Here is a 57671-nt window from a genome sequence, read left to right on the forward strand (position 1 = left end):
AGTTCCTCCGCGTACTGCTCCAGCAGCTGCGAGACGCGCCACAGCACCACACCGCGCTGCGCACCGGACAGCCGCGTCCAACGGCCGTCCTCGAAGGCGCGCCGGGCGGCCAGCACCGCGGCGTCGACGTCGGCGGCCTCGCTGGTGGGAACGTGCGCGACGATCTCACCGGTACCGGGGTCCTCCACGGGAAAGACCGCACCGGACAGCGACGGTACCCAGCGTCCGTCGATCAGCATGCGCTCCGGCTCGGTGAGCGGGCCGGTCCTCGGCGCCACATCGTCCTGTGCCATGGCCATCTCCTTCTGGGGGAGAGCAGGTGTCAGAATCCCGACCGTCTATATCATATATAGCTGCGAATGACCGGACTGGTGCGACCTGAGCCGACCGCCGGTGTTGAGGCCGATGGCGGCTTGGCCGTGCGGGTGGAACGAACACGCACATCACGAGTCCCAATCGCTCACGTCCATGAACCACATATTTCATAAGAAGTATTCGAGGGGGTTCTCGTTCCTGAGCTGAGCGCGTAGGGTCAGCCGGGGCAGGGCGGCACCAGGCCGCGTACGGGGCCCGCGCCTCGTACCGCGTGGAGCGGACCTCTCGGATCCACACCGTCACCGAGGGGATCTGCGGGACACCGCCCGTCGGCCGGCACACATCAGACGTCGCCCCCTCACCGCCACGACCCCCGTCACGCTGACACCTGGGGGGCGCCGGACAAGGAGTTCAGGTGCTCAACGAACACGACGCGCACTTCATCGGCGGTCGCTGGCAGAAGGCCCGGTCCGCCCATCGGCTGCCGGTCGTCGACCCGGCCACCGAGGAGACCTTCGCCTCGATCGCCGACGGAGACGCGGCGGACGTGCACGCCGCGGTGTCCGCCGCGACGGACGCCGCGGGCGAGTGGGCGAACACCGCACCGTCGGTGCGGGCGGAGAGCCTGCGCCGTCTCGCCGACGCCTTCGAGGCGCGGATCGACGAGATCTCCGCGACGGTCACGCGGCAGAACGGCACCCCGATCAGCATCGCCAAGGCGATGCAGAGCCAAGTGCCCAAGAACTACCGCTACTTCGCCTCGCTCGCCGATTCGCTCGTGACCGAGCGGCAGATGCGGACGGCGTCCGGCGACGCGCTGGTCCGTCATGAGCCGGTCGGCGTCGTCGGCGCCATCATCCCGTGGAACGGCCCGCAGCCGCTCCTGGCCTGGAAACTCGGTCCCGCGCTGGCGGCCGGTTGCACGGCCGTCGTCAAGCCCGCCCAGGAGACTTCCCTGGACGCGTATCTGTTCGCCGAGCTCCTGGCGGACGCCGGCATCCCGGACGGTGTCGTCAACATCGTCACCGGCGGCCGGGAGACGGGCGCCGCCCTGGTCGACCACCCGCTGGTCCGCAAGATCGCGTTCACCGGTTCCACGGCCGCCGGGCAGGCGATCGCCGCGGCCTGCGCGCGCGACTTCAAGAGGGTGACCCTCGAACTCGGCGGCAAGTCGGCGGGAATCCTGCTCGACGACGTCGATCTCGACGCTTTCAGGCCGTTCGTGTACTCCGCGTGCGCGCCGAACACCGGGCAGACCTGCCGTGCGCTCACCCGCGTCCTCGCACCGCGGTCCCGCTACGGCGAGGTCGTGGACATGCTGGGGGAGACCCTCGCCGCGATCCCGCTGGGGGACCCGACCGACCCGGCCACTCTGTTCGGGCCGCTGGTCTCGCAGCGGCAGCGGGAGCGGGTGGAGTCGTACATCGAGCTGGGGCGGAAGGAAGGCGCGGGGCTCGTCCTCGGCGGCGGCCGGCCCGCCGGCCTCGACCGGGGCTACTACGTCGAGCCGACTCTCTTCCGGGACGTCGACAACAGCATGCGGATCGCCCGTGAGGAGATCTTCGGCCCGGTCGTCGTCGTCATCCCGTACGCCACCGAGGACGAGGCGATCGCCATCGCCAACGACTCGGAGTTCGGCCTCGGTGGCGGGGTGTTCTCACCCGACCGCGAACGCGCCACGGCCGTGGCCCGGCGTATCGTCACCGGCACGGTCGGCGTCAACACCGCCTCGTTCCCGATGGAGGCCCCGTTCGGCGGAGTCAAGAAGAGCGGCATCGGCCGGGAACTCGGACCGACGGCCCTGGACGCCTACCTCGAAACCAAGACGATCTTCAGGGGTGTCTGACCGCGTGGGCGCCCCGAGGGTGGGTGCGACGGGCCCGGTATGACGGCGGGCGGGGCAACCCGCCCGCCGTCATACCGGGCCGACCGGCGCCGGACCCCTCCACGGACGGGGCCGTTCGGCACCGGAAGCAGCCCGTCGCGCGCCGCGCACCGTGCGTCGTCATCGGTGACGTGAGCGCTGGGTCCTTCGTCAGCCGCTTGCAGGGCGCTGATCTCTTCTCCGCCGCCGTCGCGCGGGTCAGGGGGGCCGGTGCTGTCCCAGGACAGGTCCGACGGGGGCTGGGAATGGCCCATTGTGGGTGTCGGTCACACGTGTGAGTCTCGATGTCGTGGCCGACGGACGTGCCGGACGTCCGGGTAGGCGGACAACCGATTCGTGCAACACACCCCTCCCGCCTCCGGCGCGCCCTCCTGAGGCTCGGCGGCGAGGGGAACCGGGAGCGTGTCGCTCCCAGAGGAGATGACGGCAAATGGCCACTGAACATGTCAAGTCCGTGCGCATCAAGGCGTGGGCCTGGGACATCGCGGCAGACATCTACTTCCCGCAGGACTTCGACGAGAAGCAGAAGTACGCGACGGTGATCAGCGCACACCCGACCGGCAGCTGCAAGGAGCAGACGTCGGGCAACGTGTACGCGACGGCGCTGGCCGCGGAAGGATTCGTGGCGGTGGCGTTCGACGCCAGCTTCCAGGGGGACAGCGGCGGCGAACCGCGGCTCGTGGAGGACCCGGCGTTCCGCGTGGGCGACTTCAGCTTCGTGATCGACTACCTGGTCACGCAGCCGTGGGTGGACGAGAACCGTATCGGTGTGCTCGGTATCTGCGGTGGCGGCGGCTACGCGGTCAGCGCCACGATGGCGGACCGGCGGATCAAGGCACTCGGCACGGTCGTGGCGGCCAACGTCGGCCGGATGATGCGCGAGGGCTTCGTCGGCTACGACCCGCTGGCCGCCCTGGAGGCGATCGCGGCCCAGCGCACGGCCGAGGCCCGAGGGGAGGACGGTGTGATCAACGATCTGCTGCCGTCGTCGCCGGAGGCCGCCGAGCAGGCCGGTGTGAAGGAGATCGACGTGTGCGAGGCGGTGGAGTACTACAAGACCGACCGCGGCAGCGCGCCGCACGGTGCCACCAGCTTCCTGTTCTCGCGGCAGGCCGCACTGGTGAACTGGGACGCCTTCGACCGGGCCGAGGTGCTGCTGACCCAGCCGATGTGTGTCGTCGTGGGTGACCGTCCGGGCGCCTTCGGCTCCTACCGGGCCGGCTTCGAGATCTACGGCCGCGCGGCCTCGAAGGACAAGGAACTGGTCGTCGTCGAAGGTGCGTCGCACTACGACCTCTACGACCGGGAGAAGCCGGTGGGCGAGGCGTTGGAGCACCTGATCCCCTTCTACAGGAAGCACCTCTGAACACACGGGCCCGTGGTGGGCGTCATGCCGCGGCGGAACCTGCCCACCACGTCGTGCCCGGTGCCGCCGCAGCACACTGAAGATGCCCCGTCCCGGCCAGGGGCGGGGCATCTTCGGCAGATGATGCCCACGACCGGGATGCTGGAGACCGCGGGGCGTGCCCGGCCGGTTCCGCACGGGGCGTCCACGCCCGAGGCCGCGCGCACGAAGTTCACGATCGACGCCGTGGACGATGATGCCGGAACCGCCCGGCCTGGAGCCGGCGTTCCCGATCGTCCTGCCCGTGAGGATCGGCCTGCGCGGCGAGGGGAGCCGGTTCGACGGGCCGGGCGATGCCGACAGAGGCGGGGGCCTGCGGGCAGGTACCGGGTGCCCGCCGGGCCGTCCGGGCACGGCAGCAGACCGTCCGTGGTGGGTGTGACACGTTCGGGTCGCCCGCCGGGCCGGCCCGGGCACCGCCGGGCCGGTTTGTGCGTCCGCTGCCGCGCCGCCCCGCGCACTGTCGCCAGGCGAATCAACCACCGCCGTCCGGCAGCTCACCGCCGTCCGGCAGCTCCCCGCCGACTCCTTCGCGGCCGGGCCGGTCGCGCACCCGGGCCGATGGTCCTTCAGCGCGCCGCCCCGCCGGGGTCCCCGTCCGGCTCCTCCTGGAGGTCCCGCCACAGCCCCCGCCCCTCGAGCACCTCGATGAGCCGGTCGGCGCCCGCCAGGATGTGCTCGCGCATCAGCTCACCCGCGCGGTGTGCCTCGTGCCGGCGCAGGGCCTCGACCAGCTCGGGGTGTTCCGTGCGGGTGGCGGCGACCTGCCCCTCGATCGCCGCGTAGAAGCGGTCGGGCAGATGCCGGACGACCGAACGGAGCAGCAGCGAGAGACGGCGTGCGTCCGCCGCGAGGTTGATCTCGCGGTGGAAGCGGTGACCGAGAGCGGTGATGTGCTGGGGTTCGCCGGTGGTGACGGCTGTCTGGAACTCCTCCAGCATGGCCTCCAGCCGGCCGATCCGCTCGGGCGTGATCCGCTGCGCCGCGCGGGCGGCGAGCTGCCCCGACAACTGGGCCTGCGCCCAGAACAGGTCGCGCACGTCCTGCCGGGTGAACGGCGCGACCATGAAGCCCCGGCGCGGGACGAGCCGGACCAGGCCCTCGGACCGCAGGACGAACAGCCCTTCGCGGGCGGGTGTGCTGCTGACGCCGGTGGCCTCGGCGACGCGTTCGACGCGCAGGAACGCGCCCGGGCGGACCTCGCCCGAGAGGATCAGCTCGCGCACATGACTGGCCACTTCCATGGGCAGCGGCTGCCGGCCACCGGCCCGTTCCCGCCTGCCCCAGGCGTCGTAGGTCGCCATGAATCCGTCCGCCCTTCCGGGGCGACCGCCGAGCGCCCCCTGCGAGCTGCACCGATCACCCTTGCTTGAGCATAATATATTTTGTATGTTCCCCTGGCTTGGTACCTACAACGAGAGGACCTCCCATGGCCGGCCTTTACTTCGAGGAGTTCGAACCGGGTGCCGTCATCGAGCACGCCACGCGGCGCACGGTGACCGAGACCGACAACGTCCTCTTCAGCACGCTCACCCTGAACCTGGCGCCGCTGCACCTGGACGCCGAGTACAGCAAGAACAGCATCCACGGCCAGCGCCTGGTGAACAGCCTGTTCATCCTGGGCCTGGTCTCCGGAATCACCGTGCCGGAGACGACCCAGGGCACGACGCTGGGCAACCTCGGCTTCCAGGAGATCAAGTTTCCCAAGCCGGTCTTCCACGGGGACACCATCCGCGTGCGCACCGAGATCGTCGACAAGCGCGAGTCAAAGAGCCGCAACGACTCGGGGATCGTCACCTTCCGGCACCTCGGCATCAACCAGCGTGACGAGATCGTCTGCGACGCGACCCGGGTGGGCCTGATGCTCAAGCGTTCCGCCGCCGAGCAGGCGGGCGCGGCGTCCTCCTGAGGGCGCGGGCCGGAAAAGAGGAACGTTCATGCGAGACACCAGTCCGTTCGCCGCGCCGCGCGATCCCGCGTGGGTGCCCGGCGAGGCCGAGCGCGAGCGCAGCCGACTGCTCACGGCGATGCGCCGGTGGGGATACGGCACGCTGGAGGAACTGCACCGGGCGTCCGTCGAGGACCCCGAGTGGTTCTGGCGTGCCGCGGTGGAGGACCTGGGCATCGACTTCACGCGGCCGTTCGAGAAGGTCCTCGACGACTCCGGTGGCAAGCCGTTCCCGCGGTGGTTCACCGGCGGGGTCTTCAACGCGGCCGAGGTGTGCTCTCACCGCCACGCCACGGGGCCCCTCGCCGACAGGACCGCCGTGGTCTACGAGGGTGACGGAGGGCAGCGCCGTACGCTGACCTTCGCCCAGCTCGACTCGGCGGTACGGCGCTTCGCCGCCCACCTCACGGGTCTCGGGGTCCGCCGCGGGGACCGGGTCGTGCTGTTCCTGCCCGTCGTCCCGGAGGCCACCGTCGCCTTCCTGGCCTGCGCCATGATCGGCGCCGTCTCGGTCCCGGCGTTCACCGGGTACGGGGCCGAGGCGCTGGCCACGCGGCTGCGGGACTCCGAGGCGGTGCTCCTGGTCACCGCCGACGGGACCACCCGCCGTGGCAAACGCGTGCCGCTGAAGCAGACCGCCGACGAGGCGCTCTCCACCGCGCCCACGGTCCGGCACGTCGTGGTCGTCCGCCATCTCGCCGATGGCGTCGGCATGCGTGCGGGCCGGGACGTCTACTGGGACGAACTGGAGCCGAACCCGGCGCCGGTCGAGACGGTCGCCACCGGTCCCGACGACCCGCTGACCATCGTCTACACCTCCGGCACCACGGGCGCCCCCAAGGGCATCGTGCACTCCCACGCGGGACTGGCGGTGAAGGCGGCCTCGGACTTCGGCTACGGGTTCGACGTGCGCGACGACGACGTCATCGCCTGGATCAGCGACATGGGCTGGCTGGTGGGCCCCTTGCTCATCATGGGCGGTCTCCAGCTGGGTGCCACCGTCGTGTTCACCGAGGGCGTGCCCAACCATCCCACCCCGCGGCGGCTGTGGGAGATCGTGGAGCGCAACGGGGTCACCGTGCAGGGGGTGGCGCCCACCGCGATCCGCGCCGTGATGGCGGCCGGCGGCACGCCGTGCGGCGACCTCGGCGCCCTGCGCGCGTTCGTCTCCACCGGCGAGGCCTGGGACGAGCCCACCTGGCACTGGCTGTTCGAAACGGTGGGCGAGCGGCGGCGGCCGATCATCAACTACAGCGGCGGCACTGAGGTGGGCGGCGGTCTGCTCAACAGTTACCCGTTCCTGCCCATGGCACCGGCCTCGTTCAACGGGCCGCTGCCCGGCATCGACCTCGCCGTCCTGGACGAGCACGGAAAGCCCGCCGTCGGTGAGATCGGCGAGCTGGCCGTGCTCAACACCTTCCCCGGCATGACACACGCCTTTTGGCAGGACCGCGAGCGCTACCTGGAGACCTACTGGGACCGCTGGGACGGCGTCTGGGTGCACGGCGACCTCGCGGGCCGGGACGCGGACGGCACCTGGCGCATCCACGGCCGGTCCGACGACACCATCAAGGTCTCCGGCCGCCGGGTCGGCCCCGCCGAGATCGAGGCGTCCCTGCTGAAGGACACCAGGATCGTCGAGGCCGCCGTCATCGGAGTCCCCGACCCCCGGCGCGGACAGCGCGTCGTGGCCTTCGCCGTGACCGGCGGCTCCGGCACCGACGAGGACGACCTCACGGCGACCGCGGTGCGCAACGTCGGCCGTTCCTTCGCCCCGACGCTGCACGTGGTGGCGACGCTGCCGAAGACCAAGAACGGCAAGATCATGCGCCGCGCCATACGTGCCCGCTATCTCGGCGCCCCGACGGGCGACCTCTCGTCGCTCGACCCCCAGACCCCCCTGGACGACATCCCCGTCCTCGAAGGAGAGAACTGATGGCCACGACCGAACTCAGCGACCTCGAACTCATCCGGAAGTCGGTGCGTGAACTGGCCCGCCGCTTCGGCCTGGAGTACTGGCGCGAGAAGGACAAGAAGCACGAGTACCCCTGGGAATTCGTCAAGGCCTTCGCCGACGGCGGGTGGCTCGGCGCGATGATCCCCGAGGAGTACGGCGGCCTCGGTCTCGGCCTGGCCGAGTCGGCCATCATGATGACGGAGATCGCGCAGTCCGGCGCCGGTATGAGCGGCGGCTCGGCCATCCACTTCTACGTCTTCCCGCCGGCCCCCATCCTGCGCTACGGCTCCGAGGAGATGAAGCGCGAGTACCTGCCCAAGCTCGCCCGGGGCGAGATCCTCATGGCGTTCGGCGTCACCGAGCCGACGGCGGGTGTGGACACCTCCCGCATCCGCACCCGGGCCGAGAAGGTCGACGGCGGCTGGGTGGTCAACGGCCAGAAGGTGTGGATCACCAACGCGCAGAACGCGCACAAGATCCTCCTCCTGGCGCGCACCTCGCCGCGTGACGAGAGCAAGCCGCTGGACGGCATGACGCTCTTCTTCACCGACCTGAACCGCGAACGGATCACCGTGCGCGAGATCGACAAGCTCGGCCGCGCCGCGATCGACTCGAACGAACTGTTCATCGACAACCTCGAGGTCCGTGACGACGAGGTGGTCGGCGAGGTCGGCCAGGGCTTCCGCTACCTGATCGACGGCCTCAACCCCGAGCGCATCGTGGTGGGCATGGAGGGCATCGGCCTGGGCCGGGCCGCGCTGGAGCTGGCGAGCAAGTACGCCAACGAGCGGGTCGTCTTCAACCGTCCCATCGGCAAGAACCAGGCCGTCGCCCACCCGCTGGCCGACTCCTGGATCCGGCTGGAGGCGGCCGAGCTGGTCTGCATGAACGCGGCCCGCCTCTTCGACGCCGAGCAGAACTGCGGCAAGGAGGCGGCGGCCGCGAAGTTCCTGGGCGCCGAGGCCGGCTTCCAGGCCTGCGACCGCGCGATGCAGACCCACGGCGGCTTCGCGTACGCCAAGGAGTACCACGTCGAGCGGCTGTGGCGGGAGGCGCGGCTGCTGCCCAACGCGCCGTTCTCGCAGGAGATGGTGCTCAACTACATCTCCACCAAGGCCCTCGGCCTCCCCAGGGCCTACTGACCGGGCGGCACCGCACGGTGCCTCCGGTGGCCTTCCCAGGAGGACGACACTCCGGCGCGGACGGGGGAGCACCCCCGTCCGCGTCCGCTCGAGAACACGAGGACGACATGCGTGAGACGATGATCCGCCCACCGGGCGACGGCCCTGCCGGGGCCGCAGGACAGAGCGGCGTGCCCGCGGGCGGCCCGGTATGAACGGCCCGCTGAACGGCGTGCGCGTGGTGACGCTCGCCGGCATGGGGCCGGTCCCCTTCACGGGGATGCTTCTGGCCGACATGGGCGCTCATGTGGTGCGGGTGACCCGCCCGGTCCACCGGCCGGGCCGGCAGCTGAGCCAGACCGACGGTATGCGGCCCGAGCACGACCTGGCCAACCGGGGCGTGGACACCGTCGTGGTCGACCTCAAGGACCCGGACGGGGTGGAGTCGGTGCTCCGGCTCGCCGAGGCCGCGGACGTCTTCGTCGAGGGCTACCGTCCGGGCGTGGCCGAACGCCTCGGGCTCGGGCCCGAGACGGTCCTCGAACGCAACCCCGCCGTCGTCTACGCCCGGCTGACCGGCTACGGCCAGACCGGACCGCTGGCCCGGACGGCCGGCCACGACATCAACTACGTGGCGCAGTCGGGCGCGCTGCACGCCATGGCCCGCCGCGGCGAGGCGCCCAGGCCGCCCGTCAACCTGCTCGGCGACTACGCCGGCGGCGGCACGATGGCCGCCTACGGCATCGTGTGCGCCGTGCTGGAGGCCCGTACCTCGGGGCGCGGCCAGATCGTGGACGCGGCGATGATCGACGGCGTGGCCCTGCTGACGGCGAAGCTGCAAGGGCTGCGGGCCGCCGGCCTGTACGACGACGAGCCCGGCACCAACTACCTCGATTCCGGCGCCCCCTTCTACGACACCTACCGGTGCGCGGACGGCCGCTACCTCGCGGTGGGCGCGCTGGAGCCGGACTTCTACCGTGAGTTCGTCTCGCGCCTCGGCGTGGACGTCACGGGCTGGCCGGGCCAGGACGACCGCGGTGCCTGGCCGGAGCTGCGGGAACTCATCGCCTCGGCGATCGCGACGAGGACACGGGCGGAGTGGGAGGAGATCTACGCCGGCACCGACGCGTGTGTGACGCCGGTGCTCTCCTTCGACGAGGCGGCCGACGATCCGCACAACCGCGGGCGCCGGATGTTCCAGCGGGTCGGCGACGTCCTGCACCCGTCGCCGGCGCCGCGCCTCAGCCGCACACCCGCACGGCTGCCCGCCGCCCCGAGCCCCGAGCCCGTGGAACTGCGGCAGCTGATCCGATACTGGAAACCGGGCCGCGACTGACGCCTGATGAGGGGAGGGGGTACGGACGGTGTCCGTACCCCCTCCCCTCATCAGGCGTCAGTGTCAGTCGCCCGCGAACAGGACCCCGGCGGCGAGCAGCTCCTCGACACGGGTGCCGTCGTACACCTCGCCGGCGATCTCGCGGGTGTGCTGGCCGATGCGCGGGGCGACGCCCTCGCGGCCGGGGCGGATCCCGGCGAACCGCCAGGGCGGGCGCAGCAGCGAGACACCGTTGTTCTCCGGCTCGAACAGCTCCAGCCACTGTGTCTGCGGATGGCCCATCACCCCCGACATCGTCAGGACGGGGGCGAAGGGGACGTCGGCGTCGGTGAGCCGCTTCTCCCACTCGGCCGCGGGCCGGGTGAGGAACTCGGCCTCGACGACCTCCACGAGAGCGAAGTAGTTGCGCTCACGCTCCGGGTAGGTGGCGAAGCGCGGGTCTTCGCCGAGGTCGTGGCGGCCCATCGCCTCCAGCAGGCAGTGCCAGAACTTCTCGGAGGACGACAGGTGGATGGCGATGTCCTCACCCGAGGCGGTCTTCAGGCAGAAGTTCTGTGCCTGCGGGTGCCGGCTCTCCCGGCTGGGGTCCTGGCCGCCGTCCTCGAAGTACTGGCTGACGGCGTCCGCGGTCAGGGTGCTGACGGCCTCCATGACGGAGGTCTCCACGTGCTGGCCGGCACCGGTGGCGTTGCGGCCGACGAGGGCGGCGAGGATGCCGGTGGCGGTGGAGACGCCGGTGATCAGGTCGGCGAGGATGGTCCCGGACAGCTGAGGAGCGCCGGCGTCGCCCAGCAGGGAGTACAGGCCCCCGAAGGACTGGCCGATGGTGTCGTAGGCGGGGCGCCGGGCGAGCGGGCCGCCGTTGCCGAAGCCGGTGACCGAGGCGTACACCAGGTCGGGCCGTTGCGCGCGGCATTCCTCGGGCCCCAGCCCCATGGCGGCGAGCTTGCCGGCCCGCAGATTCTCCAGGACCACGTCGAAGCGCGGCACGAGCGCCTTGACCAGCGCCACACCCTCGGGGTTCTTGAGGTCCACCGCGAGGCTGCGCTTGCCCGCGTTGTACTGGATGAAGTAGGGGCTGCGGTCGTTCTTGTGGCGCCGGAAGTCCTCGCCGGTGCCGGGCTTCTCGACCTTCACCACCTCCGCGCCCAGGGCGCACAGGAGCGAACTGGCGTAGGGCGCTGAGATGTAGCCCCCGAGTTCCAGAATACGGATGCCGTCGAGCGGCTTGTGCTGCATCGGTGACCTCGTTCCGTCGGCGGCTTAGCCAACTAGGAGCATGGAAAATATACGATCGGGGAAAAGTCAAGGGTTGCGTGGACGCGCCGGGCCCTGTCTCACCTCGTGAGCTGCGTCTCGTTGATCGCGACCTTGTGAGAATATATTTTATGTGAAACGTAGGCCGCTGGTAAGTAGGGAGCGCTGGATGACCGAACCCGTCGACTTCTGCCGACTGGACGAGGCGATCGCCCGGTACGTCCGCTCGGGGGACGCCGTCCACGTGATGATGGGCCACAGCCGATGGAGCGCCCTGGTACGCGAACTCGCCCGCCAGCACTGGGGGAAGCCCTCTCGTCTCACCCTGATCATGGCCAGTCTGTCCTCGCTCGGGGCGGTACTCTTCCGCGCGGGCTGCCTGGAGAAGGTCGTCACCGTCTACTCGGGTGACTCCTTCCCCGTCTTCACGCCCAACCCCGTCTTCCAGGAGGCGTACGGCTCGGGTGCGGTGGAGGTCGAGAACTGGTCCTTCCTCACCTACATCCAGCGGCTGCGGGCCGCCGCCACCGGTGTGCCCGCCGTCGTGACCGGCTCGGTGCGCGACTCCTCGATGGCCGGTAACGACGCCTACCAGGAGGTCGACACCGCCTTCGGCCGGGTCGGGCTCGTCGCGCCGCTGGTGCCGGACGTCACCCTGGTGCACGCCGCCGTCGCCGACCGGCAGGGCAACCTGGCGATCGCGCCGCCCATGTTCGAGGGAGTGGTCGGCGCGCTCGCCTCGCGGCGCGGCGTCATCGCCACGGTGGAGAAGGTCGTCGACGACCTGCGGCCCTGGTCGACCCTGGTGCGCATCCCCGCCCACCGGGTGCGGGCCGTCGTCGAGGCCCCCTTCGGCGCCCACCCCGGAGGCGTCTACGCCGGACCGGAAGGCACCCGGCTGCCCGTGCGGGGCTATCTGGAAGACATCCCCTTCTGGATCTCCGTCCGGGAGGCGACCAGGGGAGCGGACTTCGACGCGTGGGTGCGCGAATGGGTCCTGGAGCCCGCCGACCACGAGACCTACCTGGCCAAACTCGGCCCCGAACGGCTAGCGGACCTGGTCCGCGGGGCCGAGCACCCCCCGGCGGCGCCCCCCGCCGTGCGGCGCGACGACGCGCCGACCGGCGCCGAGAAGGCCGCCGTATGGCTGGCCGATCTCCTCGCCCGCCGAGTGGCCGAGATGCCCGCCGACACCGTGCTCGCGGGAGCGGGGCTGGCCAATCTCGCCGCCTGGGTCGGCGTCGGCCGCGCCAGGGAGGCCGGCCACGAGGTGGCCCTCGCCGCCGAGCTGGGCCTGTGGGACTACACCCCCACCCCCGGTGACCCGTTCATCTTCAGCTTCCACAACTTCCCGTCCTCGTCCATGCTGCTCGACACCGAGCAGGTGCTGGGCAATCTCGTCAACGGCGCGCGGTTCCGGTCGATCGCCTGCGTGGGCGCGGCCCAGATCGACCGCCGGGGCGACATCAACACCACCCGGATCGAGGGCGGCCCCTACCTGGTCGGCTCCGGTGGCGGCAACGACGTCATCACCGGCGCCGACGAGGTCCTGGTCGTCGGCGCGATGGGCCGGCGGCGCTTCGTCGAGAAATGCGGCTACGTCACCAGCCCCGGCCGGCGCGTACGCGCGGTCGTCACCGATCTCGGCGTGCTGACCATGCGGGACGGGGAGCTCGTCCTCACCCATGTCGCACCCGGGCCGGAGCCGCTGGCCGACCGGGTGGCGCGGGTGCGGGAGCGGTGCGGATGGGACCTGGCCGTGAGCCCGCACCTGAGGGAGCTGCGCGAGGTCTCCACGGCCGACGTCGAGGAACTGCGCTCCTACGACCCGGAGGGCCACTTCCTCGGCCGCGGCCGCACCCCTGTCCCGACCCCAGGCTCCATCACAGAGAGGAAGGCCGATGTCCACACCCGTTGAAGAGACGGTCAGTGCCGAGGACTTCGCACAGATCCACGCCCAGGTACGCCGGTTCATCCGTGAAGAGGTCGTACCCCGGGAGCGGGAGATCGCCGACGCCGACGCCATCCCCGACGACCTGCGGCAGAAGGCGGCGGCCATGGGCCTGTTCGGCTACGCGCTGCCCCAGGAGTACGGCGGCCTCGGCCTCGTCATCACCCAGGACGTCGAGCTGGCCTTCGAGTTCGGCTACACCGCACTGGCGTTCCGTTCCCTGTTCGGCACCAACAACGGCATCGCCGGTCAGGTCATCGCCGGTTTCGGCACCGATGCCCAGAAGAAGCGGTGGCTGGAGCCGATGGCGGAGGGCGCGTGCCTGGCGTCCTTCGCCCTCACCGAGCCCGAGGCGGGCTCCGACCCCTCCGGGATGCGCACCACCGCCACCTGGTCGGAGCGCGGCTGGAGCCTCAGCGGTCAGAAGCGGTTCATCACCAACGCCCCCCTCGCGGACCTCTTCGTCACCTTCGCGCGCGTACGCGACCACGAGGCCGAAGGCAAGATCGCGGTGTTCCTGGTGCCCGCCGGCACCCAGGGCCTGACCGTCGGTCCCAAGGACCGCAAGATGGGCCAGGAGGGCGCCACCACCGCCGACGTCTACTTCGACGACGTACGCGTCGGGCACGATGCGCTGATCAGCGGCGAGGTGGAGACGGGCTTCCGGGCCGCCATGACCGTGCTGGCCCGCGGCCGGGTGCACATCTCCGCCCTGGCGACGGGCCTGGCCGAGCGCGCGCTGGACGAGTCGGTGCGCTACTCCGCGCAGAACCGGCAGGGCGGCGTGCCCACCGGCGACCGCCAGCTCGTGCAGGCCATGCTCGCCGAGCAGCAGTCGCTGGTGATGGCCGGCAAGGCGCTCGCCCGTGACGCCGCCCGGCACTACCTCGACGGCTCCGACCGCCGTATCGCGCCCTCCGCGGCGAAGCTGTTCTGCACCGAGGCGGCCGGCCGCGCCGCCGACCTCGCCGTCCAGGTGCACGGCGGCAGCGGCTATATGCGCGAGGTCGCGGTGGAACGCGTCTACCGGGACGCGCGCCTGCTGCGCCTGTACGAAGGCACCAGCGAGATCCAGAAGCTGATCATCGGGCGCGAACTCATGCGCCGCGAGCGGGCCCGTGGCGCATGACGGGCCGTGAGACGAACGAAGGGACGACATGAGCCGCTATGAGCGCTTCGCCCATCTGCGGGTGGACGGACCGGACGAGGGCGGAGTGATCGAACTCGTCCTCGACGCACCCAAGCTGAACGCGGTGAGCGAGGAAGCCCACGCCGACCTGGCCGAGATCTGGCGCGAGTTCGACGCCGATCCCGCGGTCAAGGCCGTACTGCTGCGCGGGGAGGGCAAGGGCTTCTCCGCGGGCGGGTCCTTCGACCTGGTGGAGAAGCTCACCAACGACTACGACACCCGTACCCGCACCATGCGCGAGGCGCGGGACCTGGTCTACAACGTCATCGACTGCACCAAGCCCATCGTCTCGGCGATGCACGGGCCCGCGGTCGGTGCCGGACTGGTGGCCGGTGTGCTCGCGGACGTGTCCGTGGTGAGCCGGACCGCGAAGATCATCGACGGTCACACCCGTCTCGGTGTCGCCGCCGGTGACCACGCGGCGGTGTGCTGGCCGCTGCTGTGCGGCATGGCGAAGGCCAAGTACTACCTGATGACCTGCCGCCCGCTGACCGGCGAGGAGGCGGAGCGGATCGGCCTCGTGTCGCTGTGCGTGGAGGAGGACGACCTGCTCAGCACCGCGCGTGAGATCGCGCGGGAGCTGGCGTCGGGCGCCCCGAACGCGATCCGCTGGACCAAGCAGTCGCTGAACAACTGGTACCGGCAGGTCGCCGGCGCCATCTTCGACGCCTCGCTCGCCCTGGAGTTCTACGGCTTCGGCGGGCCGGAGGTGCGCGAGGGGCTCGCCTCGCACCGCGAGCGCCGCAAGCCGAACTTCTGAGGGCGCCGCCCTTCCCTTCCCGCCCGACCTTTCCCCCATCCACAAGGAGACCTGTCCATGAAGCCGTACCGCTCCATGTTGTTCGTGCCGGGCCACAAGCCCACCTGGGCCGCGAAGGCGATCGCGGCGGGCGCCGACGCCGTCATCCTCGACCTGGAGGACTCCGTACCGGCGGCCGACAAGGCCGACGCCAGGAAGACGGTCCGCGAGACCATCGGGCGGCTGCGGGCCGAGAACGTCCGCGCCGACATCTGGGTGCGCCCGAACAGCGTCGACAGCGGTCTGTTCGGCGCCGATGTGGAGGAGGTCCTCACGGAGGGCCTGAGCGGCCTGTTCCTGCCCAAGGTGTTCAACGCCCAGGAGATCGTCCGCATCGACGCGATCGTGTCGCACATCGAGGAGCGCGACGGTCTGGAGACGGGGTCGACAGGCCTCATCGTCAGCTTCGAGACCGCGACGTCGATGGCGCACTGCGAGGAGATCGCCGCGGCGAGCCCCAGGGTCTCCAGCCTGCTCGGCGCGACCGGCCCCAACGCCGACGTCGGGCGCGAGCTCGGCTTCGAGTTCACGCCTGAGGGCCTGGAGACCCTGTACCTGCGCAGCCGGATCATCCTGGCCGCCCGCGCCGCCGGACTGCATCACCCGGTCAGCGGGGTGTGGCAGGACATCGCCGACCTCGACGGCTTCCGGCACTTCGCCGAGGACAACCGCCGGCTCGGCTACCGGGGCATCGTCCTCATCCACCCCTCGCACGTGGCGATCGCCAACGAGGTGTTCACGCCCTCCCCGGAGACCGTGGACCACTACCGCCGTATGATCGCCGCCTTCCGCGAGGCCGAGGCGAACGGCAGCGCGGCGGTCGACTTCGAGGGCCAGCACATCGACCTCGCACACGCCAGAACGGCGCAGGGCGTGCTCGACCTGGCCGACGCCATCGCACAGGGCCGGTGACGACAGGGCCGACCGAAACGGTGGGGCCGGCCGAAACGGTGGGGCCGCCACGGAACGTCCGTGGCGGCCCCACCGCCGTGCCGTCGGTGAGCGCCGGGTCAGACGGCGCCGGCCTCCTCGGCGACCGCCTCCGTCGCCGCCCCGCCCATCGCCGTGTGCCGGGTCTCCCGCAGCGCGAGCGTGCAGCCCAGGCTGACCAGGCACAGCACCACGAGGAACGCGCCGAAGGCGAGGCCGCCGTAGGACGCCACGATCGGGGCCGCGATCAGCGGGGGAACCGCGCCGCCGAGCACACCGGCGACGTTGTAGGCGAAGCCCGTCGCGGTGTACCGGTACCGCGTGTGGAACAGCTCCGGCATGAAGGCGCCCACCGGGCCGTAGGCGAAGCCGCTGACGAACGTGGTGACACATGACGCGAGTGCGAAGGCCGGGGTGCCGGCCGAGTCGAGGAGCGGGAACAGCACCAGCGCCCACACCACCGCGAGCGCATTGCCGATGACGATCACGCGGCGCCTGCCGATCCGGTCGGAGACCGCCGCGCCCAGCACGATCGCCAGGCCGAAGACAGCCCCCGCGAGGAGACCGATCGAGAGCACGGTGGTCTGGGACAGGTGCAGTTCGGTGGTGCCGAAGTGGATCAGGTAACCGACCGCCAGGTAGTAGAAGGCGAAGACCATCAGCAGCACGCCGGAGGCGAAGGTGATCTCCCGGGGCTGGCTCCGCAGCGCCTCGAAGAACGGCACGGCGGCCTGCCCGCGCTGGTCGACCTCCTTCTTGAACACCGAGGTCTCCTCGATCCTCAGCCGGACGAACAGACCCACCAGGACGAGCAGGAAGCTGGTCAGGAACGGTATCCGCCACCCGTAGGAGACGAAGTCCGCTTCGCTCATGGTCGCACCGATGAGCAGGAACGTGGCGTTGGCGAGGACCAGGCCGATCGACCCGCCCAGGGCGCCGAACATGGACCAGAACCCGCGCCGTGCCCTCGGCGCGTTCTCCGCCGCCATGAGCGTCGCGCCGGTCCATTCGCCGCCGACGGCCAGGCCCTGCAGGACGCGCAGGACGACCACGGCGATCGGGGCCGCCGCCCCGATCCGGTCCGCCGTCGGCATCAGGCCGACGGCGAACGTGGCCAGTCCCATGATGAGGAGCGTCGAGACCAGAGTCGTCCTGCGGCCGACGCGGTCACCGAAGTGCCCGAAGAGGACTGAACCGAGCGGGCGGGCCACGAAGGCGACCCCGAGGGTCGCGAACGAGGCGACGGTGCCGCCGGCGGAGCCGAGGGCCGGGAAGAACACCTTCGGGAAGACCAGCGCCGCCGCGGTCGCGAAGATGAAGAAGTCGTAGTACTCGATGACCGTGCCGGTACCGCTCGCGAGCGCGATACGGCGCATGGTACGAGGGGGCACGGGGCTGTCCGAGGCCGTCATGGGGCACCTCTTCTGAGCGGGGAGGTAAAGGGGACGTGGCGAGAATCATGTATCAAATGCAATATGTCGAGACCCTGGACTGAGGTAACGGCAACTGTCGGGCGTCGCGACCGTCGGGCGGGAGAGAAAAGATGCTGGTGACATGGAGCGAGCAAAGAAATATGATCCATCATGTATGGACGAGCCGTTGAACCTCCGTCCGGTTCCCGCTCGGGCTCTCTGTCACCGGAAGGCTCTCTGACATGCATGTATCACCGCTGGTGGACCCCGTGGGCATACCGCTGTCCGCCGCGTTCGCCCCTCCGGCCGAGGAGCGCTGGCTGGACGTGGCCGACGTGACGACGGGGCAGGTCCTGCTCCGCGTCGCCGACTGCGGGGAAAAGGATGTCGACGTCGCGGTCGCCGCTGCCGCCGAGGCCGCGGACCGCTGGCGGAGGCTGCCGTCCTTCGCGCGCACCGAGGCCATGCTGCGCTGGGCGGACGCGCTCGGCGCGCACCGCGGGCGGCTCGCCGAACTCGTCGCCCGCGAGACCGGCGCGCTGCGCTCGGAAGCCGCCGCGGACGTCGACCGGGCCATGGCCTGCGTCCGTCACTATGCCGGGCTCGTCGGCACGGTCGACGGCCGCACCCTGAACGGCATCCCGGGCCACCGCGGTCACACCGTGCGCGAACCCTACGGCGTCGTCGCGGGCCTCGCCCCCTGGACCTCGGCACTGTTCCTGTTCGCCCGGCAGGCCGCGCCGGCCCTGGCCTGCGGCAATGGTTACGTCCTGCGGGCCGACCCCACCGCCCCGCTGGGCCCGGTGCTCATGGCCCATCTGGCGCAGACCGCGGGCGTCGACGCCGTGACGGCCCTCACCGGACGGGACACGACCCGCGGCCATCTCGCCGGCCACCCGGCCGTCGGCATGATCGCCTTCGCCGGCACGGCCGAGGAGGGCCGGGAGGTCATCCGGGCGTCGGCCGAGCCCGTCGCCCCGCTCACCGTGCACCTGGCGACACGCAACAGCGCGTTCGTCCTGGCCGACGCCGACCTCGCCGCCGCCGTCCCGTGCGTGCTGCACTCACGCTTCTCCCACGCGGGCCAGAACCTCTTCGGCGCCTCCCACGTGTACGTCCACGCCTCCCTCTACGACGCGTTCGTCGAGGCCGCCGTGGCCCTGGTCCGGCGGATCAGGATGGCCGGCCCGCTCGACGCGGACGCGCAGCTCGGTCCGCTGATCTCGGCGCGGGCCCGCGACCGGGTCGAGGCGGCGGTGGCGGCCGGCGTCGCCGACGGCGCGCGGATCCGGGCCGGCGGCCGACGGGCACCGGGGCCGGACGCCGGGGCGTACTTCGAACCCACCGTGGTCACCGACGCCTCGCCGTCGAACCCGCTGCGGGCCGGGCAGGTGACCGGCCCGGTCCTGACCGTCTCGGCCTTCGAGGACGCGGCGAGGGCCGCGCGGGAGGCCGACACCACCCGGCCCGGCGGCATCGCCCAGATCTGGGGCCGCTCCGCGCCCGCCGTGCACGACCTGGCCGGACGGCTGGAGGCGGGCACCGTGTGGGTCAACACGCATGACGCCCTCGATCCCGAGATCCCCCTGACCCCCTGGCAGCGCGGCGGGTACGGCGCGTCCGGGGGCCTGGAGGCCCTCGACGAGCACACCCGTACCAAGGCGGTCGTATGGGACTTGACGCCCCTGGCCGAGCGCGCCGCGGCGCTCAAGAAGACCGTCGCCCGCTCCTCCTCCGGAAGGCCCGACCATGGCTGAGCAGCTGATCCGTGCCGAGGCGGTCGGCGCCGGCACCTACACCGGCGAGGGCCGTTGGCTGCCGCTGGAGAACCCCGCGACCGGCGAGACGTACGCGGAGGTGCGCGAGGCCGACGAGGCGCTCGTCGACGCGGTCGTCACCGACGCGGCCACCGTGTACCGGCGCGAGTGGCGCGGCGTCGAGCCGCTGGAGCGGGCCCGCCTGATGCACCGCTGGGCCGACGTCCTGCTGGAGCACCAGGAGGAACTGGCCCGCATCGAGTCCACCGACGTGGGACACCTGCACCGGGAGTCCGCCGCCGACGTGGCGAGCGCCGCACGGTGGCTGCGGTACTTCGCCGGACTCGCCGACAAGATCGAGGGCCGCAGCGTCCTCGGGCCCGACCGGCTCGCGCAGGTCACACGCGAGCCGTACGGGGTCGTGGCCGGTGTCAACAGCTTCAACGGCAACCTGCTCATGTTCGGGATGAAGGCGGCCCCCGCCCTCGCCACCGGCAACTGCTTCGTGCTCAAGGCGCCCGAACTCGGCCCCCTGTCGTCGTTCCGCATGGCGGAGCTGGCGGTGCGGGCCGGCCTCCCGCGCGGTGTCGTGAGCGTTGTCTCGGGCCGCGGCGAGGTCACCGGCCCCGCCCTCGTGCGCCATCCCGACGTGGGCATGGTCGTCTTCACCGGCGGTCTGCGGGGCGCCCGCAGCGTCATCCGGTCCGCGGCGGACAGCGCCAAGCCACTGTGCATGGAACTCGGCGGGAAGAACGCCGTGATCCTGCTCGACGACGTCGACCTGGACCGGGTCGTCCCCCACCTGCTGCACTCCAACTTCGTCAAGTGCGGCCAGAGTTGCGCCGCCGGATCGCGGATCTTCGTCCCGCGCCGCCGCGCCGACGAACTGGCCGGTCTCATGGCCGTCGCCACCCGGCGCATCAGGCCCGGCGACCCGTTCTCGCCGTCCTCCGACATGGGCGCCCTCGTCAGCGCGCGGCAGGTGGCCCGCGTGGAGGACCTGGTCCGGCGTGCCGTCGACACCGGGGCGACCCTGCTCGCGGGAGGCAGACGCGCCGACGTCGACGACGCCCACGCGGGCGGCCACTTCTTCGAGCCGACCGTCCTCGCCGGCCTGGACGACGCCAACATCGCGGCGCGCGAGGAGATCTTCGGCCCGGTCGTCGGGGTTCTCACCTACGACGACCTCGACGAGGTGCTCGCCCGTGCCAACGGCCTCAGTGTCGGACTGACCGCCCAGATCTGGGGCGGCGACCTGGCCGCCGTCCACCACCTGACCCGCGGTCTGGAGGCGGGAACCGTGTGGGTCAACACCTACCGGACCGTCCACCCGAGCGCACCGTACGGCGGCTACAAGCAGAGCGGATACGGGCGGGAGAACGGCGCGGAGGTCATCGGGACCTACACCCGCGCCCGCACCACCGTCTGGCACCACGGCACGGCGCCGCTGCCGTACACGGACACCGCACCACAGGCCTTCCGAGCCGCTCTCGCATGATCGAGAAAGAGGACTGAATCCATGACCCAGACCCTGGTCGAGCAACTCGCGGCCTTCACCACCGACGCCGACTACGACCGGCTGCCGCCCGATGTCGTCAAGGAGAGCAAGCGCATCGTGCTGGACTCGATCGGCTGCGCCCTCGGCGCGATCGACGAGCCGAAGGGCCGCATCGGCATCGAGTACGGCCGGATGACGGGCGGAACGGGCGGCGACGCGACCATCATCGGCACGGGGGACCGGGTCTCGGTCTTCGGCGCCGCCTTCGCCAACGGCGAACTGATCAACACCCTCGACGCGGACGCGGTGCTGCCTCCGGGACACGTCACCCCGTACGTGCTGCCGGGCGCCCTCGCGGTCGGCGAGAGCACCGGCGCGTCCGGCAAGGACCTCATCACGGCCGTCGCCGTCGCGCACGAGATGTCGTACCGCATCGGCAAGGCCATGGACTACCTGCGCGACTTCAAGGACGGCAAGGTCACCCCGCCGCCGGTCTACGGCTACAGCAGCACGGTCTTCGGCGCCACGGCGGCCGTCGGCCGGCTGAAGGGCCACGGGGCGGGCGTCCTCGCGCACGCCCTCGGCATCGCGGGAAGCATCGCCCCGGTCAACTCCTTCCGCTCCTGGAGCGAGCACGCTCCCACCTCCACCATCAAGTACCTGCTCGCCGGCGCGCTGACCCAGGCGGCGCTGACCGCCGCGCACATGGGCGAGCTGGGGCACCGGGGCGACCTGCGCGTGCTGGACGACCGGGAGTACGGCTTCCCCCGTTTCATCGGGACCCGCCGCTGGGAGCCGGACGTCATCACCGACGGCCTCGGCAGCGACTGGCGGTTCCCCGCAGAGCAGGCGTTCAAGCCGTATCCGCACTGCCGCATCCTGCACGCACTGCTCGACTCGCTGACCGAGATCGTGTCGGAGCACGACATCAAGCCGGCCGAGATCGACGGGATCAAGGCCTGGGTCGAGGGCTTCGTGATGCAGCCGTTGTGGGTCAACCGCACCATCGAGCATCCGCACGACGCCCAGTTCAGCATCGCCCACGGCCTCGCCGTCGGGGCGCACCGGGTGCCGCCGACCAAGGCATGGCAGGACCCCGAGCTGGTCTTCGGGGAATCCGTGACGGGCCTCATGGACAAGGTGGACTACGCGGTGCACCCGGACTACGTGAAGCTGCTCGCCGGCAACGCGGCCAGCCGGCCCGCGAAGATCGAGGTCACGGCGCGCGGTACGACGTTCGTGGGGGAGCGGCGCTACCCGAAGGGCAGCAAGTCGCCGGAGGCGGGCACCGCGATGACCGACGACGAACTGGTGGCCAAGTTCCGCGGGCACGCCCAGGGCGTCCTCGCGGAGGCGGACATCGAGCGGGTGGCGGACGCCGTGCTGCATCTGGAGAGGGTCGACGACATCCGCGGAGTGATGGGCCTCCTGCGGCGCACCGACGGCTGACCCCTCCGCCGGACCAGCGGCACCCGTCCTCAGGGGCGGGTGCCGCGGACCGTTTCCGAGGGCAGTACGCCGAACCGCTCCCGGTACTGCCGGGCGAAGCGGCTGGGATGGTAGAAACCCCAGCGCGCGGCGATCTCCGTCACCGAACCGCCCGTGCCGCAGGACAGCTCCGCGTGCGCGCGGTCCAGCCGGACGTTGCGCAGGTACACGCCGGGTGACACACCCGCGACCTCCCGGAATCCGAGCTGGAGGGCCCGCGCGCTGACACCGGCCAGGGCCGCGAGGTCCGCCGTGCTCGTCGCCGCCGCCGGGTGCTCGTCGATGAAGTCCATGACCTCGCGGACCTTCGACCCGCGCGTGGGCCGGGGGCTGCCGTGCAGGACGGGGCTGAGCTGGTGCGGCACCGCCATGAGCAACTGGGTCATCAAGGCCGCCTCCAGTTCCCGGCAGGCGGCGGGCATGACGGCGATGCCTCCGGGCCTGGCCAGTTCCGTGAACAGGAAGCCGGCGGTCGCGACGAGGGCCTGTCCCGTTCCGCCGGAGAGGTCGAAGACCAGGTCGAACCGGACCTCCTCCGGGGAACGCAGCCCGGCCAGCTTCGCGGCGTGGCCCTCCAGCAGTTCCCGGGGGAACCGCAGGACGTACTGCCGTGCGTCCGGACTCCAGCGCACCCGCAGCGGGGCGTCCGGGACGAACGCCGTCCCGGTGCGGCCGGCCGCCGACTCGCCCCGCGTCCCGTTCTGCTCGGCAGCGCTTCCTCCGCTCAGCGGCAGGTTCACGTGGTAGCACAACCGCATCGGCGGCACCGTGAGCTTCGCGTCGGCGCCGTAGCTCAACCGTCCCACCGTGACGTGCGGAGCCGCGGCGATGTCGAGGCGGAAGTCCAGCCGGTGGCCGGGTGCCAGCCGCATCTCGTGCCGCGCGAAGTTCCTGCTGCCCTGCTCGCGTGCCTCGGCGAGGTCCCGGGTGCTGATGTGCAGGGCGCGCCCGGGCGCGGTCCGTTGGTGGGTCTCGGGCACCTGTGCCTCCTCGCACCTGTCCGCCGACTGCCTGAGTGCGGTGTGACCCGCTTGTAAATATTAAATATCCAGAGGGTTGGGTGCGGAAGACCCGCACGGCACGTGACTGCTTCGCAATGCGGCTGTTCCCGGTCGGCCAACGGATAGTGACCTGCCTCACGCCGGCCGTACCGTCCCGACGACATCAGCCGAAGGAGCGCCCATGGCCCCGCAGGACCACCACGCACAGCTCTACATCGGCGGCACCTGGGCCGCCCCCGCCACCGACGAGAAGATCGAGGTGATCTCGCCCTACACCGAGGAGGTCCTGGCCCGGGTGCCCGCCGGTTCCCGCACCGACGTCGACCGGGCGGTGTCGGCGGCCCGGGAGGCGTTCGACCACGGCCCGTGGCCCCGCATGCCGCTCGCCGAGCGCATGGAGGTCCTGCGCCGCCTCGCCGACCACCTCGCGGCGCGCCACGAGGAGATGGCGGCCGTCATCTCCAAGGAGATGGGCTGCCCGATCTCACTGTCCCGGACGATGCAGACCACCGGGGCCCAGCTCCTGCTCGACAGCTTCCTCGACCTCGCCCCGCGCTACGAGTGGAGCACCGTGCGCCGCTCGAACACCGGCAACGCGCTGGTCACCCGGGAGCCGGTCGGCGTGGTGGCCGCCGTCGTACCGTGGAACGCGCCCCTGCTCGTGACCTTGCTCAAGCTCGTCCCGGCACTCCTGGCCGGCTGCACGGCCGTGCTCAAGCCCTCTCCCGAGGCCACGCTCGACAGTTACCTCTTCGCCGACCTGCTGCGGGACACCGGACTGCCCGCGGGCGTCGTCAACATCGTCCCCGCCGAGCGGGAGGTCAGCGAGTACCTCGTCACCCACCCCGGGGTGGACAAGGTGTCGTTCACCGGGTCCACGGCGGCCGGCCGGCGCATCGCCGCGCTGTGCGGCCAGGACCTGCGGCGGGTCACGCTGGAACTCGGCGGCAAGTCCGCGGCCGTAATCCTCGACGACGCCGACCTCGATGTCGTCCTCCCCTCCCTGAAGGCCCTCTCCCTGCGCAACAACGGGCAGGCGTGCAGCAACAAGACACGCATCGTCGTGGCCCGCTCCCGCCAGGCCGAACTCCTCGACCGGCTCACGGAGATGGTCGCCTCCCTCAGCGTCGGGGACCCGGCCGACCCGGACACCCAGATCGGGCCGGTGGTCAGCCGGGGCCAGCGGGAGCGCGTCGAGGGATACATCGAGATCGGCCGCCGGGAAGGGGCCAAGGTCCTCGTGGGCGGCGGCCGTCCCGCCGGGATCGACCGCGGCTGGTTCGTCGAACCGACGGTCTTCACCGACGTCCAGCCGGCCATGCGGATCGCGCGCGAGGAGATCTTCGGTCCGGTCCTCGGCGTTCTCGCCTTCGACGACGAGGACGAGGCCGTCGCCATCGCCAACGACTCCGACTACGGCCTCAACGGCTCGGTGTTCACGACCGACCCCGAGCACGCCCTGGCCGTCGCCCGCCGCATCCGCACCGGAACCGTGGAACTCAACGGCAACGTCGTCGGCTTCCACGCCCCGATCGGCGGCTTCAAGAACAGCGGCATCGGCCGCGAGTGCGGCCCGGAGGGCTTCGACGCCTACGTCGAGCCGAAGTCGTACGGCCTGCCCGCCTCGCTCGCCGACGCCCTGGCACCCCGGGCCTGAGCTTCCTCCCCCATCGAACGGCCCGGACACGGGCGAAGGAGACACCATGCGAGGAGTCGTGTTCCGCGGCGGCCGCGAGCTGGAGACCGTCGAGTTCGACGATCCGACGCCGGGCCCCGACGACGTCGTGCTGGAGGTCAAGGCCTCCGGGATGTGCGGCAGCGACCTGCGTCTCTACCGAGCCCCGGCCGGTGAGGCGCTGGCGGCGTTCGGACTGCGGGGTGACGGCAGCGGGGTCATCGCCGGCCACGAACCGTGCGGTGTCGTCGCGGCCGTCGGCACCGCCGTCGACCCGCACGCGGTGCGGGTCGGCGACCGGGTGATGGTCCACCACTACGACGGCTGTGGCTTCTGCCACCAGTGCCGGACCGGCTGGACCCAGCTGTGCGAGCGCGGCGCGGTCATCTTCGGCGCCACCGCGCACGGCGGCCACGCCGACTACCTGAGGGTCCCGGCGCGCACCCTGGTCCCGCTGCCGGACGAGGTGTCCTTCACCGCCGGTGCCGCGATCTCCTGCGGCACCGGAACCGCGTACGGCGCGCTGGTGCGGCTCGCGCTGACCGCCCGGGACACGATCGCCGTCTTCGGGCTCGGCCCGGTCGGCCAGTCCGCGGTGCAACTCGCCGCGGCGATGGGAGCCGAGGTGATCGCCGTCGACGTGGCACCCGAACGAGTCGCCCTGGCGAAGGAGTTCGGCGCGGCCCACGCCGTCGACTCGGGCACGGTCGACCCGGTGGAGGCCGTCCGCGACCTCACGGCCGGCCGGGGCGTGAGCACGGCGCTGGACTGCTCCGGCGCCGCGGCGGCGCGGCACTCCGCCGTACGCGCCGCCGCCGCGTGGGGCCGCGTCGCCTTCGTCGGCGAGGGCGGCGACGTCACGCTCGACGTCAGCCCCGACCTCATCCGCAAGCAGCTGACCGTCCTCGGCTCCTACACCTTCTCCCTCACCGGCCAGGCCGACTGCGCCCGCTTCGTCGCCCGGCACGCGGTCGACGTCGACCGCCTGTTCACCCACCACTGGGCGCTGGAGAACGCCGCGGAGGCCTACCGGGAGTTCGACCGGCAGACCGGCGGCAAGGCCGTCATCGAGTTCTGAGCGACGCGCCCGGCCCGGTCCCGACATCTCGTACGACCCCTGATTGGCGGTATCACTCATGGCAGTGGCCACTGCGGAGGCGAAACCGGACCTCTCCCCGCGCGACCGGTTCGCCCGCGTCGAACAGGGCTACCTGGTCCTCGCCCTGACCGTCCTGCTCTGCCTGGCCGGTGTCCTGACGACCGACGGCTTCCTCACCGGCGGCAACCTCGGGAACCTGCTCAGGCTCTCGGCCGCGTTCGGCATCCTCGCCGTGGGCGAGACCCTCGTGATCCTCGGCAAGGGCATCGACCTGTCCGTCGCCGGCGTCGCCCTCGGCTGTGCCCAGGCCACGCTCGCGTTCATGGCGGACGGCATGCCGGAGGGCGCCGCCATCGCCCTGCTCACCGGCCTCGCCCTGGCCGTCGGCCTGCTGAACGGCATCCTCGTGGCCTACCTCGAGGTGCCCGCGCTGTTCGCGACCCTCGCCACCGGCCTGCTGACCATCGGCGGCATCGACATGCTGCTGCTCGACCAGAACTTCTACTCCCTCCCCGACTCGGCGGCGATCTCCCGGCTCGGCGACGGCAGCGTCCTGGGCGTGCCCCGGGCGGTCGTCGTCGCCGGTGCCGTCTTCCTGCTCGCCTGGCTGTTCGTCTCCCGCACCTCCGCCGGCCGGCTCATCCGGGCGATGGGCGACAACTTCGCCACCGCACGCTCCAGCGGCGCGCCGGTGCGGCCGCTGCAGGTGCTGGGCTACGTCGTCTCCGCGGTGCTCGCCGTACTGGCCGGCTACACCACGGTGGCCGTGCAGGGCAGCGCGCAGACGACGGTGACGTCCTTCGACCCCCTGCTGTTCACCGCGCTGACCGTGGTCGTCATCGGCGGCGTCTCGCTGTCGGGCGGCCGGGGCACACTGCTCGGCGTCCTCGCCGGGGTGCTCTTCGTGGGCGTCCTGAACAACCTGCTGATCCTGCGCGGGCTGAGCGCGCCCCTGCAGGACCTGGTGCGCGGCGGTGTCCTCGTCGCGGCGATCGCGCTCGATGCCTGGCTGCACCCCCGGGACGAGGAGACGGCCCGGACGGACGAATTGTGAACACCCCCGAACGACGAGGAACCCCAGACGTGAGCAACAAGATCATGGCCGTGCTCGCGGCCGCCACCGCCACCGCCCTGCTGACGGTCGCCGGCTGCACGGTCGACCGCGGCGCCGTGCCGGCCGACGGACAGGGCGGCGGGAAGAAGCAGACGTTCGGCAGGAACGTCCAGCTCTTCGACGCCCACCGCAAGGTGCACGAGTCGATGAAGGGCAAGCGCATCGCCTTCGTGCCCATCCTCTACAAGGGCTACAACCTGACCCAGAACTGGGGCAGCACCATGGAGCGCGCCTTCGGGAACCTCGGCGCCGACTTCGAGGTCTACGACGCCAACTTCGACACCGACAAGATGGTCAAGATCATCAACGATCTGATCTCCCGGCGCGCCGTCGACGTGCTCATCCTGCACAATCCCGATGTCGGCGTCCTCACCCAGCAGATCGACGCCGCCGAGCGGGCGGGCATCTACACCATCGTCGTCAACATGGTCTCCGGCCGCCTCGGCGACGCCTTCATCGGGGTGGACGTGGTGCACGCCGCCGAGGACGTCACCCGGCGGGCCGTGCACGACTGCGCCGAGCGCGGCGGTCCCCGGCGCATGGCGGTCATCGACGGCCCCGGCAACGACGCCGCGTCCGTGCAGTGGTCCAGGGGCGTCCACAACGTCCTCGACCCCGCGGGGTACGAGGTCGTCACGACCGCGCACACCCAGTGGCAGAACGCGGTCGCCCAGCAGGCGGCCTCGTCCATCACGCAGCAGCGGAAGAACGGCGTCTGCGGCTACCTGGTGGCGTACGACCTCAACGCGATCGCCGTGGGCGACGCCGTCGCCGACGCCGTCAGGCGCCGGGTGATCCGGCCGGACTCCATCGGCGTCTACACCATGGCCGCCGACGCCCGCTGGTGCGACGCGCTGCGCAAGGGCAGGGTCACCGCGTCGGCGGCGTACGACGTGCAGGGCGTCGGTGAGGCGGCGGTCGTGACGGCGCAGCAGCTCGTCCAGGCAGGTGCCCCGGCCGGCACCTCCCACACCGTCGCCTACGTCTCCCACACGGTGGTGGACCGCGACAACGCCGACACCACCACCATCGCCTGCTACCAGGGCCGATGACCATGAGGATCACAGCACTGTCCCGCGGAGTCGACGCCCACACCTACACCGGTGGAAGGCGCCGCGAGCGGTCGGCCCCCTTCCGTACCGTGTCCGAGCTGCTCGGACAGCGCTGGATGGAGGGCGCCGTCCCGCTCGGCCTGGCGATCCTGCTCAGCCTGGTCGTCACGGTCCTCACCCCGGTCGGCGCGGGTGACACCCCGCTCATCCTCGACGAGACCACCGAGAAGGGACTGCTCGCCGTCGGGCTGACGATCGTGCTGGTGGGCGGCGGCATCGACCTCTCGGTCGGCTCGGTCGTCGGCTGCGCGTCGCTCGGCGCCATGGTGGCCTCCCGGGTCTGGCACTGGCCCACCGCCCTGGTGATCCCCGCGGCGGTCCTGGCCGGCGCCGCCCTCGGCGCCGTCAACGGTTTCCTGATCGCGCGGGCCGGCATGCGGCCCTTCATCACCACTCTCGTCACCCTCGTCGGTTTCGGTGGCGCCGCCGCGGCCCTGCAGAGCGCCTACAGCTTCCGGCTCGGCGCCGCGGAACCCGACCTCACCTGGGAGTTCCTCGGGGCCGGCGCGGTGGCCGGCGTCCCCACCGGCTGGTTCGTCTTCGCCGTCGTCCTGCTCGTCGCCCACGTCGGGCTGACCCGGACCCGGTGGGGCTGGTGGATCGCGGCCGTCGGCTCCGACCGGCGCTCGGCCCGCCGCAACGGCATTCCGGTCACCCGGGTCGTCTTCGGCACGTACGTCCTGTCCGGGGCCCTGGCCGGTACGGCCGGACTGCTCACCGCCGCGCGGCTGGGCCGCACCGACCCCGACGTCGGGCAGGGCTGGGAGCTGGTGGCGCTCACCGCGGTGGTCCTCGGGGGAGTGAGCCTCCAAGGGGGCCGCGGCTCGGTGCTGCGGGCGACCGTGGGCGTCGTCGTCGTGCAGGTGATCCAGCAGGCCACCATCGCCACGGGCGCGGAGGGCTCCGCCTACACCGTCATCCTCGCCGCCGCGCTGCTGCTGTTCGCCGTGCTCGACCTGAAGTGGGGCAAGTACCGGCAGCGCACGGCGGAGAAGCTGAAGATCGACCCCGGCCGGATCACGCTCGGTCCCCTCCTGGACGTCACCGAGCCGGGTTCGGTGTGGACGGTCAACAACCGGCTGACCGACGCGCCGCCCATCGGCCTCGGGAAGATCGAGGGCGCCGAGGACTGCGCCGTCGACCGGGACGGCACCCTGTACTGCGGCGACCGGCGCGGCTGGGTGTGGCGGTTCCACGGGCCCGAGGACACCGAGGGCGAGATCTTCGCCCGGACCGGAGGCTTCCCGCTGGGCCACGTCTGGGACCGCGAGGGCCGGCTGCTCGTAGCCGTCGGCGGCATGGGGGTGTACCGCGTCCACCCCGACGGCGAGCCCGAGCTCGTCGCCAACAAGGTCAGGCGCAGCCCCTTCTCCCTGCTCGACGACTCCGGACTGCGTGCCGTCGACGACCTGGACGTCGCGCCCGACGGCTCGATCTACGTCTCCGACTTCTCCACCCGCACCAACGCCGCCGAGTACATGGTGGAGTTGGTCGAGTCCCGGCCCAACGGGCGGGTGGTGCGGATCGACCCCGACGGCAGCACCGATGTCGTCATCTCCCACCACCTCTTCCCGAACGGCGTGTGCACCGCCCACGACGGGCAGTCGATCCTGGTCGCGAGCACCGGGCTGTGCCGCGTCGACCGGCTGTGGATCGCCGGCCCCCGGCAGGGGCGGATGGAACCGGTCCTGGAGAACCTTCCCGGCCACCCCGACAACATGAGCCGCTCCTCCGACGGCAACTACTGGCTGCCGTTCGTCTCCATGCGCACCCCGATGTCGGACCTGCTGGGCCGGTACCCGGCGGTGCGGCGGCGGATGACACGAGAGCTGCCCCTGGACAGCTGGGTGGTGCCCCAGCTCAACGTCTCGTGCGTGATGAAGTTCAACGACCGGGGCGAGGTACTGGACGTCCTGTGGGACGCCACGCTGCGGAACCACCCGATGGTGACGGCCGTCAAGGAACACGCCGGCCACCTGTACCTGTGCGGTGTCAGCAACAACCGCGTGGGGCGGCTCGCGCTCGACGCGAGCCAGGTCGGCGGTATCGACCCGTCCCACATCCCCGGCACCCCGGCGCCGGCCGGGTCCGCGGTGGTGGTGGGACGATGAGACGAGCCCTCGCGGTGATCAAGGAGTGGCTCAACCCCGACTGGGCGAGCCACCGCACGGTCCCGCCCATGGAGGCGGGCCTGCGCCCCAACCACCGGCTCGACGAGGCCGAGGCGCTGCTGCCCGCCGAGTCCTACGAGCCCGACGACGTGGCCGTGACGGACGACGGAACGGTCGTCTTCTCCGCCGGGGACACGGTCTGCGCGCTACGCGACGGCGAGGTCCGCACGATCGCGGTGCTGAGCGGCACGGTGACCGCCCTGACGGCCTGCGGCGGCGATGTCCTCGCGGCGGTCGAGGGCGTCGGGCTCGTCACCGTCGGCCCGGCCGGCGAGACCGCGGAGCGGTGCACCGACCCCGCCGTGTCCTCGTGTGTCACGGACCTGACCCTGACGGGCGACGGCTCGGTGCTGGTGACCGTCGGGTCGCGGCACGAGGGGCCGGACGGCTGGGCCCGCGCACTGCTGCGCGGCGACCGGTCCGGACGCATCGTCCGGGTGACCGGCGCGACGGCGTCGGTGGAGGCGGAGGGCCTCGGCTGGCCGGCCGGCATCGAGGCCGTCGGGAACGGCGAGGTCCTGGTGTCGCTGAGCCTCGACCACCGCATCGAGCGGCGGCGGACCACCGCGCTCGGTACCCCGGGCGCGGGCGCGCCGGCGAACCTGCCCGCCTACCCGGGACGACTGGCGGCGACGGAGGACGGCTGCTGGGTGGCGGCCCCCTACGTGCGCAACCGCTTCACGGAACTGCTCCTGGACGAGCCGGAGCTGGCAGCCGAGATGATGCGGACCATCGCCCCCGGGGAATGGTTCGTCCCCCGCCTGCGCTGCACGACTCCTTACACCGACACCCTCCAGCTGGGACAGCTGCGGGTGCTCGGTGTCATCAAACCCTGGGCACCCGCCCGGTCCTACGGCCTCGCCTTCCGGCTGGACGGCACCGGGCGCGTGCTGGAGAGCCTGCACTCCCGCGCCGACGGCGAGCGGCACGGGGTGACCGGCCTGGCCGTGCGCGGGCCACGCCCGGTCCTGGCGGTACGCGGCTGCCGGAACCTGTTCCAGCCACGGGAGACGAAGGAAGAGGCGGTGACACGGTGACCCACCAGACTCCGACCCCGGTGATCCGGCTCGCGGGTGTCAGCAAGCGGTACAGCGGCACCTACGCCCTGCGCGGCATCGACTTCGACGTACGGCCCGGCGAGATCCACGCCCTGCTGGGCGAGAACGGCGCCGGCAAGTCCACCCTCGTCAAGATCGTCTCGGGCGCGGTGGCCCACGACGGCGGCACGCTCGAGGTCGGCGGCAGGGAGCGTCTGTTCGCCACGCCGAAGGAATCCGCCGAGGCGGGCGTCGCGATGGTGTACCAGGAGGGCTCCCTGGTCGAGACGATGACGGTCGCGCAGAACCTCTTCCTCGGCCAGGAGAAGGCGTTCAACAACCTTTCCCGGCTCAACATCGCGGCACGGGAACTGCTGGAGTCGCACAACTTCCACATCCGGCCCGAGGTCCCGGCCGGATCGCTCGGCATAGCGCAGAAGCAGATGGTGGAGATCGCCCGCGCGGTGCACCGCAGGGCCCGACTCGTCATCCTGGACGAGCCGACATCGTCCGTCACTCCCGAGGAACGACTGCAACTCTTCCTGTCCATGCGGAGGCTGAAGCGCGAGGGCATCGGCGTCGTCTTCATCACCCACATGCTCGACGAGGCGCTGGCCGAGGCCGACCGGATCACCGTGCTGCGGGACGGCGAGGTGCAGGGCACCCTGACCAAGCCGGAGTTCGACCGGGCCGAAGTGGTGCGCATGATGGTCGGCCGGGATGTCGAGTACGGGCGCGTCCCGCCCGGCCGCGCAGCGGACCCGGCGCCCGTCCTCGAAGTGGAGGACGTGACGCTGCTGCCGGCCGTGCGGAACATGTCGTTCACCGTCCGGGGCGGTGAGATCGTCGGCATCTACGGGCTGGTGGGCGCCGGTCGCAGCGAGACCGCGATGATCATCAGCGGCATCACCAAACGGCGCCGGCTGCGCGGCGGCCGCATCCGCCTGAACGGCCGCGAGGTCCGCTTCCGCACCCCGCGGCACGCGCGCAGGGCCGGGGTGGTCCACATCACCGAGGACCGCAAGGCCTCCGGCTTCTTCGGCCATTTCAGCATCGCAGACAACATCCACCTGGGTCACCTCTGCTCGGCACCACGGCTGCCGCTGTGGGTGCGGTCCCGGGAGCGGGCCGCCGTCGCGCGGATCTTCGTCGAGCGGTTCCACGTACGCACCCTGCGCCCGCACCGGGCGAAGCTGGTCGAGCTGAGCGGAGGCAACCAGCAAAAGGTCGTACTCGCCAAGGGGCTCACCAGGAAGCCGCTTGTGGCGATCATCGACGAGCCCACGCGCGGCGTGGACGTCGGCACCGTCGTGGAGATCCACGCGATGATCCGCGCACTCGCCGACGAGGGCGTGGCGGTGGTCGTCATCTCCTCGTACCTGCCCGAGATCCGGGCGCTCTCCGACCGCGTCCTCGTCGCGAAGCAGGGCTCGGTCGTCGCGGAGTTCGACCCCGAGGAAGCGGACGAGGAGGCATTGATGTTCGCCGCGGTGCACTGATCTCGGCCCGTACCGCGAGGAGGCGGCCTTGCCCTCGATCCCTCAGATCAGATATTTTATTTTAAGTATTCACTGAGGAAGGGATGCCCAGCCATGCGGCGAGCAGCGATTGCCAGTCCGGTACGGACACCTGTCGGCGCCTTCGGCGGTGCCCTGCGGTCGGTGCCCGTCGAAGACCTCGCCGCCACCGTCATCCAGGCCGTGCTGGAACGCAGCGGCATCGATCCCGAACGGATCGACGACGTCGCGATGGCCCAGTCCTACGCCAACTCCGAGACGCCGTGCATCGGCCGCTGGGCCGCGCTGCACGCCGGCCTGCCGCTCGCGGTACCCGGCTTCCAGACCGACCGCCGCTGCGGCGGGGGCCTGCAGGCCCTGGTCACGGCCGCCATGATGGTGCAGACGGGCGCATGTGACGTCGTCCTGGCCGGCGGCGTGGAGAGCATGTCCAACATCGAGCACTACACCACGTCGATGCGGTGGGGGCGGCGCGCGGGCAACGTCGAGATGTACGACCGTCTCGACCGGGGTCGCGAGCGCGCCCAGCCCGAGCACCGCTTCGGCCGCATCTCCGGCATGGTCGAGACCGCCGAGACCCTCGCCCAGCGCTACGGCGTCTCGCGGGAGGCCGCCGACGAGTTCGCCGTCGCGAGCCACCGGCGCGCCGCCGCGGCCTGGGAGTCGGGCGTCTTCAAGGACGAGGTGGTGCCGGTGACGGTGCCGCAGCGGCGCGGCGAGCCCGTGGTCTTCGACCGGGACGAGGGCGTCCGCGCCGACTCCTCCGTCGAGACCCTCGCCAAGCTGCGCACCGTCGTGCCCGGCGGCACCGTCACGGCCGGCAACGCCAGCCAGCAGAACGACGCCGCCGCGGCCTGCCTGGTGGTCGCCGAGGACCGGCTGGAGGCGCTCGGCCTGGAGCCGATCGGGTTCCTGGAGGGCTGGGCGGCCGCCGGCTGCGACCCCGCGGTCATGGGTATCGGCCCGGTGCCGGCGGTGGCGAAACTGCTCGCCCGGACCGGCAAGACCCTGGACGAGATGGACCTCGTCGAGATCAACGAGGCGTTCGCCGCGCAGGTCCTCGCGGTTCTCGCCGAGTGGGACTGGCACGACACCGACCGCCTCAACGTCAACGGCTCGGGGATCTCCCTCGGGCACCCCATCGGCGCCACCGGCATGCGCATCATGACCACGATGCTGCACGAGCTGCGCCGCCGGGGCGGCCGGTATGCCCTGGAGACCATGTGCATCGGCGGCGGCCAGGGCATGGCCGCGCTGTTCTCCGCCGCGTGACGGCCGAAACCGGAGCAGGACATCTCATGACCAAGGTCTTCCCTTCCCCCGCCGCGCTCGCCGCAGCCGTCGGCACGCACGTCGGCAGCAGCGACTGGATCGTCGTCGACCAGGGCCGTATCGACCTCTTCGCCGACTCGACCGGCGACCACCAGTGGATCCACGTGGATGCCGGCCGCGCCGCCTCCGGTCCTTTCGGCACCACCATCGCACACGGCTTCCTGACGCTGTCGCTGATCCCCGTGCTGGTCAAGCAGGTCTACCGGACCGAAGGCGTGGCCATGGCCGTCAACTACGGCCTGAACAAGGTCCGTTTCATGCACCCCGTCCGGGCCGGCGCCAAGGTCAGGGCGGTGGTGGACGTCGTCGCCGCCGACGAGGTGCCCGGCGGCCACCAGGTCGTCCTCAAGGTGACCGTCGAGATCGACGGCGCCGACAAGCCGGCCTGCGTCGCGGAGACGGTCACCCGCCTGTATGCCTCTTCCACCCACTCCTAGGAGTACGCACGTGTCCGAAACCTCCACCCCCGCCCAGCGCGTCGCGATCGTGACCGGTGCCGCCCGCGGCATCGGCGCGGCCACCGCCCGGCGGCTGGCCAGGGACGGCTTCTCCGTCGCCGTCCTCGACCTCGACGAGGCGGCCTGCGCCGACACCGTCGAGGCCGTCGAGAAGGAGGGCGTCCGAGCCCTCGCCGTCGGCGTGGACGTGGCCGACGCCGGGAGCGTCGAGACGGCCGTGGCCCGCGTGGCCGCCGAACTCGGCCCGCCCGCCGTGCTGGTGAACAACGCCGGCATCACCCGGGACAATCTGCTGTTCAAGATGGACGTCGCCGACTGGGACGCCGTCATCGGCGTGCACCTGCGAGGTGCGTTCCTCATGACCCGGGCCGCCCAGACACACATGACCAAGGCCGGCTGGGGCCGCGTCGTCAACCTGTCGTCCGTTTCGGCGCTGGGCAACCGCGGCCAGGCCAACTACTCGGCCGCCAAGGCGGGCCTCCAGGGCTTCACCAAGACCCTCGCGATCGAGCTGGGCAAGTTCGGCATCACGGTCAACGCGGTCGCTCCCGGTTTCGTCGTCACGGAGATGACCGCCGCCACCGCGGAACGGCTCGGTGTGCCCTTCGAGGAGTTCAAGGCCCGGCGCGCGGCCGCCACCCCCGTACCGCGCGTGGGCGTTCCCGACGACATCGCGCACGCCATCTCCTTCTTCGCCGGCGAGGGCGCCGGATTCGTGACGGGGCAGGTCCTGTACGTCGCGGGCGGCCCGCGCGGCTGACGGCGTACGACCACGCTCACCACCGCGACACGGGAGAAGGAAAAGATCATGACGAGGCGGTTCGACCAGGGGGCGTGGGCCGAGGCCGGTGCGCAGACGATCCTGCCGGGGGTGCACCGGGTGCCGCTCCCGCTGCCCAATGACGGGCTGCACGCGGTGAACGTCTACCTCCTGGAGGGGCTGGCCGAAGACGGTGGCCTCGTCATGATCGACGGAGGCTGGGCCGTCCCCGAGGCCCGCAAGACGCTGGAGGAGGCGCTGGCCTCCCTCGGCCGTGACCTTGGCGACATCCGGGACATCCTGGTCACCCATGTCCACCGCGACCACTACACGCAGGCGGTGGACCTGCGCCGGCTGCTGGGCTGCCGCGTTCACCTGGGCGCGGGGGAGCGCCGCGGCCTGGAACTGCTCAACGAGATGCGGGGCGGACTGGGCAGCGCGCTGCGCACCCTGCGCGAGGCGGGGGCCGCCGACCTGGCCGAGTTGGTGGAGAAGGTGTACCCGGACCTGTACCTCCGGGACGACTGGGAGGCGCCGGACCACTGGCTGACGGCACAGACACTGTCCTTCGGCGGCGGTGAGCTGAGGGTGATCCCGACCCCCGGGCACACCCGGGGGCACGTCGTCTTCCTGGACGAAGGGCGCGGGCTGCTGTTCTCCGGTGACCACGTCCTGCCGCGGATCACCCCGTCGATCGGCTTCGAGGCGGCCGATCCCGGGGGCCGGCCCCTCGCCGCGTACCTGGACTCCCTGCACCTGATGACCCGGTACGCCGATGCCCGCCTGTTGCCGGCGCACGGCCCGGTCACCGCCAGCGCGCACACCCGCGTGAGTGAGCTGATCGCGCACCACGAGGAGCGGCTGCGCAGGACCCTCGCCGTCCTCGGTGACGCCACCCACGACGCGTACACCGTGGCCCGCCGCCTCACCTGGACCCGCCGCGAGGTGCCGTTCGACGAGCTGACCCCGATGAACCGGATGCTCGCGGTGAACGAGACGGTCGCCCACCTGGACGTTCTCGTGCTGCGTGGCCGTGCGTCGATGACCTCCGCCGACGGAGTGCACCGCTACGCACGGCCACGCTGACGTCCCTGCGGACTTCGCTACACGGCGATGTCCATCTCCGGCCCGATGTACTCCTCGGCGGAGACGACCTCGCCGTTCTCGACCACGGCGATCTGGACGAGGTGCACGTTCGTCCCCTGCAGTGTCGTCGAGGTCTGCACCACGAAGCCCTTGTCGGTCAGCGTGTAGCGGGAGTCACGGAACGGCGGGAGACCGCCGCGCCCGTGCACCGCGTCAATGGCCTCCTTGAGGGTCATCACCTTGTCGTCGGAGCTGTGCCATACCTTGCAGTGCGGGGCACAGAACTCATAGAAGAGGTCCACATCTTCCAGGGCTCGCAGCCACTGTTCGGCGATGTGCTCTCGGGTCTTCTCGGGCATCTGACGCAACGCCTTTCCGTTTGAGGAACCTGTATAATATAAAATATCATGGACGGTTTGGAAGGTGATCGTCAACAACACCTTCGGGATGTGGCGGCCGACCAGGGAGCCGCAAGGCCGTCAGCGGGTGGTGTCGGGCTCCGGTGTGACGTGGGTGGCGGCCCAGGAGGCGAGGATGCGCAGCCCGTCGTGGGAGGCGCTGCCGGGCTCAGCCGTCCAGGCGATGAGCTGCTGGTCGGGGTTGGCGGCGCAGGTGAGGGCGTCCCAGTCCAGGGTGAGGTCGCCGGCCACGGGGTGGCGCATCGTCTTGGTGCCCATTCCGCGCAGGGCGACATGGTGGGCACCCCACCAGCGGCGGAAATCGTCGTCCCGCACCGACAACTCGCCGACGAGGGCGGTCAGCCGTGGATCCGCCGGGTCCCGGGCGGCCTCCATGCGGAGCTGGGCCACACAGGTGTGGGCGACGCTCTCCCAGTCCGGATACAGGGCGCGGACCGCGGCGTCGGTGAAGACGAGGCGCACGTAGTTGCGCTGCTTGTCCGGGATCCGCGCGAAGTCCGTGATCAGGGCGGCGGCCATGGGGTTCCAGGCGAGCACGTCCATCCGGCGGCCGAGGACCACGGCGGGGACGGTGGCCAGGTCGTCCAGCAGTCGGCGCAGCTGCGGGTGCACCTTGCGCACGGCCTGGCGCCGGGGCCTGGGGGAGTCCTTGCCGGCGAGTTCGAACAGGTACTTCCGCTCGTCCTCGCCGAGCCGGAGGACCCGGGCCAGACCATCGAGCACCGGCTGTGACGCCTGCCGGCGGCCCTGCTCCAGGCGCGTGTAGTACTCGGTGCTGATCGATGCCAGCAGCGCCACCTCCTCCCGGCGCAGCCCCTTGACCCTGCGTCGTCCGGTGTCGGGCAGCCCGGCCTCCGCGGGGCTGATCGCCATGCGGCGGGCCTTGAGGAAAGCGCCGAGTTCACCGGGGTGCGCGCGTTCGTTCATGTGTCCATTCTGTCGGCAGAAGCCCCGTCTGTGAGGGGGCCGGTTCTGTCCCGGGTCCCTCCTGTCCCGGGTCTGCCACGGCCCTTGCCGAGCCGACGCGGAACATGTGAGCGTCGCCGGACACGCATCTCTGTTCAAAGCCTTTCAAATAAAATATATTCCTGTTACTTCTTGTAGACGTTCCGGAAGCGAGGCTTACGTGGTACAGGTCACTCCTCCCGTCGAAGCAGCGGTCGCCCGTCTGGTCACCGAGCTCCGACATGACGCGCTTCCCCCCGCCGCGCTCCACGGGGCGCGGCGGCTGATGCAGGACCAGCTGGCCGTGCAGATCGGCTGCGCCGGCCTGCCGTGGAGTCAGGCGGTGCTGACGCTGACGCGTGCCCGGCATGCACCCGGCGGCGCACACGTGACCGTTTCCGGAGACGCGATGAGCGCGGCCGACGCCGCCTTCGTCAACGCCACGTTCGGCCATGGCTTCGAGTACGACGACGCTCATCGTGCCAGTTCCAGCCACCCCGGCAGCTGCGTCGTGTCCACCGCCCTGGCGGTGGGCGAGGAGACCGGCGCGACCCTGCGGGACGTACTGCTCGGCATCGTCGCGGGCTACGAGGTCTACACCCGCATCGGCGTGCTCGCCGCGCCGGACCTCCTGGAGCGGGGCTTCCACCCGCACGCCGTCCTGTCGGCCTTCGGCGCCGCCGCGGTGGTCGCCAAGATGCGGGACCTGGACCCGGAGCAGACCACCCACGCCCTGGCCATCGCCATGAGCCACTGCTCGGGAACCACCGAGTACACCTCGTCGGGCGGTTCCGTGAAGCGCGTGCACGCCGGCATCGGCACCCGCGGCGGCATCCGGGCGGCCGAGATGGCCGAGGCGGGCGTTACCGGCCCGGTCGCCTACCTCACCGGCGGCAAGGGCTTCTTCCGCACCTTCGTCGGGCGCGAGCCGGGCAAGGACGCCGCCGACGCGTTCGCCGCCGACGCGCCGTTCGAGATCACCCGCGTCTGGATCAAGCCGTACTGCTGTTGCGGCATCAACCACGCCTACATCGACGGCGCGCGGCAGCTGGCCGACCGCCGGGAACTGATCGAGAGCGTGGAGCTTGGCATCCAGACCGGCGGGAACATCATCGTCGGCAACCGCAACGTCAACGCCTACGCGCCGCAGAGCATCGAGAACCTCCAGTACAGCCTGCCGTTCCAGTTCGCCCTCGCGCTGCTGGAGCGCGGCAACGGCTTCACCACCCACCGCGACTACATGGACGGCACGCTCGACCTGTCGGCCGGCAGCGAGGCCGCCGTGCTCGCCGGCCGGATCACCATCACCCCGAGGCCCGAACTCGACACCGCCCACCCCGGCAAGTGGGTCGGCGACATCACCGTCACCTACCGGGACGGCACCCGGGAGCACCTCTTCGTCGACAGCCCGCTCGGCACCGCGGAGAACCCGATGCCGCAAGCCGCGCTGGACACCAAGTTCCGCGACCTGACGCTGGCGCGCATGGGCGAGGAACGCAGTGAGGAACTGCTGCGCGCCATCGACGGCGACGACGCACTGCCCGCCGCGAAGCTGGCCGCGCTGCTCGTCGTCTGACCCCCGACCACCGCTCACCGAGCCGCTTGCGCATCTGTTCACGGACGAGACAGAGAAGAGACCACCCATGCTCACCACACCGGGTATCCCGGCCATGACCCCCGCGCTTCCCGACTTCGTCAACGGCCCCAAGAAGCTGCTGATCGACGGCGCCTGGGTCGACGCGGCCTCCGGTGCCCAGATCGACGTCGTCAACCCCGCGACGGGCAGGACGCTCGGCAGTATCGCCCAGGGCGGCGCCGCGGACATCGACCGTGCGGTCAAGGCCGCACGGCGCGCGTTCGAGGGCGAGTGGAGCCGCTGGACGCCGCACCAGCGCCGCAAACTCCTGCTCAAGGTCCACGACGTCGTCCTCGACCACTTCGAGGAACTGGCCATGATCGAGACCCTCGACATGGGGGCGCCGCTGTCGCGGACGAGAGCGCTCGCCGAGTGGACCTCCCAGGTCCTGCACTTCTTCGCCGCGCAATGCGACGCCCCGGGCGTCTCCGCCCCGCAGAACTCGCTCCCCGGCAGCTTCCTCACCCTCAAGCACCAGGCGCCCGTCGGCGTCGTCGGCGGCATCATCCCGTGGAACGGCCCGCTGATCGGCCTGTGGTGGATCTTCGGCCCGGCGCTGGCCACCGGCTGCACGGCCGTGCTCAAGCCGGCCGAGGACGCCTCGCTGTCGGTGCTGCGCGTGGCCGAGCTGCTGACGGAGGCCGGTGTGCCCGACGGTGTCGTCAACGTCGTGACAGGCTACGGCGCCGAGGCCGGCCAGGCCCTGGCGGAGCACCAGGACGTCGACCGCGTCGCCTTCACGGGGTCCGTCGGCACAGCCCGCTCGATCGTGCGGGCGTCGGCCGGCAACCTCAAGCGGCTCCAGCTGGAGCTGGGCGGCAAGTCTCCCGACATCGTCTTCGCCGACGCCGACCTGGACAAGGCCGTGCCGGGTGCGGCCATGGGCGTCTACACCAACAGCGGTCAGGTGTGCGTCGCCGGTACCCGCATCCTGGTGCAGCGGTCGGTCCACGACGAGTTCGTGGACCGGATGAGCGCGTTCGCCAAGTCGATCCGGGTGGGTGACGGGCTGGACCCGAACACCCAGCTCGGCCCGCTGGTCTCCCAGCGGCAGCTCGAACGTGTCATGCACTACATCGGCGTGGGCGGCGACGAGGCCCGGCTGGCCGGCGGCGGCAACCGCCTGGGCGGCGACCTGGCCTCCGGCTTCTTCGTCGAGCCCACCGTCTTCGCCGGGGCGACGAACGACATGACGATCTCCCAGGAGGAGATCTTCGGCCCCGTGGCCTCCGTGATCCCCTTCGACGACCTGGACGAGGCACTGCGCATCGCCAACGACACGCCGTACGGACTGGCGGGCGGAGTGTGGACGCGCAGCCTGTCGACCGCGCACAAGGTTTCCCAGGGCATCACGGCCGGGACGATCTGGGTCAACTGCTACGGCGTCCTCGACCCGGCCATCGGCTTCGGCGGCACGAAGATGAGCGGCTACGGATGGAAGGGTGCCAAGGAGCACGTCGAGAGCTTCCTGTATCCGAAGGCCGTGTACATCAACCTCGACTAGGACCTGTCGCCGGTCCGCGTTCGTCGGACAGACGGGGGAACCGGACAGACGGGGGAACCGCCGCTGTCGCGGTGCCGGGGAAGACGCGACCGGGCATGTCGTCGCGGTTTCTCGCGGCGGGCGTTCCCCACCGAAGCCCGGTGGCCGTCCGCCGCGTGAGCCCTCGCGCAGGCGGACGGCCCGGGGCCGTTTCTCCATGTGGGCGTGCGGGCACCCGCGGTTCCCTTCCGGTGCTCCCCGCTGTTGCCGACGGGCTCCGGGCCCTCGCACCAGGCTCTGACGCCGGCGCGGACGACCTTCTTCGGAGCGTGTGATCCGTCATCCCCGGACGGAGGCGCTGTCACAGAGGCGCACATCAGGCCGGCAGGCCACCTTGGAGAGGCCGAAGGGGCGGACCAGTTGTGGTGTGAGGCCGAAGGTCCGCCGGATCCGCGCGGCGGCCCGCCAGGCGAGGGCCCACCTCCCCGGCCGTGGACCGCGCCGGCCAGGGTGTGGCGTGCTTCGGCGTGATTCCGAAACCTTCGGGCTCAGAGGGGGCGGAGCACCGGCAGGGACAGGGCCGGGAACATCGAAGACGCCCAGGCAGCACGCGGTTGGCGGGCGTGGGCCATGCAGGGGCTGCCCAGGGCGGCGGGGGAGTCGGACATCGAACGGCGGAGCAGTCGGCTTTCGGGCGGCGGGGAGCCGGACGGCGATGCCAGGGGAACAGTGACGCGCCACGCCGTCGCGGCTCACTGCCGGCACCACATGGCGATGCCACGGGCCGGTCGTCCTCCGACCAAGACGACCGGCCCGTGGCCTCCCGCGGGGCGGCGTACGGGACCCGCACGCCGCCCCGCCGTTCTTTCCGGCAGTGTCAGACCTGGGCCCCCCGGAGGGTCTGTCCGCCGTCGACGATGACCTGGGTGCCGGTCATGAACGCGGCGAGGTCGGAGGCGAGGAACAGGACGACCCGGCCGATGTCGTCCGGCAGCCCGATCCGCCCGAGCGGAATCCGCTTCTCCAGTTCCTTGATGCCTTCGTCGTCCATGAAGGGAGCGAGCCCGGGGGTCTTCGTGCCGCCGGGGCAGACGTTGTTGACGGTGATGCCGTGCTGCGCCAGTTCCAGCGCCATCGTCTTGATGGCGCCGGCGACGCCGTGCTTGGAGGCGGCGTAGTGGCTCAACCCGATCACGGACGGATTCACCGACTCCACGGAGTTGACCGTGATGATACGGCCACCGCTGCCCTGTTCGATCATCTGGCGGGCGGCTGCCTGCGAACAGAGCATCACGCCGAGCAGGTTGACCTCGAGCGTGCGGCGTGCGACCTCCAGGTCCAGGTCGAGGAAGAGGGAGCCCTGATAGATGCCCGCGTTGTTCACCAGGATGTCGAGTGTGCCGAACGCGTCGACGGCGGTGCGCACCATCGCCTCGGCGTCCTGGGGCTTGCTCACGTCGGTGACGACCGTGCGTACCCGGGCGGTGTCCTCGAACTCCGCTGCGGCCGCCTCTGCGGCCTCCTTGTTGACATCCGCGATGACGATGTTGGCGCCGGCCTCGTGGAGGCGGCTGGCGACGCCGAGGCCGATGCCCATGGCCGCGCCCGTGACGGCCGCGGTCTTGCCGCTCAGGTCCATGAGTTCACGGATGGACGCCGAGTCGGGAGAAGCGAAGAAGTTGGTCATAGGAATGAAATATCATGTAGAAAATATTCGGTCCAGGGTCTTGGAAGAGGCACTGTGCCCGGGACCCGGAGTACGTCCACCGCGCGGGGAGCCCACGGGGCGCGGCCGCGCTCCCTTCCCCGGCATGGCGGGCATGCCCCAGCCACCGCGTGACACGTTCCACGACAGGCCCTGATCCCCTCGGTCATAGGAGTTCACCCATGGCACCCACTTACGACTACTCGGGCAAGACCGCCCTGGTGACCGGCGCGGCTTCCGGCATCGGCCGTGCCACGGCACGGGCCTTCGCCCGGGCCGGGGCCGGCGTCGGGCTCGTGGACCTCGATGCCGAGGGCCTCAAGGAGACCGCGACCCTCATCGCCGGCCAGGGCGGCACGACCGAGGTCTTCGAGGCCGACGTCTGTGTCCCCTCGGACGTCGAACGCGTCGTCGCGGCGACCGTCGACACCTTCGGCGGTCTCGACATCGCTTTCAACAACGCGGCGACGTTCGATCCCCCCGGCACCATCGACACGCTCGACGTGGAGACGTGGAACCGCGTCATCGCGGTCAACCTGTCCGGGGTGTTCCACTGCCTGAAGTACCAGGCCGCGGCCATGCTCGTCCGCGGCGGCGGGGTAATCGTCAACACGGGCTCCGTCGCCAGCGAGATCGCCTCCCTCGGCCTCACGGCCTACACCGCCTCCAAGCACGGCGTGGTAGGCCTGACCAAGAAGGCGGCGCTCGACTACGCGACCCGTGGCATACGCGTCAACGCCGTGCTGCCCGGCGCCATCGACACCCCCATGGCCGCACGGTTCAGCGGGGGCACCGAAGAAGGCCGTGCGGCGATGACGGCGCTCGAACCCATGGGCCGGCTCGGCCGGCCCGAGGAGGTCGCCGAAGCGGTGCTGTGGCTCGCCTCGGACAGCGCGTCGTTCGTGACCGGCCACTGCCTCGCGGTCGAGGGCGGCTGGCTGGCGCGCTGATCACCGACGGCCGGCGGGCCGCCGGCCGCGCGACGGACCACCGTCCGCCGCGGTCGCGGATCAGCCGGGCATGCTTCACCGATCCGGTGGGGCCGGCTGGAACCGACGCCCCGGGCGGTGGCACGGACTGCGTCTGCCCCGACGCCCCGCGCCCACCCGGCGCCGCACGTCTGCGCACCGTGCGCCGACGACTTCAAGGGGGCGCAAGCCACACGGGAACAGCGACCACATCGGCCCGCCTGCCGGGGTGCCTCTGTCCTCTTGCCCTCGGTCGCCGCGGACCGGTACGGAGTACGGGTCTGGCAGGGACCGCGGCCGCTGACACGTGGCGCCGATGCCTCCGCACATCTCGATGGGGAAGCTCCACGACTGTCCAGGTTCCTGGACAGCGTTCGAAGGTCATCTCGGATACACAAGAGGGGTGCCTCACCGCGGGTTTCGCCGCACCGCGCGGCCGCCCGTGATGGCCGGCGGCGCGTCGGCCGGCCACATCTCAGCCGGGGTCTTGTCGACCTCCGAGAAAGGAGAAGCGTATGTCCGGGTTTCCGAGGGATCGCTCACGGGGGCGGCGTATCGCACTCGCGGTGTCGGCCCTGTCACTGGTCGGCTCCGTGCCGGTTGCGGCTCCCACGGCAGCCGCCGAAGTCCCGCCGTCCGCGGGCTCGGGCTTGGCGGCGCCTTCGCACCGGCACCTCTACGTCGGTGGCTTCGCCTCACCGGCGATCGCGGGAGCCGCCGTGACGAGAAGCGGTCAGATGCGCCTGGTCTCCGGGTCGCCTTTCCCCTCCGGTCCGAACTCGTTGGGGATGGCCATCACACCGAATGGCCGGACGCTCTACTCGGTGAGCGCGGGCTTGCAGCTGAGTACGCTCCCGGTCGTCCCCGGGACCATAACCAGCTATCACATAGGCGCCGACGGCCTGCTCACCGAGACAGGCGAGACGACTGCCCCCGGGCCGGTGATCGGCGCCGCGGTCACACCGGATGGTGCGCGGCTGTTCGTGACCGTCGCCACGGGCTCGACGGGCGAGGCGCTGTCCTACTCCATCTCGCCTTCGGGAGCGCTGACGCCGACCGGCGCGCCGCCGGTCGCGATCCCCAGCGGGATCAGCCAGGTGGTGATCAGCCCGGACGCGCGTCACCTGTTCGTGAGCAACTTCCTCACGAACAGCATGTCGAGCTTCGCGATCGGCCCCGACGCCGGACTCACCCCCGTCGGTGAACCCGTCCCGACGGGCGAGCGGCCGGCGATTCCGACGATCTCGCCCGACGGCCGTCATCTGTACGTCGGCAACGAGGGAAGCGGTGACCTTTCGGGCTACGCCATCGGAAAGGACGGGAGGCTCAGTCCCGTTCCGGGGTCCCCCTACGCCAGCGGTGGCACACCGCACGGTCCGGTCTTCACCCCGGACTCCCGGCGCGTCTACGTCGCCAACGCCTCGGGCAACACGGTCACCGGCTGGCAGGTCGGCCGGGACGGCCGACTGACCCCGCTCCCCGGCTCGCCCTACCCGAGCCCGGACGTCGCCCGTGTCGTTCCCAGCCCCGACGGGAAGGTCCTGTACGCGATGACGGGCGCCCCGCGCCGCTCTGGTCAGGTCTCCAGTCACACGGTGCGTCCCGACGGCAGTCTGACGGCGACCGGGTTCCCTCCCCTCGGCACCGGCCTGTTCTGGCACGACGGTTCGAACGCGTTCCTCACACCGAATCAGGGTCCGATCGCGGCCGTCCGTGCCGAAGACGGAGGCCACGGAGGGACCCGGACGTTCTCGGCCGCCGGCTCCTCGGACCCGGACGGGCGTGTCGTCCGCTACAGGTGGGACTTCGGGGACGGAACCGAACAGACCACGAGGACACCCCGCGTCACGCACCACTACGCCACTCCCGGCCGGCGGGCCGTGACGGTGACCGTGACCGACGACGAGGGCTGTTCGACCGAGCTGGTCTACAACGGCACCACGGTCGAATGCCGCGGCGGCGAGGCGGCCCAGGCGACAGAGCAGATGGTCGTGGACCGTTCCTAGCACCGGACTTCGTGGACCGTTCCTAGCACCGGACTTCGGGGAGGTGGCAGCCACTCATCGACGGCTGCCACCGGCACGGTCGCTCGGTAGCTGCAGAGGTCCTGGCCCAAGCGGGCACGTGGCAGCCCCAGACACATCGCCGCCAGGCTCGCCGAGGCCCACGACGGGGCCGACCGGAACCGGGCGGGAAGCGGCGACGCGCTCGCGGAACCCTGGTGCCGCCGGTCCGGCCGGTGCCTACGTCGGCGGGCGGGACGAACGGGCGGTGTCCGAGGGGAGGACCCCGAACCTGTCGCGATACTGCTGCGCGAACCGTCCGGGATGGAAGAAACCCCAGCGTGCCGCGATGTCCGTGACCGACTCGGGTGCTCCGGAGCAAAGCTCCAGATGCACTCGGTCCAGCCGGACCCCGCGCACGTAGGCGCGTGGGGACATCCCCGCCACGTCCCGGAAACCGGCTTGCAGCGTCCGCTCGCTGATCCCGGCCAGGGCGGCGAGATCCGCCGTGCTCAACTCCTGGCCGGGATGTTCGTCGACGTAATCCATGATCTCGCGGATCTTCGAGCGCCGGGTGCGCGCCGGCCGGCCGTGCAGGAGTTCCGTGCTGACCTGGCTGGGCACGGTCATGAGCAACTGGGTCATGAGCGCCGCTTCGAGTTCGTGCCGGACGGCGGGCATCGTGACCAGACCGCCCGGCCGGGTCAGCTCCGCGTACAGGAAGCTCACCGTTGCCCTGAGCGACTGGCCCGGTGAGGCTCCCAGGTCGAACTCCAGGGCGAACCGGATGCTGCCGTCGACGGGGTGGCCGGTCAGCTTGGCGACGTGCGCTTCGAGCAGTTCCCTGGGGAGCTTGAGGGCGTACTGGACGCCGTCCGGGCTCCACCACATGGTCACGGGGTCGCCCGGGACCATGGCGATGCCGCTCCGGCCGGCCCTGGACGTGCGGGTCGAGCCACTCTGCTGCACCGTGCTGGTGCCGGAGATAGGCAGGTTGACGTGATAGACGGACCTCATCGGCGGGCCGAGGATCGTGACGTCGGTGCCGTATCCCAGCCGGGCGAGCGTCAGACGGCCCGAGGGGGGCAGATCGAGACGGCACTCCAAGGTGCCCTTGTCGCCGACTGACATCCGGTGTTCGGCGAACGTCTTCGTGACCTGCGCGCGGGCGATGTCGGGGTCGGTGGTGCGAAAGCGCAGCGGGGACTCCGGCAGCGTCATGAGCCGATCGGTATCCATGCTCCCTCGCAGATCCACGCCGGTTGTCCCGGGCACCAAGCGGTACGCAGCACAAATATATTATCCACCGTGCGCCTGTCGGGAAGAGGCGTGAACTCGACGTGCGCAGTGCGGTTCGCGGATGTCCGCCTGCGTCCTGCGGATGGTGACGCACTTCACTCCGGACCTAGCGTCTGCCTCCGACGCGCAACACCTGCGCCGTCCGATGAGCCGAGAAGCGGAGTTGTGCGACATGAGCGAGGACTCGCGCACCGCGAACACACCGCCCTTTCTGGAGCGGAATCCGGTCGGAGGCACCTGTCCGCGCTGCGGCGCGGAGGAGCTGCGCGGCTATCCCGTCAATTCCGAGGGGGGCTGGTTCGACGTCGTCAAGTGCCAGCGCTGCCTGCTGTCGGTCAGCCGCGAGCGCGGCCCGCGCCTCGGACCGATCCGACTCCTGTCCGACCTGCTGTAGCGAAGGACCAACGATGATTGCAGTGGATGTAGGGGGCACTTTCACCGATGTGGTCGCCCTGCGGGACGGGGCCATCCACACCGCCAAGGTGTCCACGGACTACACCGACGTGACGAAGCCGGTCCTGCGGGGCGCCGCGCTGCTGGGCGCGGAGGGGGCCCGCGTCTTCAACCACGCGAGCACGCACGGACTCAACGCGGTGATCACCCGCCGTCTCCCGAAGATCGGCTTTCTGGCCACCGAAGGACACCGGGACATCCTTGACATGGGACGCGTCTGGCGCCCCGCGGAAGCGATCCTCGACCCGCACTGGCGGCGCAGCTTCGGTGACGCCGCGCGCCCGCTGGTGCCGCGCTACCTGCGACGCGGCATCCGCGAGCGGATCATGGCCGACGGGGAAACGCTGTTCGCCCTCAACGAGGCGCAGGCCCGGGCGGAACTGGAAGTCCTGCGCGGTTGTGGGGTTGCCGGCATCGCGATCTGCCTGATCAACGCCTACGTCAACCCGGCCCACGAGCAGCGGCTGCGCGAGCTCGTACATGAGGTTCTCGGCGATGTGCCGTGCTCCATTTCGAGCGAGGTCTCCCCGCTTGCCAAGGAGTACACGCGCGCCTCGACGACGGTGGTGGACACGTTGATGAAACTCATCTACGCCGACTACACCGCCACGCTGGAGAAGGGCCTCGCGGACATCGGCTTCACCGGGCGGCTCAACTTCGCCGACTGCGCCGCCACCCTGGTGCCGTCGAACCGGGCTATGGAACAGCCGTTCCGCATCGTGTTCTCGGGCCCCGCCGCCGGCACGGTCGCCAGCGCGCACTTCGGTTCCCTCATCGGCGAGCACGATCTGCTGTGCGCCGATGTCGGCGGCACGTCCTGTGACATCAGCGTCGTCACCGGCGGCGAGCCGTTCGTCAACACGACCTTCGAGCTGGAGCACGATCTGGTTGTCAACGCGCTCGCCAATGAGGTCACCGCCATCGGCGCCGGCGGCGGCAGCCTTGTGACGATAGGTCAGTCGGGTGAGATACAGGTGGGCCCCGGCAGCGCCGGCTCGACTCCCGGGCCGGCATGCTACGGGCGCGGCGGCACCCAGCCGACGACCACCGACACGTGCCTGATGATCGGCATCATCGATCCGGACACGTTCGCCGGCGGAAACCTGAACCTCGACACCGGCCGGGCCCGCGAGGCGTTCGAGGCCCTGGAGACGGACTTCACCCTCGCACAGCGGGTGCGTTACGCCTATGAGATGGCCGTGCACAACATCGCCGAGGGCGTGTTCAACGTGGCGATCAAGAACGGTGTCGACCCTCGGGACTACACGCTGATCGCGTACGGCGCTGCGGGCCCCATGCTCCTGCCCGCCGCCATGGACGCCGTCCACTGCAAGCAGGTCGTCGTCCCGCCGAACCCGGGGCTGTTCTCGGCGCTGGGACTCCTCTCGGCCGATCAGGTGTTCACCGCTGACCGCAGCGCCTACACCCTCCTCACCCCCGAGGCGGCGCCGCGGATCGACGCGCTGTTCACCGAGATGGAGAACCAGCTGCGCGAGCGTATCGAGCCCGGGGCAAAGGTGACGTTCGAGCGCAGTTATGACGGCCATCTCGTCGGTCAGAGCTGGGAGACCCCGTTCGTGCCGGTCCCGGGCGGTGCCATCGGCGCCGACGCCGTCGCCGTCATGATCGCCTCGTTCCACGACACGTACGCCGAGCGCTCGGGCAACCGCTTCGACACGATGCCGGTCGAGGGAGTCACCTTCCGGGTCCGCGCGGTACTGCACACGGAGAAGGTCGAGTATCCCGAGGTCCCGCGCCGCGGTGCCGACGAGCCGCTCACGCCGGTCCGCACCGCCACCCTCCGCTTCCTCGGTGACCTGGGCGTGGCCGACGAGGAGACGGGCCGTCCGGCAGCCGTCTACGACCGTGCGGCACTGCGCGCCGGCGACGAGATCGAGGGTCCCGTCATCGTCGACGAGGGCCTGTGCACCACCCATGCCGGCGTCGGCCAACGCCTGACCGTCGGCCGCTACGGCGAACTCGTCATCCGAAGGAAGGAAGCGCTGTGAGTGCCCTCGACACCCCCGCGCCCGCGTCAACGCGCATCCGGGACCTCACCGACGGGTCCTTCCGGGCGGCTTACGGCTGTGACCGCTTCACCGCGTCCGTGATCGTGAACCGGCTGAAGTGCGCGGTGGGCCACATGAGCACCGCGTTCCTGCGGGAGGCGTTCTCGCCGATCATCCGCGACTGGTACGACTTCGCGTGCACCATCAGCGGACCGCCGGAACAGGACTACCGGATGGCCGTGGTCAGCAACAGCCTTACCCCCTTCCTCGGTACGATGGCAGACGCGGTGCGCAACACCGTCGAGGAGTTCGGACCGGACCGCCTCGCTCCAGGCGACGTGCTGATCTGCAACGACCCCTACCGCGGTGGGACCCACGTCAACGACGTCCTGTTCACCCGCCCCGTCTTCGTCGACGGCCGGATCGTGTCCTTCGTCAGCATGCGTGCCCACCAGCTCGACATGGGCGGCACCGTGCCCGGTGGCTTCTCGGCGACGAAGAAAGACGTCTACGAGAACGGAGTGGTGATCCCGCCCGTCCTGCTGTGGTCCGAGGACCGGCCGGTGCGCTCGACGTTCAGCCTGATCTTCGACAACACGCGCTGGGGGGCGATGCTGCTGCCCGACTTCAAGAGCGTGCGTCAGCAGCTCCAGCTGGGTGAGCGACTCGTGCGCGAGACGATCGAGCGCTACGGACTCGCGGCCCACCTCGGCGCCCTCGCGTACGCCTGCGACACCTCGGCGGAGCTGATGCGCGAGGCCATCGCACGCATCCCGGACGGTGACTACGCGGGAAGCGCCAGGATCGACGCGGACGGCTTCGACGACACGGTCGACTACACCGTCCACGTCACCCTTCGCAAGCGTGGCCACGATATCGAGGCCGATCTCTCCGGGACCTCGGCGCAGGCCAGGACCTGCATCAACTGCGGCATCTCGGATGCGAAGACCGCGCTGGGGGTCGCCCTGACGATGCTGCTCGATCCCGCCATCCCGTTCACCTCCGGAACCTGGCGCCACCTCGACCTGGTGGCACCCCCGGGAACCCTGTTGACGGCATTGCCTCCAGAGGGAGCGCCCATGATGTTCTGGGAGGCGTCCGGAGCCCTGATCGCCGCGATCTTCAGCGCTCTGAACCCGGTCCTCGGCGCGAACGCGGTGGGGGGCGACTACGGCTCCACCAACACCCACAACGCCAACGGGCTGCGGCCGGACGGCACCCGGTGGACGAGCGCGACCCAGTGCGGCGGCGAACACGGACCGTGGGGAGCGACCAAGGCGGGTGACGGCGACAGCTACACCGTCCTGTTCAACCTGAACAACCTGGACCCCGCGACCGAGACCATCGAGCACGACTCGCCGGTCGTCATGCTCCGCAAGGAGCACGCGATCGACACCGGGGGCCCGGGCACCCACCGTGGCGGCGCGGCCAACCTGAAGGACACCCTCTGGCTCACCGACGCCGACCACTACCTCTCGCCCTTCCGGACCAGGGAGCCGAGCGGTGTGGGAGCGGGCGGCGGCCAGGCGGGACCGAACGGGGCCATGTGGATCTTCCCGCTGGAGGAAGGGACCGAGCGCCCGGCCGGCCTCGTCGCGACCTCCCCGGAGGTCTACGCCCGCAGTCTTCCGGTCGCGGGGGTCCTCGACCCGCGGACGAGGACGCTCGACCCGGTCAACGGCACCTACCACTACTTCGCCAGCCGCAAGAAGTGGTGCACGAAGGCCGGCGCCGTGCTGCGCTGCCTGACCAACGGCGGCGGCGGATGGGGGCCGCCTTTCGAACGTGACCCGCAAAAGGTCCTCGCCGACGTACGGGACGAATACGTGAGCATCGAGGGCGCGGCCCGTGACTACGGCGTCGTCGTGGTCGGCGATCCGCACTTCGACCCCGAAGGGCTGCGCATCGACGACGAGGGTACGAAGGCTCTCCGCGCGCGCCGCTGACCACCTGCCCGAATCCTGGCGCCCTCGCCCGTCGTGCGGCGCGGGGGCGCCAGGAAAGCGAAGGAGCATGTATGAAGGCGATCGTTTTCCCCGGTGACCGGACAGCCGTCCTCAAGGAGTTCCCGGACCCCGTCCCCGGCCCGGGTGAGGTTGTGCTGCGGATGCGCGCCTCAGGGATGTGCGGCAGTGACCTCCACTTCTACCGGGGGTCCGTCGGCTTCGCCGCCGGTGACAAGGTCATCCAGGGCCATGAGCCGTGCGGCGACGTTCACGCGGTCGGTCCCGGTGTCAGCGAAGCCATGGCCGAAGTGGGGCAGCGGGTCATGGTCCATCACTACTGGGGCTGTCAGGCGTGCCGCCGGTGCCGGTCCGGGTGGCCCCAGATGTGTGAAACGGTTCCCGCGAAAACCATGAGCGTCACCGCGCACGGCGGGCACGCGCCGTACGCGGTGCTGCCGGCGCACGCGCTGCTGCCGCTTCCCGAAGGGCTGAGCCACAAAGCGGGCGCTGCGATCGGCTGCGGGACCGGGACGGCCTGGGGTGGCATCAAGCGCCTCGGCGACATCGCGGGCACGACCATGGTGGTGTTCGGCCAGGGCCCGGTCGGTCTGTCGGCGACGATGTTCGCGGCGGCCATGGGCGCCCGGGTGATCGCGGTGGACATCGAAGTGTCGCGGCTGCGGCGAGCCCGTGCTTTCGGCGCGCACGAGGTCCTCGATCCGAGCGAAGCCGGTCTCGCGGACGCCGTCGGCGACCTGACGGGAGGCCGGGGCGCGGACGTCGTTCTCGAAACCTCCGGCCAGGCCGGACAGGACGCGCTGAGTGTCCTCGGTACCTTCGGCCGCGCCTGTTTCCTCGGTCTGCCGGGAGAGGTGCGGTTTTCCGCGGAGGAGCATTACAAGAAGCAGTGGACGCTGATGACGTCGTGGACCATGTCGACGATCGAGCAGGCGCGGTGTGCGGACTTCGTTGTCGCCCACAGTCTCCCCGTGGATGACCTCTATACCCATTCGTGGTCGCTGGACCAGGCGGCCGAGGCCTACGAGTGGTTCGACGAACAGTCCGCCGGCAAGGGTGTGTTCGAGTTCGCCGACTGATCCACCACCAGGTGGGGACGACTGAGGAGACCATTGCGCGCGCGGCCGGACGGTACGGCCGACAGGGCCGGCGGCTTGGCGAGGGCCGACAACCGCGGTCTGCGCACCGCCGCGTCGGTCCGGCACCGTCAGGGGCGCACAGGTGCTGGCGGTCGTGGCGCGGTGACCCGTGCCCGGCGGCCTGTGACGCCTCGCTGCGTCCAGGCATGTGTGCTGTGTTGTCAAGGACGCGGGGCGGAGCAGCTCGGTAGCTCGCTGGGCCCATAACCCAGCGGGCGCAGGTCGCCCTTTCCTCGCCACGACCGTGGAAGAGGGCCCGGAGGCGATGCGGACCCTCTTCCTGGTGCTGCCCGGACCACTGGGCCCGGAGGCGGTGCCGCGTCACCGGCGCGGGAGGGCACCGTCCCACCGGGACCGGGCATGGCCGCCCCGGCGTGCCCGGGCGAGTCTTCCCATCGACGCGCCGACCAGCTCGGGCACCAAGGACCACAGGAGATCGCGGTCGGGGCCGTCGAAGCCGTGGCAGTACCCGGAGAGCAGATCCTCGATTTCATGCCCGTCGGCGGCACCGGCACCGGCACCGGACACATCAGCACGTTCGGCGTCTCCCTCGACGCCGGCTTCTCCATCGTCGTCACCCCCGACGGCAAGAAGGCGTACGTCGTCGTTCAACGGCCACGCCTACGCCAACAACTCACCGATCACCTTTAGCGCCCCCACCGGCCAATGCCTCTCCCTCCCCGGCGGCATGTGCGGAGGCAAGGGATCGATCGAAGAAGCCGAGAAAAGGTACAAAAAACGGTTCCCGCCGAAGGAATTCGATATTGGGCACCGGTCACCCGGCAGCCGGCCGGGGCGACTGCGTCCACTCGAGGAGGCCGAGGGCGGTGTCGGGTCGGCAGCGGTCGCAGGCCGGGACGTGCCGGTGGGCGTCGCGTGTCTGCTGCCGGGTGGCGGGGCGGTACCGGCCGGTCTTGGCGGCGGCCCCGCAGTCACCGGTGTGCACGGCGTCGAGGTGGGAGCGGTTCAGACCGTACTGGATCAGCCACTGCGCCGACTGCCGCCGTCGCTCCTGACCGCGGCGCCGCTCGGCTTGGCGCTCTTCCTCGTCGGCGATCCGCCGGTCGATGAGGGCCGGCTGCCGTGCCGCCCGCTGCTCAATGACGCGCCGGGTGAAGCGCCAGCCGGGGGACTGCCGTCGGCCGGATCCTGAGAGCGCCGCCGGTCGGGGACATCTGCGGCCGAACCGGTGGCCGAGGGCCCGGTCATCACCGCTGTGCCTGGTCATGGCGAGAATCGTCCAGCACCGCTCCGGCCGCAGGCAGCGCCGAACCCAGACGCCGGCCCCCCGGGCCCGATCTCCGATGTCTTCGCGGGGCTGATCCGGCCCTGCGTTGCTCATGTTCGGCTGCTGCTCCCGCGTAGCGGCACGTGCGGCCGGTCGGTCTTCTATTCCAGGTCAGGACCGTGCGGTGTGGTCCCCATGATGAATATCGTGCTGATCACCGCGGGGCAGATGTTCCGCTACTTCCTGCGTCAGGTCGTCGTTGGTGAGGGCCGTCGAACGGCCCGCACGCCCCTTGCCCAGACGCAGGAAGAGGCCGGCGTCCTGGCCGGGCGATGGTTGGGCCGGGGCCGTGCCGTCCTCGGCCTGACGGTGGGCGACGTCGTTCACCCAGGCGCAGCTGAGCGACCCCTTCGGTGAAGGCCGGCACCCGCGTGCCGACCGGATCAAGGCTTCCGGCTGCAAGCCAGTCCTTCCCCGGAGCACCTCTGTGTATCTCTGAGGCCGGGTGGGTTCGTTCGTTTTCGGTCATCCCTCAGGGGCCGGGAGGCATGGGACGGGCAGGGGGTAGGCGCGTAGGTATGGATGGCACACGATTGCGGCAGGGCAAGCGGAGTCCCCAGGAAGCGCGTGCCCGGGGAACTATGGGAATCTGGCGGTGGGCAAGGTGGGTGGCGCTTGTCCTTGCGATCAGCTGGGCGGTGAACTGGGCCGTCAGTCTCGCCCGGGGTGAGGGAGGGCGGGATTTGTGGTGGCCTCTGGTCAGTACCGTCATCTGGGCGGGACTGAGTGCGTACGGCTTCAGGACCTACCGCCGGATCAGGACAACGACTTTGCCGGCCGTCACCGGCCGTCCGCCTGCCTGACTGCGCCCCTTTGCCCGGCGTCGGCCTCGACTGGCCTCTCCCGCCGCTGGAGTCGGTCGGCCCGGTCCGGATCGCCGGGGTACTGCCTCCAGCCCGTCGGCCAGGTCGTGGCCAAGCCTTAGGAACTGCTGGTCAAGGCCCTGCCCCGCTCGGCGAAGGTGGCCGTCGCGAAGTAGGTTCGGTCCGGCCGCGAACGCCTCGGGCTGCTGCGGGTAGGCGACGACGTCCTGGTCCTGCACGCCACGCGCCGGCCCGACGAGATCCGCGACCCCACCCAGTTCCTGCCCCCACCCACCTAGGTCTGCCGGAAGGAGATCGCCGGCGCCCTCGCCCTCATGGACACCATGACCGTCGACCGGCTGGAAGGGCCCGGAGTTCACCGACCGCTACACCGGGGCGATCGCTCAGATCATCGAGGCGAAACGGGAGGAGAAGCCACAGTGCTGTTCCCCTCGCCGAAGCCGCCATCGGTCCGGCGCCGCTTACGGCAGTACCCCGGCGCCCAAGCGCACTCGTGGTAGTCCGTACGCACGCGCGCGCCGCAGCAGCCGGAGGTGAACGGACCCGGCGGACTCCGCCGCGCCGTGCGTCCGGGGCCTGCTCGGGCCCGAGCGGCAAGCCGGCGGCGGCCAGGTCCGGCAGGTGTGCACCCGGTGCGCCCGAACGACCAGCAGGCGCGCCGCCCGCAGGAGCCCGGACCGTACCGCGGCCGAGAGCCCGGCCATTGAGCGCATGCGGTGCTGCGTTTCGCACCGGCGATGTCGCGCATCCACTCCACTCGGTGGGCTCCTCTGTCCCACCTCGTCCGATGGCCTTCACCGAGTGGCCCTTACCCACCACCTGGTGGCATCCACTCCCTGGGAGAGCAGACGGTCACCGGCACCGGCCCTGCGGCTGACCCGGGGCCATCCCCGCGGGCGCGGGGAGCAGGCGGCGAGCGTCGCCTTCACGTCCGTGCGAGACCATCCCCGCGGGCGCGGGGAGCAGCTTGAGAGGACAGCCGGCGCGTAGTCGGTCCGCGGCGGCGAGGTGGGAGCGGTTCCCCCTCGCGCCACCTCGCCCAGCCTGTCGTGTCCGCGCAGCGGCACCGGTCAGGTCGCTCGTGCCTGCTGGGCGGAATGCAGTACCGCGGTCAGGAAGCTACGCGCCGTCTCCAGTTCGCCCGTGTCGAAGCCTTCCGCGACCGCCACCACCTCGGCGATCACCGGCCCGAAGAAGGACCAGCCGAGCTCCGTCGCCTTCTCCTCCACCTCCAGCAGCACGCGTCGCCGATCGACGGTGTCCTTAGTGCGCCGGACCAGTTCGAGCCGCTCCAGCCGGTCGACCAGGGCGGTGGTACCGGCCGAGTTGAGGCGCATCTGACGACCGAGCCATCCCGGCGTGGCAGGGATGTCCTCCCGCGCCGCGTCCAGCAGGTGGATCAACGCGCGTACGTCGGTGGGGTGCAGACCGTGACGTGCGGCGAACTCGGCGCCGAGCAGGTCGAACTCCACGGTCACCGCACGCAGCACGTGGACCAGCTCCATCACCGGACTCTGGTCGTTCATTCACACTCCCTGGGACCCATGCGTAATATCTCGCTCACCGAGATTATCGCTCGACGAGAGGAAAGCCCAGTGTCCCGGACCGCTTTCGACCTCGCCTACGACGAACTCCGCGGCCACTGGCCGCACTCCACCGAGGAGCGCGACATCGTCACCCCCTACGGGCGCACCCGGGTCCATGTGTACGGTCCGGCCGACGGCGCCCCGCTGGTGCTGCTGCACGGCGGCTCCGCCACCGGTCTGGTCTGGTTCGCCAACGCACCGGCTCTGGGCCGGCGTCACCGCATCTATGCCGTGGATCTCCTGGGCGACGCCGGCCGCACCGACCGGAGCGGCGGCACACCTCTGACGACCGCCGACGACCTGACCGCGTGGCTGGACTCCCTGCTGGATGGGCTGGGCCTCACCCGTACGCACATGTGCGGCCACTCGTACGGCGCCTGGCTGGCCGTCAGGTACGCCCTCCACGCACCCCAGCGGGTCAACCGCCTGGCCCTCCTCGACCCCACCCAGGTCTTCGCCGGTTTCAGGCCTGGCTATCTGCTGCGCGCCCTGCCCCTTCTCCTCCGCCCCAGTCAGGCCCGCGCTGCCGCTTTTCTGGCATGGGAGACGGCGGGGACCCACCCGGACAGGTCCTGGCAGCGCCTGTACGCTCTGGCCGCCACCGTTCCCGGCCGCAAGCTGATCACAGGCTCCCGCCCCCGGGCGGCCGACCTTCGTATGCCCGTCCTGGTCCTGCTCGCGGAGCACAGCCGCGCCCACCATGCCGGGAAGGTCGCCGACCGAGCCTGCCGGGAGCTCCCGCAGGGCAAGGTGGTGGTACTGCCCGGAGCCACCCACCACTCGCTGCCCCTTACCGCGCCGCAGCGACTGAACGAACACCTGACGGCGTTCCTGGGCTGATGCGGATCCACTCGGACCGGTGTCGTCCATCAGCCATCTGCTGGATGGTCTTGAGTGTCTGACCTGCTCCGTTCTCGGCCGTCAGATGTTTCGCCGCTCTTGCGGCGGCTCGGTTGTGTGCCCGCTGCTTCACTACGCGGTCAAGCGAGTCGGCAAGCCGTTCGGTGGTGAGGGACCGGAAGGGGATCGGGTGGGTGGCGGCGCCGAGGGCGGCAAGCCGCATTGCCCAAGACGGCTGGTCCGCGGTCATGGGGACGGTGACCGCGGGCACTCCGGCACGCAGGCGGCGGAGGAGGTGCCGGCCCCGGCATGGTGGACCACCGCAGCCAGGCGCGGGAACAGCAGTGCGTGCGGTACGTCCCCAATGGTGAGCACGTCGTCCCCGTCGGCGGCGAGTCCGGCGCTGCCGGCCTGGAGGACGCCGCGCAGCCCGGCGCGGCGCAATGCTCGCACAGCGATCTCGCTCAGCCGTTCCCCGTCGCCGGACGCCATGCTCCCGA

46 protein-coding genes, 1 tRNA gene and 1 pseudogene (1 of these 48 running past the window's edge) are annotated in these 57671 nt (G+C 71.0%); 36 read left to right on the forward strand and 12 right to left on the reverse strand.

What is annotated here, in order from left to right; genetic code table 11:
- A partial coding sequence (locus AB0E62_RS33500) for an aldehyde dehydrogenase family protein (protein ID WP_362202540.1) occupies positions 1 to 293 on the reverse strand: 293 nt, incomplete at its 3' end.
- Positions 294 to 730: 437 nt separating this feature from the next.
- Here AB0E62_RS33500 and AB0E62_RS33505 point away from each other — a divergent pair.
- Positions 731 to 2161 (forward strand): aldehyde dehydrogenase, encoded by a 1431-nt coding sequence (locus AB0E62_RS33505; RefSeq protein ID WP_362202543.1) that lies wholly within the window; start codon positions 731 to 733, stop codon positions 2159 to 2161.
- A 469-nt stretch (positions 2162 to 2630) separates the two neighbouring features.
- Positions 2631 to 3566, forward strand: coding sequence for an alpha/beta hydrolase (locus tag AB0E62_RS33510; protein WP_362202546.1), 936 nt, complete (start codon positions 2631 to 2633; stop codon positions 3564 to 3566).
- Between the two features lie 608 nt (positions 3567 to 4174).
- Here the strand turns inward: AB0E62_RS33510 and AB0E62_RS33515 are convergent.
- A complete protein-coding gene (locus AB0E62_RS33515; RefSeq protein WP_362202549.1) occupies positions 4175 to 4909 on the reverse strand; it encodes a GntR family transcriptional regulator in 735 nt (244 codons plus the stop codon).
- A gap of 125 nt (positions 4910 to 5034) precedes the next feature.
- Between AB0E62_RS33515 and AB0E62_RS33520 the strand changes: the two genes are divergently transcribed.
- The 4 genes from AB0E62_RS33520 to AB0E62_RS33535 all read left to right on the forward strand — a co-directional run bounded on the left by AB0E62_RS33520 (position 5035) and on the right by AB0E62_RS33535 (position 9967).
- Complete coding sequence (locus tag AB0E62_RS33520; protein WP_362202552.1) at positions 5035 to 5514, forward strand: MaoC family dehydratase; 480 nt, start codon at positions 5035 to 5037, stop codon at positions 5512 to 5514.
- A 28-nt stretch (positions 5515 to 5542) separates the two neighbouring features.
- A complete protein-coding gene (locus AB0E62_RS33525) occupies positions 5543 to 7489 on the forward strand; it encodes an AMP-binding protein (protein WP_362202555.1) in 1947 nt (648 codons plus the stop codon).
- Positions 7489 to 8652, forward strand: coding sequence for an acyl-CoA dehydrogenase family protein (locus AB0E62_RS33530; protein WP_359052342.1), 1164 nt, complete (start codon positions 7489 to 7491; stop codon positions 8650 to 8652). The genes AB0E62_RS33525 and AB0E62_RS33530 overlap by 1 nt, the downstream gene beginning before the upstream one ends.
- 190 nt (positions 8653 to 8842) lie before the next feature.
- Positions 8843 to 9967, forward strand: coding sequence for a CaiB/BaiF CoA-transferase family protein (locus AB0E62_RS33535; protein ID WP_362202558.1), 1125 nt, complete (start codon positions 8843 to 8845; stop codon positions 9965 to 9967).
- Positions 9968 to 10030: 63 nt separating this feature from the next.
- Here AB0E62_RS33535 and AB0E62_RS33540 read toward each other — a convergent pair whose 3' ends face one another.
- Positions 10031 to 11206: a CaiB/BaiF CoA-transferase family protein gene (locus AB0E62_RS33540; protein WP_362202561.1), complete on the reverse strand. Its 1176-nt coding sequence runs from the start codon at positions 11204 to 11206 to the stop codon at positions 10031 to 10033.
- Between the two features lie 187 nt (positions 11207 to 11393).
- Between AB0E62_RS33540 and AB0E62_RS33545 the strand changes: the two genes are divergently transcribed.
- The 4 genes from AB0E62_RS33545 to AB0E62_RS33560 are packed head-to-tail and all read left to right on the forward strand — an operon-like array spanning position 11394 to position 16075.
- On the forward strand, positions 11394 to 13142 hold the full coding sequence (locus AB0E62_RS33545) for a CoA-transferase (RefSeq protein WP_362202564.1): 1749 nt from the start codon (positions 11394 to 11396) through the stop codon (positions 13140 to 13142).
- Positions 13126 to 14304, forward strand: a complete 1179-nt coding sequence (locus AB0E62_RS33550; protein WP_362202567.1) for an acyl-CoA dehydrogenase family protein — start codon at positions 13126 to 13128, stop codon at positions 14302 to 14304. The genes AB0E62_RS33545 and AB0E62_RS33550 overlap by 17 nt, the downstream gene beginning before the upstream one ends.
- Positions 14305 to 14332: 28 nt before the next feature.
- On the forward strand, positions 14333 to 15124 hold the full coding sequence (locus AB0E62_RS33555) for an enoyl-CoA hydratase/isomerase family protein (protein WP_362202570.1): 792 nt from the start codon (positions 14333 to 14335) through the stop codon (positions 15122 to 15124).
- Positions 15125 to 15181: 57 nt separating this feature from the next.
- Positions 15182 to 16075 carry a CoA ester lyase gene (locus AB0E62_RS33560; RefSeq protein WP_362202573.1) on the forward strand — a complete coding sequence of 298 codons (894 nt, stop codon included), beginning with the start codon at positions 15182 to 15184 and terminating at the stop codon, positions 16073 to 16075.
- Between the two features lie 98 nt (positions 16076 to 16173).
- Here AB0E62_RS33560 and AB0E62_RS33565 read toward each other — a convergent pair whose 3' ends face one another.
- Positions 16174 to 17469, reverse strand: coding sequence for an MFS transporter (locus AB0E62_RS33565; RefSeq protein ID WP_362202576.1), 1296 nt, complete (start codon positions 17467 to 17469; stop codon positions 16174 to 16176).
- Between the two features lie 278 nt (positions 17470 to 17747).
- On the opposite strand from AB0E62_RS33565, the gene AB0E62_RS33570 reads away from it, so the two are divergent.
- From AB0E62_RS33570 to AB0E62_RS33580, 3 genes are read left to right on the forward strand one after another with little or no spacing between them, the layout of a single operon-like run.
- The gene (locus AB0E62_RS33570; RefSeq protein ID WP_362202579.1) at positions 17748 to 19262 is read left to right on the forward strand and encodes an aldehyde dehydrogenase family protein; all 1515 of its coding nucleotides are present in this window, start codon (positions 17748 to 17750) and stop codon (positions 19260 to 19262) included.
- Positions 19255 to 20760 (forward strand): aldehyde dehydrogenase family protein, encoded by a 1506-nt coding sequence (locus tag AB0E62_RS33575; protein ID WP_362202581.1) that lies wholly within the window; start codon positions 19255 to 19257, stop codon positions 20758 to 20760. The genes AB0E62_RS33570 and AB0E62_RS33575 overlap by 8 nt, the downstream gene beginning before the upstream one ends.
- 21 nt (positions 20761 to 20781) lie before the next feature.
- On the forward strand, positions 20782 to 22209 hold the full coding sequence (locus AB0E62_RS33580) for an MmgE/PrpD family protein (protein WP_362202584.1): 1428 nt from the start codon (positions 20782 to 20784) through the stop codon (positions 22207 to 22209).
- Positions 22210 to 22238: 29 nt separating this feature from the next.
- On the opposite strand, the gene AB0E62_RS33585 is transcribed toward AB0E62_RS33580, so the two are convergent.
- Entirely contained in the window at positions 22239 to 23228 is a 990-nt protein-coding gene (locus AB0E62_RS33585; protein WP_362202587.1) for an AraC family transcriptional regulator, read from the reverse strand.
- Between the two features lie 202 nt (positions 23229 to 23430).
- Between AB0E62_RS33585 and AB0E62_RS33590 the strand changes: the two genes are divergently transcribed.
- The 11 genes from AB0E62_RS33590 (at position 23431) to AB0E62_RS33640 (ending at position 36610) form a co-directional block, all read left to right on the forward strand.
- The gene (locus AB0E62_RS33590) at positions 23431 to 24906 is read left to right on the forward strand and encodes an aldehyde dehydrogenase (RefSeq protein WP_362202590.1); all 1476 of its coding nucleotides are present in this window, start codon (positions 23431 to 23433) and stop codon (positions 24904 to 24906) included.
- A 46-nt stretch (positions 24907 to 24952) separates the two neighbouring features.
- Positions 24953 to 26002, forward strand: coding sequence for a zinc-binding dehydrogenase (locus AB0E62_RS33595; RefSeq protein WP_362202593.1), 1050 nt, complete (start codon positions 24953 to 24955; stop codon positions 26000 to 26002).
- Positions 26003 to 26060: 58 nt separating this feature from the next.
- A complete protein-coding gene (locus AB0E62_RS33600; RefSeq protein WP_362202596.1) occupies positions 26061 to 27077 on the forward strand; it encodes an ABC transporter permease in 1017 nt (338 codons plus the stop codon).
- Between the two features lie 29 nt (positions 27078 to 27106).
- Complete coding sequence (locus AB0E62_RS33605) at positions 27107 to 28189, forward strand: sugar ABC transporter substrate-binding protein (RefSeq protein WP_362202599.1); 1083 nt, start codon at positions 27107 to 27109, stop codon at positions 28187 to 28189.
- 2 nt (positions 28190 to 28191) lie between these two features.
- The gene (locus AB0E62_RS33610) at positions 28192 to 30360 is read left to right on the forward strand and encodes an SMP-30/gluconolactonase/LRE family protein (protein WP_362202602.1); all 2169 of its coding nucleotides are present in this window, start codon (positions 28192 to 28194) and stop codon (positions 30358 to 30360) included.
- The gene (locus tag AB0E62_RS33615; protein WP_362202605.1) at positions 30357 to 31457 is read left to right on the forward strand and encodes a hypothetical protein; all 1101 of its coding nucleotides are present in this window, start codon (positions 30357 to 30359) and stop codon (positions 31455 to 31457) included. The genes AB0E62_RS33610 and AB0E62_RS33615 overlap by 4 nt, the downstream gene beginning before the upstream one ends.
- Positions 31454 to 32956 (forward strand): sugar ABC transporter ATP-binding protein, encoded by a 1503-nt coding sequence (locus AB0E62_RS33620; RefSeq protein ID WP_362202608.1) that lies wholly within the window; start codon positions 31454 to 31456, stop codon positions 32954 to 32956. Before AB0E62_RS33615 ends, AB0E62_RS33620 begins: the two co-directional genes overlap by 4 nt.
- Before the next feature lie 93 nt (positions 32957 to 33049).
- Complete coding sequence (locus tag AB0E62_RS33625; RefSeq protein ID WP_362202611.1) at positions 33050 to 34246, forward strand: acetyl-CoA C-acetyltransferase; 1197 nt, start codon at positions 33050 to 33052, stop codon at positions 34244 to 34246.
- Between the two features lie 26 nt (positions 34247 to 34272).
- The gene (locus AB0E62_RS33630) at positions 34273 to 34743 is read left to right on the forward strand and encodes a MaoC family dehydratase (protein ID WP_362202614.1); all 471 of its coding nucleotides are present in this window, start codon (positions 34273 to 34275) and stop codon (positions 34741 to 34743) included.
- A 10-nt stretch (positions 34744 to 34753) separates the two neighbouring features.
- On the forward strand, positions 34754 to 35524 hold the full coding sequence (fabG, locus tag AB0E62_RS33635) for a 3-oxoacyl-ACP reductase FabG (RefSeq protein ID WP_362202617.1): 771 nt from the start codon (positions 34754 to 34756) through the stop codon (positions 35522 to 35524).
- Between the two features lie 48 nt (positions 35525 to 35572).
- Positions 35573 to 36610 (forward strand): MBL fold metallo-hydrolase, encoded by a 1038-nt coding sequence (locus tag AB0E62_RS33640; protein WP_362202620.1) that lies wholly within the window; start codon positions 35573 to 35575, stop codon positions 36608 to 36610.
- A 17-nt stretch (positions 36611 to 36627) separates the two neighbouring features.
- Here AB0E62_RS33640 and AB0E62_RS33645 read toward each other — a convergent pair whose 3' ends face one another.
- Both AB0E62_RS33645 and AB0E62_RS33650 read right to left on the reverse strand, forming a co-directional pair.
- Complete coding sequence (locus AB0E62_RS33645) at positions 36628 to 36969, reverse strand: hypothetical protein (RefSeq protein ID WP_362202623.1); 342 nt, start codon at positions 36967 to 36969, stop codon at positions 36628 to 36630.
- Between the two features lie 120 nt (positions 36970 to 37089).
- Positions 37090 to 37956 carry a helix-turn-helix domain-containing protein gene (locus tag AB0E62_RS33650; RefSeq protein WP_362202626.1) on the reverse strand — a complete coding sequence of 289 codons (867 nt, stop codon included), beginning with the start codon at positions 37954 to 37956 and terminating at the stop codon, positions 37090 to 37092.
- Between the two features lie 199 nt (positions 37957 to 38155).
- On the opposite strand from AB0E62_RS33650, the gene AB0E62_RS33655 reads away from it, so the two are divergent.
- Together AB0E62_RS33655 and AB0E62_RS33660 are read left to right on the forward strand one after the other, a co-directional pair.
- Positions 38156 to 39550, forward strand: coding sequence for an MmgE/PrpD family protein (locus AB0E62_RS33655; RefSeq protein WP_362202629.1), 1395 nt, complete (start codon positions 38156 to 38158; stop codon positions 39548 to 39550).
- A 67-nt stretch (positions 39551 to 39617) separates the two neighbouring features.
- Positions 39618 to 41114, forward strand: a complete 1497-nt coding sequence (locus AB0E62_RS33660) for an aldehyde dehydrogenase family protein (RefSeq protein ID WP_359051135.1) — start codon at positions 39618 to 39620, stop codon at positions 41112 to 41114.
- Between the two features lie 856 nt (positions 41115 to 41970).
- Here AB0E62_RS33660 and AB0E62_RS33665 read toward each other — a convergent pair.
- Positions 41971 to 42780 (reverse strand): SDR family oxidoreductase, encoded by an 810-nt coding sequence (locus AB0E62_RS33665; RefSeq protein ID WP_362202632.1) that lies wholly within the window; start codon positions 42778 to 42780, stop codon positions 41971 to 41973.
- A gap of 200 nt (positions 42781 to 42980) precedes the next feature.
- Between AB0E62_RS33665 and AB0E62_RS33670 the strand changes: the two genes are divergently transcribed.
- Positions 42981 to 43748, forward strand: a complete 768-nt coding sequence (locus AB0E62_RS33670; RefSeq protein WP_362202635.1) for a glucose 1-dehydrogenase — start codon at positions 42981 to 42983, stop codon at positions 43746 to 43748.
- An 806-nt stretch (positions 43749 to 44554) separates the two neighbouring features.
- Positions 44555 to 45772 (forward strand): PKD domain-containing protein, encoded by a 1218-nt coding sequence (locus AB0E62_RS33675; RefSeq protein ID WP_362202638.1) that lies wholly within the window; start codon positions 44555 to 44557, stop codon positions 45770 to 45772.
- A gap of 237 nt (positions 45773 to 46009) precedes the next feature.
- Here AB0E62_RS33675 and AB0E62_RS33680 read toward each other — a convergent pair whose 3' ends face one another.
- Complete coding sequence (locus AB0E62_RS33680) at positions 46010 to 46990, reverse strand: AraC family transcriptional regulator (protein ID WP_362202641.1); 981 nt, start codon at positions 46988 to 46990, stop codon at positions 46010 to 46012.
- 250 nt (positions 46991 to 47240) lie between these two features.
- Here AB0E62_RS33680 and AB0E62_RS33685 point away from each other — a divergent pair, with 250 nt between their 5' ends.
- The 6 genes from AB0E62_RS33685 to AB0E62_RS33710 all read left to right on the forward strand — a co-directional run bounded on the left by AB0E62_RS33685 (position 47241) and on the right by AB0E62_RS33710 (position 53284).
- On the forward strand, positions 47241 to 47462 hold the full coding sequence (locus AB0E62_RS33685) for a hypothetical protein (protein WP_362202644.1): 222 nt from the start codon (positions 47241 to 47243) through the stop codon (positions 47460 to 47462).
- 13 nt (positions 47463 to 47475) lie between these two features.
- Entirely contained in the window at positions 47476 to 49530 is a 2055-nt protein-coding gene (locus AB0E62_RS33690) for a hydantoinase/oxoprolinase family protein (RefSeq protein WP_362202647.1), read from the forward strand.
- The gene (locus AB0E62_RS33695) at positions 49527 to 51476 is read left to right on the forward strand and encodes a hydantoinase B/oxoprolinase family protein (RefSeq protein WP_362202650.1); all 1950 of its coding nucleotides are present in this window, start codon (positions 49527 to 49529) and stop codon (positions 51474 to 51476) included. The genes AB0E62_RS33690 and AB0E62_RS33695 overlap by 4 nt, the downstream gene beginning before the upstream one ends.
- A 71-nt stretch (positions 51477 to 51547) precedes the next feature.
- On the forward strand, positions 51548 to 52573 hold the full coding sequence (locus AB0E62_RS33700) for an alcohol dehydrogenase catalytic domain-containing protein (RefSeq protein WP_362202653.1): 1026 nt from the start codon (positions 51548 to 51550) through the stop codon (positions 52571 to 52573).
- Between the two features lie 233 nt (positions 52574 to 52806).
- Positions 52807 to 52872, forward strand: a tRNA-Met gene (locus tag AB0E62_RS33705).
- A 220-nt stretch (positions 52873 to 53092) separates the two neighbouring features.
- Complete coding sequence (locus tag AB0E62_RS33710; protein ID WP_362202656.1) at positions 53093 to 53284, forward strand: hypothetical protein; 192 nt, start codon at positions 53093 to 53095, stop codon at positions 53282 to 53284.
- Positions 53285 to 53408: 124 nt separating this feature from the next.
- On the opposite strand, the gene AB0E62_RS33715 is transcribed toward AB0E62_RS33710, so the two are convergent.
- The gene (locus AB0E62_RS33715) at positions 53409 to 53861 is read right to left on the reverse strand and encodes a DUF6233 domain-containing protein (protein ID WP_362202659.1); all 453 of its coding nucleotides are present in this window, start codon (positions 53859 to 53861) and stop codon (positions 53409 to 53411) included.
- A gap of 207 nt (positions 53862 to 54068) precedes the next feature.
- On the opposite strand from AB0E62_RS33715, the gene AB0E62_RS33720 reads away from it, so the two are divergent.
- Positions 54069 to 54278, forward strand: coding sequence for a hypothetical protein (locus AB0E62_RS33720; protein WP_362202662.1), 210 nt, complete (start codon positions 54069 to 54071; stop codon positions 54276 to 54278).
- A gap of 1537 nt (positions 54279 to 55815) precedes the next feature.
- Here the strand turns inward: AB0E62_RS33720 and AB0E62_RS33725 are convergent.
- Positions 55816 to 56271, reverse strand: a complete 456-nt coding sequence (locus tag AB0E62_RS33725) for a MarR family transcriptional regulator (RefSeq protein WP_362202665.1) — start codon at positions 56269 to 56271, stop codon at positions 55816 to 55818.
- A gap of 69 nt (positions 56272 to 56340) precedes the next feature.
- On the opposite strand from AB0E62_RS33725, the gene AB0E62_RS33730 reads away from it, so the two are divergent.
- Positions 56341 to 57171 (forward strand): alpha/beta hydrolase, encoded by an 831-nt coding sequence (locus AB0E62_RS33730; RefSeq protein ID WP_362202668.1) that lies wholly within the window; start codon positions 56341 to 56343, stop codon positions 57169 to 57171.
- Here the strand turns inward: AB0E62_RS33730 and AB0E62_RS33735 are convergent.
- Positions 57122 to 57671 (reverse strand): annotated as a pseudogene (locus AB0E62_RS33735) (glycosyltransferase) (its annotated part continues 719 nt past the right edge of the window); the annotation flags it as partial. The gene AB0E62_RS33730 and the pseudogene AB0E62_RS33735 sit on opposite strands and share 50 nt — an antisense overlap.

The sequence above is a fragment of the Streptomyces sp. NPDC038707 genome (assembly GCF_040636485.1).
Classification (GTDB): Bacteria; Actinomycetota; Actinomycetes; order Streptomycetales; family Streptomycetaceae; genus Streptomyces.

What these genes read in the sequence shown, in the direction of transcription:
- AB0E62_RS33725 (WP_362202665.1), bottom strand. Translation starts at nt 56,271, where the DNA reads ATGAACGACCAGAGTCCGGTGATGGAGCTGGTCCACGTGCTGCGTGCG.
- AB0E62_RS33700 (WP_362202653.1), top strand. Translation starts at nt 51,548, where the DNA reads ATGAAGGCGATCGTTTTCCCCGGTGACCGGACAGCCGTCCTCAAGGAG.
- AB0E62_RS33575 (WP_362202581.1), top strand. Translation starts at nt 19,255, where the DNA reads ATGGCTGAGCAGCTGATCCGTGCCGAGGCGGTCGGCGCCGGCACCTAC.
- AB0E62_RS33690 (WP_362202647.1), top strand. Translation starts at nt 47,476, where the DNA reads ATGATTGCAGTGGATGTAGGGGGCACTTTCACCGATGTGGTCGCCCTG.
- AB0E62_RS33685 (WP_362202644.1), top strand. Translation starts at nt 47,241, where the DNA reads ATGAGCGAGGACTCGCGCACCGCGAACACACCGCCCTTTCTGGAGCGG.
- AB0E62_RS33580 (WP_362202584.1), top strand. Translation starts at nt 20,782, where the DNA reads ATGACCCAGACCCTGGTCGAGCAACTCGCGGCCTTCACCACCGACGCC.
- AB0E62_RS33630 (WP_362202614.1), top strand. Translation starts at nt 34,273, where the DNA reads ATGACCAAGGTCTTCCCTTCCCCCGCCGCGCTCGCCGCAGCCGTCGGC.
- AB0E62_RS33650 (WP_362202626.1), bottom strand. Translation starts at nt 37,956, where the DNA reads ATGAACGAACGCGCGCACCCCGGTGAACTCGGCGCTTTCCTCAAGGCC.
- AB0E62_RS33525 (WP_362202555.1), top strand. Translation starts at nt 5,543, where the DNA reads ATGCGAGACACCAGTCCGTTCGCCGCGCCGCGCGATCCCGCGTGGGTG.
- AB0E62_RS33550 (WP_362202567.1), top strand. Translation starts at nt 13,126, where the DNA reads ATGTCCACACCCGTTGAAGAGACGGTCAGTGCCGAGGACTTCGCACAG.
- AB0E62_RS33670 (WP_362202635.1), top strand. Translation starts at nt 42,981, where the DNA reads ATGGCACCCACTTACGACTACTCGGGCAAGACCGCCCTGGTGACCGGC.
- AB0E62_RS33565 (WP_362202576.1), bottom strand. Translation starts at nt 17,469, where the DNA reads ATGCGCCGTATCGCGCTCGCGAGCGGTACCGGCACGGTCATCGAGTAC.
- AB0E62_RS33530 (WP_359052342.1), top strand. Translation starts at nt 7,489, where the DNA reads ATGGCCACGACCGAACTCAGCGACCTCGAACTCATCCGGAAGTCGGTG.
- AB0E62_RS33560 (WP_362202573.1), top strand. Translation starts at nt 15,182, where the DNA reads ATGAAGCCGTACCGCTCCATGTTGTTCGTGCCGGGCCACAAGCCCACC.
- AB0E62_RS33665 (WP_362202632.1), bottom strand. Translation starts at nt 42,780, where the DNA reads ATGACCAACTTCTTCGCTTCTCCCGACTCGGCGTCCATCCGTGAACTC.
- AB0E62_RS33595 (WP_362202593.1), top strand. Translation starts at nt 24,953, where the DNA reads ATGCGAGGAGTCGTGTTCCGCGGCGGCCGCGAGCTGGAGACCGTCGAG.
- AB0E62_RS33625 (WP_362202611.1), top strand. Translation starts at nt 33,050, where the DNA reads ATGCGGCGAGCAGCGATTGCCAGTCCGGTACGGACACCTGTCGGCGCC.
- AB0E62_RS33660 (WP_359051135.1), top strand. Translation starts at nt 39,618, where the DNA reads ATGCTCACCACACCGGGTATCCCGGCCATGACCCCCGCGCTTCCCGAC.
- AB0E62_RS33520 (WP_362202552.1), top strand. Translation starts at nt 5,035, where the DNA reads ATGGCCGGCCTTTACTTCGAGGAGTTCGAACCGGGTGCCGTCATCGAG.
- AB0E62_RS33540 (WP_362202561.1), bottom strand. Translation starts at nt 11,206, where the DNA reads ATGCAGCACAAGCCGCTCGACGGCATCCGTATTCTGGAACTCGGGGGC.
- AB0E62_RS33510 (WP_362202546.1), top strand. Translation starts at nt 2,631, where the DNA reads ATGGCCACTGAACATGTCAAGTCCGTGCGCATCAAGGCGTGGGCCTGG.
- AB0E62_RS33600 (WP_362202596.1), top strand. Translation starts at nt 26,061, where the DNA reads ATGGCAGTGGCCACTGCGGAGGCGAAACCGGACCTCTCCCCGCGCGAC.
- AB0E62_RS33640 (WP_362202620.1), top strand. Translation starts at nt 35,573, where the DNA reads ATGACGAGGCGGTTCGACCAGGGGGCGTGGGCCGAGGCCGGTGCGCAG.
- AB0E62_RS33555 (WP_362202570.1), top strand. Translation starts at nt 14,333, where the DNA reads ATGAGCCGCTATGAGCGCTTCGCCCATCTGCGGGTGGACGGACCGGAC.
- AB0E62_RS33715 (WP_362202659.1), bottom strand. Translation starts at nt 53,861, where the DNA reads ATGACCAGGCACAGCGGTGATGACCGGGCCCTCGGCCACCGGTTCGGC.
- AB0E62_RS33570 (WP_362202579.1), top strand. Translation starts at nt 17,748, where the DNA reads ATGCATGTATCACCGCTGGTGGACCCCGTGGGCATACCGCTGTCCGCC.
- AB0E62_RS33675 (WP_362202638.1), top strand. Translation starts at nt 44,555, where the DNA reads ATGGCCATCACACCGAATGGCCGGACGCTCTACTCGGTGAGCGCGGGC.
- AB0E62_RS33515 (WP_362202549.1), bottom strand. Translation starts at nt 4,909, where the DNA reads ATGGCGACCTACGACGCCTGGGGCAGGCGGGAACGGGCCGGTGGCCGG.
- AB0E62_RS33610 (WP_362202602.1), top strand. Translation starts at nt 28,192, where the DNA reads ATGAGGATCACAGCACTGTCCCGCGGAGTCGACGCCCACACCTACACC.
- AB0E62_RS33545 (WP_362202564.1), top strand. Translation starts at nt 11,394, where the DNA reads ATGACCGAACCCGTCGACTTCTGCCGACTGGACGAGGCGATCGCCCGG.
- AB0E62_RS33645 (WP_362202623.1), bottom strand. Translation starts at nt 36,969, where the DNA reads ATGCCCGAGAAGACCCGAGAGCACATCGCCGAACAGTGGCTGCGAGCC.
- AB0E62_RS33535 (WP_362202558.1), top strand. Translation starts at nt 8,843, where the DNA reads ATGAACGGCCCGCTGAACGGCGTGCGCGTGGTGACGCTCGCCGGCATG.
- AB0E62_RS33615 (WP_362202605.1), top strand. Translation starts at nt 30,357, where the DNA reads ATGAGACGAGCCCTCGCGGTGATCAAGGAGTGGCTCAACCCCGACTGG.
- AB0E62_RS33590 (WP_362202590.1), top strand. Translation starts at nt 23,431, where the DNA reads ATGGCCCCGCAGGACCACCACGCACAGCTCTACATCGGCGGCACCTGG.
- AB0E62_RS33680 (WP_362202641.1), bottom strand. Translation starts at nt 46,990, where the DNA reads ATGACGCTGCCGGAGTCCCCGCTGCGCTTTCGCACCACCGACCCCGAC.